Origin of the sequence: Solibacillus sp. FSL W7-1436, from assembly GCF_038007305.1 — a bacterium.
Lineage (GTDB): Bacteria > Bacillota > Bacilli > Bacillales_A > Planococcaceae > Solibacillus.
This window is the reverse complement of sequence record NZ_JBBOWV010000001.1, coordinates 932844-990514: the sequence shown is the minus strand read 5'-3', so window position 1 is coordinate 990514 and position 57671 is coordinate 932844. Positions and strand designations below refer to the sequence as shown.

At 40.2% G+C, this 57671-nt stretch carries 49 protein-coding genes and 2 pseudogenes (2 of these 51 cut by a window edge); 33 read left to right on the top strand and 18 right to left on the bottom strand.

The genetic code is table 11. The features are described from left to right. The 10 genes from purB to purD form a co-directional block, all read left to right on the top strand. On the top strand, nt 1-291 hold the 3' end of the coding sequence (gene purB, locus MKX73_RS04985) for an adenylosuccinate lyase (RefSeq protein ID WP_340716556.1). Its footprint begins 1011 nt before the window's first position; the window shows 291 of its 1302 coding nt (coding positions 1012-1302); its start codon lies beyond the left edge, outside the window; the stop codon is at nt 289-291. 28 nt (nt 292-319) lie between these two features. Further along, complete coding sequence (purC, locus tag MKX73_RS04980) at nt 320-1030, top strand: phosphoribosylaminoimidazolesuccinocarboxamide synthase (protein WP_340716555.1); 711 nt, start codon at nt 320-322, stop codon at nt 1028-1030. A gap of 3 nt (nt 1031-1033) precedes the next feature. Next, nucleotides 1034-1279 carry a phosphoribosylformylglycinamidine synthase subunit PurS gene (gene purS / locus MKX73_RS04975; RefSeq protein ID WP_340716554.1) on the top strand — a complete coding sequence of 82 codons (246 nt, stop codon included), beginning with the start codon at nt 1034-1036 and terminating at the stop codon, nt 1277-1279. 4 nt (nt 1280-1283) lie between these two features. After that, a complete protein-coding gene (gene purQ / locus MKX73_RS04970) occupies nt 1284-1967 on the top strand; it encodes a phosphoribosylformylglycinamidine synthase subunit PurQ (RefSeq protein WP_340716553.1) in 684 nt (227 codons plus the stop codon). Next, the gene (gene purL / locus MKX73_RS04965; RefSeq protein ID WP_340716552.1) at nt 1954-4185 is read left to right on the top strand and encodes a phosphoribosylformylglycinamidine synthase subunit PurL; all 2232 of its coding nucleotides are present in this window, start codon (nt 1954-1956) and stop codon (nt 4183-4185) included. Before purQ ends, purL begins: the two co-directional genes overlap by 14 nt. Beyond that, complete coding sequence (gene purF / locus MKX73_RS04960) at nt 4161-5579, top strand: amidophosphoribosyltransferase (RefSeq protein ID WP_340716551.1); 1419 nt, start codon at nt 4161-4163, stop codon at nt 5577-5579. The genes purL and purF overlap by 25 nt, the downstream gene beginning before the upstream one ends. 24 nt (nt 5580-5603) lie before the next feature. Further along, a complete protein-coding gene (gene purM / locus MKX73_RS04955; RefSeq protein ID WP_340716550.1) occupies nt 5604-6659 on the top strand; it encodes a phosphoribosylformylglycinamidine cyclo-ligase in 1056 nt (351 codons plus the stop codon). Further along, nucleotides 6659-7231, top strand: a complete 573-nt coding sequence (purN, locus tag MKX73_RS04950; RefSeq protein WP_340716549.1) for a phosphoribosylglycinamide formyltransferase — start codon at nt 6659-6661, stop codon at nt 7229-7231. Before purM ends, purN begins: the two co-directional genes overlap by 1 nt. A gap of 237 nt (nt 7232-7468) precedes the next feature. Beyond that, nucleotides 7469-9004 carry a bifunctional phosphoribosylaminoimidazolecarboxamide formyltransferase/IMP cyclohydrolase gene (gene purH / locus MKX73_RS04945; RefSeq protein WP_340716548.1) on the top strand — a complete coding sequence of 512 codons (1536 nt, stop codon included), beginning with the start codon at nt 7469-7471 and terminating at the stop codon, nt 9002-9004. 371 nt (nt 9005-9375) lie between these two features. Beyond that, entirely contained in the window at nt 9376-10626 is a 1251-nt protein-coding gene (purD, locus tag MKX73_RS04940) for a phosphoribosylamine--glycine ligase (RefSeq protein ID WP_340716547.1), read from the top strand. Between the two features lie 53 nt (nt 10627-10679). On the opposite strand, the gene MKX73_RS04935 is transcribed toward purD, so the two are convergent. The 3 genes from MKX73_RS04935 to MKX73_RS04925 form a co-directional block, all read right to left on the bottom strand. After that, on the bottom strand, nt 10680-11456 hold the full coding sequence (locus MKX73_RS04935) for a multidrug ABC transporter ATPase (RefSeq protein WP_340716546.1): 777 nt from the start codon (nt 11454-11456) through the stop codon (nt 10680-10682). Nucleotides 11457-11470: 14 nt separating this feature from the next. Beyond that, a complete protein-coding gene (locus MKX73_RS04930; protein WP_340716545.1) occupies nt 11471-11665 on the bottom strand; it encodes a hypothetical protein in 195 nt (64 codons plus the stop codon). 452 nt (nt 11666-12117) lie between these two features. Continuing rightward, nucleotides 12118-12348, bottom strand: coding sequence for a YgaP-like transmembrane domain (locus MKX73_RS04925; protein ID WP_340716544.1), 231 nt, complete (start codon nt 12346-12348; stop codon nt 12118-12120). 313 nt (nt 12349-12661) lie between these two features. On the opposite strand from MKX73_RS04925, the gene MKX73_RS04920 reads away from it, so the two are divergent. The 18 genes and pseudogenes from MKX73_RS04920 (at nt 12662) to MKX73_RS04835 (ending at nt 34573) form a co-directional block, all read left to right on the top strand. Next, nucleotides 12662-14392 (top strand): adenine deaminase C-terminal domain-containing protein, encoded by a 1731-nt coding sequence (locus MKX73_RS04920; protein WP_340716543.1) that lies wholly within the window; start codon nt 12662-12664, stop codon nt 14390-14392. Nucleotides 14393-14419: 27 nt separating this feature from the next. After that, nucleotides 14420-15478: a DUF3048 domain-containing protein gene (locus tag MKX73_RS04915; protein ID WP_340716542.1), complete on the top strand. Its 1059-nt coding sequence runs from the start codon at nt 14420-14422 to the stop codon at nt 15476-15478. Nucleotides 15479-15496: 18 nt separating this feature from the next. After that, complete coding sequence (locus tag MKX73_RS04910) at nt 15497-15811, top strand: YerC/YecD family TrpR-related protein (RefSeq protein ID WP_008408714.1); 315 nt, start codon at nt 15497-15499, stop codon at nt 15809-15811. A 165-nt stretch (nt 15812-15976) separates the two neighbouring features. After that, the gene (locus MKX73_RS04905; RefSeq protein WP_340716541.1) at nt 15977-16666 is read left to right on the top strand and encodes a heptaprenylglyceryl phosphate synthase; all 690 of its coding nucleotides are present in this window, start codon (nt 15977-15979) and stop codon (nt 16664-16666) included. A 35-nt stretch (nt 16667-16701) separates the two neighbouring features. Continuing rightward, nucleotides 16702-18519 (top strand): annotated as a pseudogene (gene pcrA / locus MKX73_RS04900) (DNA helicase PcrA); the annotation flags it as partial. Nucleotides 18520-19169: 650 nt separating this feature from the next. Next, a complete protein-coding gene (locus tag MKX73_RS04895; RefSeq protein WP_340716540.1) occupies nt 19170-20945 on the top strand; it encodes a reverse transcriptase domain-containing protein in 1776 nt (591 codons plus the stop codon). A 112-nt stretch (nt 20946-21057) separates the two neighbouring features. Beyond that, nucleotides 21058-21498: pseudogene (locus tag MKX73_RS04890) on the top strand (ATP-dependent DNA helicase PcrA); the annotation flags it as partial. A gap of 12 nt (nt 21499-21510) precedes the next feature. Continuing rightward, complete coding sequence (gene ligA, locus MKX73_RS04885; RefSeq protein ID WP_340716538.1) at nt 21511-23508, top strand: NAD-dependent DNA ligase LigA; 1998 nt, start codon at nt 21511-21513, stop codon at nt 23506-23508. Between the two features lie 18 nt (nt 23509-23526). Further along, nucleotides 23527-24702, top strand: a complete 1176-nt coding sequence (locus MKX73_RS04880) for a CamS family sex pheromone protein (RefSeq protein WP_340716537.1) — start codon at nt 23527-23529, stop codon at nt 24700-24702. A 293-nt stretch (nt 24703-24995) separates the two neighbouring features. Further along, nucleotides 24996-25286 (top strand): Asp-tRNA(Asn)/Glu-tRNA(Gln) amidotransferase subunit GatC, encoded by a 291-nt coding sequence (gene gatC, locus MKX73_RS04875; protein WP_079523753.1) that lies wholly within the window; start codon nt 24996-24998, stop codon nt 25284-25286. Between the two features lie 17 nt (nt 25287-25303). Further along, nucleotides 25304-26767: an Asp-tRNA(Asn)/Glu-tRNA(Gln) amidotransferase subunit GatA gene (gatA, locus tag MKX73_RS04870; RefSeq protein ID WP_340716536.1), complete on the top strand. Its 1464-nt coding sequence runs from the start codon at nt 25304-25306 to the stop codon at nt 26765-26767. A gap of 1 nt (nt 26768) precedes the next feature. Beyond that, nucleotides 26769-28214, top strand: coding sequence for an Asp-tRNA(Asn)/Glu-tRNA(Gln) amidotransferase subunit GatB (gatB, locus tag MKX73_RS04865; RefSeq protein ID WP_079523751.1), 1446 nt, complete (start codon nt 26769-26771; stop codon nt 28212-28214). Nucleotides 28215-28352: 138 nt separating this feature from the next. After that, nucleotides 28353-29525, top strand: coding sequence for an N-acetylglucosamine-6-phosphate deacetylase (gene nagA, locus MKX73_RS04860; RefSeq protein ID WP_340716535.1), 1173 nt, complete (start codon nt 28353-28355; stop codon nt 29523-29525). 16 nt (nt 29526-29541) lie between these two features. Beyond that, nucleotides 29542-30414, top strand: a complete 873-nt coding sequence (locus MKX73_RS04855) for a GNAT family N-acetyltransferase (protein ID WP_340716534.1) — start codon at nt 29542-29544, stop codon at nt 30412-30414. Between the two features lie 551 nt (nt 30415-30965). Further along, entirely contained in the window at nt 30966-32018 is a 1053-nt protein-coding gene (locus tag MKX73_RS04850) for a Gfo/Idh/MocA family protein (RefSeq protein ID WP_340716533.1), read from the top strand. A 10-nt stretch (nt 32019-32028) separates the two neighbouring features. Then, on the top strand, nt 32029-32658 hold the full coding sequence (locus MKX73_RS04845) for a peptide ABC transporter substrate-binding protein (protein WP_340716532.1): 630 nt from the start codon (nt 32029-32031) through the stop codon (nt 32656-32658). Next, nucleotides 32655-33629 (top strand): Gfo/Idh/MocA family protein, encoded by a 975-nt coding sequence (locus tag MKX73_RS04840; protein WP_340716531.1) that lies wholly within the window; start codon nt 32655-32657, stop codon nt 33627-33629. The genes MKX73_RS04845 and MKX73_RS04840 overlap by 4 nt, the downstream gene beginning before the upstream one ends. An 83-nt stretch (nt 33630-33712) precedes the next feature. Next, a complete protein-coding gene (locus MKX73_RS04835) occupies nt 33713-34573 on the top strand; it encodes an ROK family protein (protein WP_340716530.1) in 861 nt (286 codons plus the stop codon). Nucleotides 34574-34628: 55 nt separating this feature from the next. Here MKX73_RS04835 and MKX73_RS04830 read toward each other — a convergent pair whose 3' ends face one another. The 5 genes from MKX73_RS04830 to MKX73_RS04810 all read right to left on the bottom strand — a co-directional run bounded on the left by MKX73_RS04830 (nt 34629) and on the right by MKX73_RS04810 (nt 40865). Beyond that, nucleotides 34629-35711 carry an ABC transporter ATP-binding protein gene (locus MKX73_RS04830; RefSeq protein WP_340716529.1) on the bottom strand — a complete coding sequence of 361 codons (1083 nt, stop codon included), beginning with the start codon at nt 35709-35711 and terminating at the stop codon, nt 34629-34631. A 75-nt stretch (nt 35712-35786) separates the two neighbouring features. Then, nucleotides 35787-36638: a helix-turn-helix domain-containing protein gene (locus MKX73_RS04825; RefSeq protein WP_340716528.1), complete on the bottom strand. Its 852-nt coding sequence runs from the start codon at nt 36636-36638 to the stop codon at nt 35787-35789. A gap of 80 nt (nt 36639-36718) precedes the next feature. Beyond that, nucleotides 36719-38203: a sodium/proline symporter PutP gene (gene putP, locus MKX73_RS04820; protein WP_340716527.1), complete on the bottom strand. Its 1485-nt coding sequence runs from the start codon at nt 38201-38203 to the stop codon at nt 36719-36721. Nucleotides 38204-38292: 89 nt separating this feature from the next. Then, entirely contained in the window at nt 38293-39267 is a 975-nt protein-coding gene (locus MKX73_RS04815; protein ID WP_340716526.1) for a proline dehydrogenase family protein, read from the bottom strand. A gap of 302 nt (nt 39268-39569) precedes the next feature. Further along, on the bottom strand, nt 39570-40865 hold the full coding sequence (locus MKX73_RS04810; protein ID WP_340716525.1) for a sigma 54-interacting transcriptional regulator: 1296 nt from the start codon (nt 40863-40865) through the stop codon (nt 39570-39572). Nucleotides 40866-41033: 168 nt separating this feature from the next. On the opposite strand from MKX73_RS04810, the gene pruA reads away from it, so the two are divergent. Further along, nucleotides 41034-42578 carry an L-glutamate gamma-semialdehyde dehydrogenase gene (pruA, locus tag MKX73_RS04805; RefSeq protein ID WP_340716524.1) on the top strand — a complete coding sequence of 515 codons (1545 nt, stop codon included), beginning with the start codon at nt 41034-41036 and terminating at the stop codon, nt 42576-42578. Between the two features lie 87 nt (nt 42579-42665). Here pruA and MKX73_RS04800 read toward each other — a convergent pair whose 3' ends face one another. From MKX73_RS04800 to MKX73_RS04780, 5 genes are all read right to left on the bottom strand, one after another. Further along, entirely contained in the window at nt 42666-43574 is a 909-nt protein-coding gene (locus MKX73_RS04800) for an ABC transporter ATP-binding protein (RefSeq protein ID WP_340718847.1), read from the bottom strand. 2 nt (nt 43575-43576) lie between these two features. Continuing rightward, nucleotides 43577-44623 (bottom strand): ABC transporter ATP-binding protein, encoded by a 1047-nt coding sequence (locus MKX73_RS04795; protein ID WP_340716523.1) that lies wholly within the window; start codon nt 44621-44623, stop codon nt 43577-43579. Nucleotides 44624-44637: 14 nt separating this feature from the next. Then, nucleotides 44638-45570 (bottom strand): ABC transporter permease, encoded by a 933-nt coding sequence (locus tag MKX73_RS04790; RefSeq protein ID WP_340716522.1) that lies wholly within the window; start codon nt 45568-45570, stop codon nt 44638-44640. Next, complete coding sequence (locus MKX73_RS04785; protein ID WP_340716521.1) at nt 45570-46499, bottom strand: ABC transporter permease; 930 nt, start codon at nt 46497-46499, stop codon at nt 45570-45572. Before MKX73_RS04785 ends, MKX73_RS04790 begins: the two co-directional genes overlap by 1 nt. Before the next feature lie 148 nt (nt 46500-46647). Then, entirely contained in the window at nt 46648-48267 is a 1620-nt protein-coding gene (locus MKX73_RS04780; protein WP_340716520.1) for a peptide ABC transporter substrate-binding protein, read from the bottom strand. A 355-nt stretch (nt 48268-48622) separates the two neighbouring features. Between MKX73_RS04780 and MKX73_RS04775 the strand changes: the two genes are divergently transcribed. Beyond that, nucleotides 48623-49180, top strand: a complete 558-nt coding sequence (locus MKX73_RS04775) for a thioredoxin family protein (RefSeq protein WP_340716519.1) — start codon at nt 48623-48625, stop codon at nt 49178-49180. Nucleotides 49181-49355: 175 nt separating this feature from the next. After that, nucleotides 49356-50282 carry a diacylglycerol kinase gene (locus tag MKX73_RS04770; protein WP_340716518.1) on the top strand — a complete coding sequence of 309 codons (927 nt, stop codon included), beginning with the start codon at nt 49356-49358 and terminating at the stop codon, nt 50280-50282. A gap of 441 nt (nt 50283-50723) precedes the next feature. Here the strand turns inward: MKX73_RS04770 and MKX73_RS04765 are convergent, their stop codons facing one another. Beyond that, complete coding sequence (locus MKX73_RS04765; RefSeq protein ID WP_340716517.1) at nt 50724-52409, bottom strand: methyl-accepting chemotaxis protein; 1686 nt, start codon at nt 52407-52409, stop codon at nt 50724-50726. Between the two features lie 189 nt (nt 52410-52598). Here MKX73_RS04765 and rlmD point away from each other — a divergent pair, with 189 nt between their 5' ends. Further along, nucleotides 52599-53963 carry a 23S rRNA (uracil(1939)-C(5))-methyltransferase RlmD gene (gene rlmD / locus MKX73_RS04760; protein ID WP_340716516.1) on the top strand — a complete coding sequence of 455 codons (1365 nt, stop codon included), beginning with the start codon at nt 52599-52601 and terminating at the stop codon, nt 53961-53963. Nucleotides 53964-54025: 62 nt separating this feature from the next. Here rlmD and MKX73_RS04755 read toward each other — a convergent pair whose 3' ends face one another. The 4 genes from MKX73_RS04755 to MKX73_RS04740 form a co-directional block, all read right to left on the bottom strand. Next, nucleotides 54026-55003 (bottom strand): choloylglycine hydrolase family protein, encoded by a 978-nt coding sequence (locus MKX73_RS04755; RefSeq protein ID WP_340716515.1) that lies wholly within the window; start codon nt 55001-55003, stop codon nt 54026-54028. A 212-nt stretch (nt 55004-55215) separates the two neighbouring features. Further along, nucleotides 55216-55935, bottom strand: a complete 720-nt coding sequence (locus MKX73_RS04750) for a ferredoxin--NADP reductase (RefSeq protein WP_340716514.1) — start codon at nt 55933-55935, stop codon at nt 55216-55218. A 156-nt stretch (nt 55936-56091) separates the two neighbouring features. Continuing rightward, on the bottom strand, nt 56092-56520 hold the full coding sequence (locus MKX73_RS04745) for a MarR family winged helix-turn-helix transcriptional regulator (RefSeq protein WP_340716513.1): 429 nt from the start codon (nt 56518-56520) through the stop codon (nt 56092-56094). Nucleotides 56521-56664: 144 nt separating this feature from the next. Further along, nucleotides 56665-57294, bottom strand: coding sequence for a nitroreductase family protein (locus tag MKX73_RS04740; protein ID WP_340716512.1), 630 nt, complete (start codon nt 57292-57294; stop codon nt 56665-56667). 253 nt (nt 57295-57547) lie between these two features. Between MKX73_RS04740 and MKX73_RS04735 the strand changes: the two genes are divergently transcribed. Beyond that, nucleotides 57548-57671, top strand: the beginning of a protein-coding gene (locus MKX73_RS04735; protein WP_340716511.1) for a CotY/CotZ family spore coat protein. Its footprint extends 446 nt past the window's final position; only the first 124 of its 570 coding nucleotides appear in the window; it begins with the start codon at nt 57548-57550; the stop codon falls past the right edge of the window.

The window sequence follows — 57671 nt, the reverse complement described above, 5'->3', positions numbered from 1 at the left end:
GTATTCCCTGACAATATGAAACGCAATATGGAGCGTACATTTGGTCTGATCTACTCACAGCGTATTTTACTTGCGTTAATCGACAAAGGATTATCACGTGAGGAAGCGTACGATACGGTTCAGCCATTAACAGCGCGTGCTTGGGATGAGCAAACTCAATTCCGTCCGCTTGTGGAAGCTAGTGAAAAAATTACAGCGTATCTTTCACCGGAAGAAATTGCAGACTGCTTTGACTACAACTACCATATTCAGAATGTTGATTTGATTTTCGAGCGTTTAGGTCTTAACTAACTAATCAATTAATCAGGAGGAATACGTCATGAATAAAGGGCAGCTTTTATATGAAGGGAAAGCAAAACGACTCTATACAACAGAAGATACTGAAATACTTTTTGTTGAATACAAGGATAGTGCAACAGCATTTAACGGCGAGAAGAAAGCCGAGATTGCTGGTAAGGGAAATTTAAACAATCAGATTACGACTTTACTTTTCGAGAAGCTACAAGAAAACGGAATTGAATCACATTTCGTAAAAAGACTTTCAGCGAATGAACAGCTTGTCCGTAAAGTTGAAATTATTCCAATCGAAGTTGTTACACGCAATATTGCTGCTGGCAGCCTGGCAAAACGTCTAGGCTTGGATGAGGGTACTGGGCTTAAGCGTCCAATCGTTGAATTTTACTATAAAGATGATGCATTAGGTGATCCAATGATTACAACAGAGCATATTGATGTACTGGATATCGCAACACCAATGGAAGTAGAACAGCTGTATAATGCGGCACTGCATGTGAATGAAGTGCTGCGTCCGATTTTTACTGCTGTTGGTGTAACGTTAGTCGACTTCAAACTGGAATTTGGTCGTGATAAAGACGGCAATATTTTACTTGCCGATGAAATTTCTCCTGACACTTGTCGTTTATGGGACTCTAATACAAAGCAAAAACTTGATAAAGACGTATTCCGCCGTGATTTAGGCAATCTAACGGAAGTATATGAGATTATATTACAAAAACTTGGAGGCAACTAACTCATGAAGAAAGTTAAAATATATGTAACATTAAAAGAAAGCATCCTGGATCCACAAGGTTCTGCAGTACAAGGTTCATTGCAAAAAATCGGTTATGGTGAAGTTTCTGATGTACGTATCGGCAAGTATTTGGAAGTTACAATCGAAGACACTGACCGTAATATTGACACAATCGTGAAAGAAATGTGCGAAAAAGTATTAACGAACACGGTGATTGAAAAGTACCGTTACGAAATTGAGGAGGCATAATAAGATGAAATTTGCAGTACTCGTTTTCCCGGGGTCTAACTGTGATATCGACATGTTTCATGCGATTAAGGACGAGCTAGGTGAAGAAGTAGAATATGTTTGGCATACAGCTACAAGTCTAGACGGATTTGACGGGGCATTAGTGCCTGGCGGTTTCTCATACGGAGACTATTTACGTTGTGGTGCAATGGCAAACCAATCAAATATTATGTCGGCTCTAAAAGAATTTGCAGCACAAGGCAAACCTGTGTTAGGTGTTTGTAACGGATTCCAGATTTTAACGGAGGCAGGGCTGTTACCAGGAGCTCTTATCCGCAATAAAAACTTGAAATTCATGTGTCGTACAGTACAGCTAAAAGTTGAAAACAACAACACATTATTTACAAACGGATATGAAGAGGGAGAAGTGATCAATATTCCTATCGCACACGGTGAAGGCAACTACTACTGCGATGACGAAACATTAGCTTCTTTACAAGCCAATAACCAGATTGTCTTTACATATGAAGGCGAAAATCCGAACGGTTCTTTAGCGGATATTGCTGGAATCATCAATAAAGAAGGCAATGTACTCGGAATGATGCCGCATCCGGAGCGTGCTGCAAACGAAATCGTTGGTGGCGCAGATGGTCTTAAACTATTTAAATCAATTGTGAAGCAGTGGAGGGAACAGCATGTTAACAACTAATTTCGAACCAACACCAGAGCAAATTAAGGAAAAACGTCTCTATGCAGACATGGGGATGTCAGATGCGGAATTTGACTTAGCGATTGAAAAATTAGGTCGTATTCCAAACTGGACAGAAACAGGTCTTTTCTCGGTAATGTGGTCTGAGCACTGCTCTTATAAAAAATCGAAGCCAGTACTTCGTAAATTCCCGACAAAAGGTCCTCAAGTACTGCAAGGTCCTGGTGAAGGTGCCGGCATTGTCGATATCGGTGATGAGCAGGCAGTTGTTTTCAAAATGGAATCCCATAACCATCCATCTGCGATTGAACCTTACCAAGGCGCTGCAACAGGTGTAGGCGGAATTATCCGTGACGTTTTCTCAATGGGTGCACGTCCGATTGCGATGCTGAACTCTTTACGTTTTGGTGAGTTGAAATCAGCGCGCGGCAAGTATTTATTTGAAGAAGTCGTAGCTGGTATTGCAGGTTACGGTAACTGTATCGGTATTCCGACAGTAGGCGGCGAAATTGGTTTTGATCCTTGTTATGAAGGAAATCCGCTTGTAAATGCAATGTGTGTCGGATTGATCGATCATAAGGATATCCAAAAAGGTGTTGCTGCAGGTGTAGGTAATACTGTAATGTACGTTGGTGCAAAAACAGGTCGTGACGGTATTCACGGTGCAACATTCTCATCTGAAGAATTGACAGAAGATACTGAAGAAAGTCGCTCAGCGGTACAAGTTGGGGACCCGTTCATGGAAAAATTGCTTCTTGAAGCTTGTCTGGAAGTTGTAAAATCAGATGCATTAGTCGGTATTCAGGATATGGGTGCAGCAGGTCTTACTTCATCTTCAGCGGAAATGGCTTCTAAAGCCGGTACAGGTGTAGAGATGAACTTGGACCTGGTTCCTCAACGCGAGACAAACATGTCAGCTTACGAAATGATGTTATCCGAATCTCAGGAGCGTATGCTGATTGTTGTAAAAGCAGGTCGTGAAGATGAAATTAAAGCGATTTTCGATAAATATGATCTTGATGCGGTAGCTGTAGGGAAAGTAACGGAAGATAAAATGCTTCGTTTACTTCACAAAGGTGAAGTTGTAGCAGAAGTACCTGCAGATGCATTAGCTGAAGACGCACCGGTTTACAATATGCCGGATGCTGAGCCTGCTTACTTTGCAGAATATCAGGCAATGGAAAATGCAGAACCGAACGTAACAGACTATAAAGAAACGTTAACATCACTTTTAAAAGCGCCGACAATCGCATCAAAAGAGTGGGTTTACGATCAATATGACTATCAAGTACGAACAAATACGGTTGTAGCACCAGGTTCGGATGCTGCCGTATTACGTGTACGTGGTACAAATAAAGGGCTGGCAATGACGACAGACTGTAATGCCCGCTATATTTATCTGGATCCGACAACAGGCGGGAAAATCGCTGTTGCTGAAGCTGCGCGTAACATCGTATGTTCTGGTGGACAACCACTTGCAATTACAGACTGCCTAAACTTCGGTAACCCGGAAAAACCGGAAATCTTCTGGCAAATCCAAAAATCGGCTGACGGTATTTCAGAGGCTTGCTTAGCATTAGACGCACCAGTAATTGGCGGTAATGTATCAATGTATAACGAGCGTTCAGGCGAAGCGGTCTACCCAACGCCAACAATCGGTATGGTCGGATTAGTAAAAGATTTAGCGCATGTAACAACACAGGAAGTTAAAGCTGCCGGTGACGTTGTGTACGTAGTAGGTGACACAAAAACAGAATTCGGTGGTTCTGAATTGCAAAAGTTAGTGGAAGGCGGCATTTCAGGTAAAGCACCTTCAATTGATTTAACAGTAGAAGCAGAACGTCAACAATCTATTTTGGAAGCAATTCAGGCAGGACTTGTTCAGTCAGCGCATGATGTTTCTGAAGGCGGTGTTGCAGTTGCATTAGCGGAAAAAACTTTCGCAGCCAAAGGTTTAGGTTTGGACGTAGCATTAACAGGTTCCGCAACAACGGCTCTATTCGCAGAATCACAATCACGCTTTGTATTAACAGTGAAAGCTGAACATGCAGAAGGCTTTGAAACAATCGTAAAAGACGCACAAAAAATCGGTACAGTAACAGACGACGCGAACATTAAAATCAGCGGCGAAACTGGTGTACTTGTTGAAGGTACTGTGGAGGAATTCCGTTCTGCCTGGAAAGGAGCAATTCCATGCTTGCTGAAATCAGAGGCTTAAATGAGGAATGCGGCGTATTTGGCATTTGGGGCAACCAAGATGCAGCGCACTTAAGTTATTACGGTTTACACGCGTTACAGCATCGTGGACAGGAAGGAGCTGGTATCGTCACAACTGACGGTAATCAGCTTCAGGCTGTACGCGGCGAAGGTCTTGTAAATGACGTGTTCAATGAAGATAAATTACGTAAAGTAGTAGGGCACGCGGCGATTGCGCATGTACGCTACGCAACAGCAGGCGGCAAAGGACTGGAAAATGTTCAGCCATTATTATTCCGCTCTTCAACTGGCTCACTGGCAATTGCCCATAACGGGAACTTGGTGAATGCTACACATTTAAAACAGTTTTTAGAGCGTTCCGGCAGCATTTTCAATTCGACTTCGGATACAGAGGTTGTTGTCCATCTCATTAAAAAATCGAAACACTCGCCATTCCGTTCAAAAGTGAAAGAAGCATTGTCGTTATTAAAAGGAGCATTCTCTATCATTTTATTAACGAATGATCAGATGATTGTAGCACGCGACCGTAACGGATTACGTCCCCTTTCACTTGGGAAGCTGGGTGATTCTTATGTCGTTGCTTCTGAAACATGTGCATTTGATTTAATTGGTGCTGAGTTTGTACGTGAAGTGGAGCCTGGCGAGTTACTGATCATTTCAAACAATGGTCTTGAAGTCGACAGTTATATTGAAAAGGACAAGCGAACAATGTGTGCGATGGAATATGTATACCTTGCACGTCCTGACTCGAATATTGATGAAGTAAATGTCCATATGGCACGTAAACGTATGGGCAAAGAACTCGCAAAAGAATGTGCCCATATCGAAGCGGATGTCGTTACAGGAGTTCCTGACTCATCCATTTCTGCAGCAATCGGATTTTCCGAAGCGAGCGGTATTCCGTATGAGCTTGGTTTGATTAAAAACCGCTATGTTGGCCGTACTTTTATCCAGCCGACACAGGAGCTTCGCGAACGCGGTGTAAAAATGAAGCTTTCACCTGTCGTACAAGTCGTAAAGGGAAAACGTGTCGTGATGGTAGATGATTCAATCGTACGCGGTACTACATCGAGACGCATTGTGCGCATGCTGAAAGAAGCAGGGGCAGCAGAAGTGCATGTTGTCATTTCTTCACCACCAATGACAGATCCTTGTTATTACGGTATCGATACATCGACACATGAAGAGCTGATTGCATCAAGCCACAGTGTGGAAGATATACGGGCAGCAATCGAAGCGGACACACTGACATTTTTATCGCTGGAAGGTATGGTCCGTGCAACGAACCGACCGTTTGAAGATGAAAATGGCGGGCTTTGCGTTGCATGCTTTACTGGTAAATACCCGACAGAAATTTTCCCGGACACAGTTTTACCACATGAAAAAGACTGTTAGAAATTAAGGAGGAGCAAGTACATTATGTCAAAAGCATATGAACAGGCAGGCGTAAATATTGAGGCAGGTTATGAAGCAGTAAAACGTATGAAATCACATGTCGAGCGTACGAATCGTTTAGGTGTGATGGGAACGTTTGGCGGCTTTGGAGGCATGTTTGATTTGTCTGCACTGAACTTAAAGGAACCAGTTCTTATTTCAGGTACGGACGGTGTTGGGACGAAACTGAAGCTTGCATTTATGGTTGATAAACACGATACGATCGGTGTGGACTGTGTTGCAATGTGTGTTAATGATATCGTTGCACAAGGTGCTGAGCCGCTGTACTTCCTTGACTATGTTGCGGTAGGAAAAGCCGAGCCGGCAAAAATTGAGCAGATTGTAAAAGGTGTAGCGGACGGCTGTGTGCAGTCCGGTGCAGCATTGATAGGCGGAGAAACAGCTGAAATGCCGGGTCTTTACGAAGAAGACGAGTACGATTTGGCCGGGTTTGCTGTAGGTGCTTGTGAAAAATCGGACATTATTACAGGCGAAAAAATTGTGGAAGGCGATGTTTTAATCGGTCTTGCTTCAAGCGGTGTACATTCAAACGGCTATTCATTAGTACGTAAAATTGTATTCGCGGATAATGAAATCGCAGTCGACGCAGTAGTAGAAGGCTACGAAGACCTTGGCCCAATCGGCGAAGCGCTTCTTGTTCCTACAAAGCTTTATGCAAAGCCTGTTTTGGCAGCACTTAAAGCTGCAGATGTACATGGTTGCGCACACGTAACAGGCGGGGGCTTCTATGAAAACCTGCCACGTATGATGCCACAAGGTTTGGCAACTGAAATTGATTTAGGATCTTGGCCAGTGCTGCGCATCTTTGAGTTTTTAAAAGAAAAAGGATCATTGGCGGACAAAGATTTATATAACGTATTCAATATGGGAGTCGGCTTTGTTATTGCAGTTCCGGCAAGTGAAGCGGATAAAGTGATCGCAGCAGTTGAAGCGGAAGGTGAAAAAGCTTACACAATCGGTCGGGTTGTAAACGGTGAAGGTGTTATTTTCAACGGCGAACATGACGGGAGTTTAGTGTAATGGGTACGAAAATTGCCGTATTCGCTTCTGGAAGCGGCAGTAACTTCCAGGCAATTCAAGAATCGATTAGTCGCGGTGAGCTTAACGCGACGATCGAGCTTGTAATTACGGATAAGCCGGGTGCTTATGTTGTGACGCGTGCGCAAAATTTCGGTATACCTGTTATGGAGCTTGCACCGAAAACCTTTGCCGATAAGGCATCCTATGAAGCAAAAATTGTTGAACAGTTAAAAGAACGAGAGATTGAATGGATCATCTTAGCTGGTTATATGCGCCTTGTTGGGGAAACGCTATTATCCGCTTATGAGCATCGAATAATCAATATTCATCCATCGCTGCTGCCATCATTTCCCGGGAAAGACGCCATTGGTCAGGCGATGACTCACGGCGTAAAAGTTACGGGTGTGACGGTGCACTATGTAGATGCGGGAATGGATACTGGAAAGATTATCTCGCAAGGAGCAGTTGACGTTGTCGATGGTAACCGTGAAGCGACAGAAGAGCGTATACATAAATTAGAACATGCGCTATACACAAAAACATTACAGCAATTATTTAACGCAAAAAAGTAAACTCGCATGAGCCGCTCCAGTGAGGGCATTGCTCACCGATAAGTTGAAAAAACTTTACTAACGAGTTGTATTATCCTAAGGATAGAACTTTGACAGGATATTGTTGTTTGGAGTGAAGGCGGCGACTCCTGGGGGACAAGCACGACGCCTGAGACTACAGGCTCAGGCCGTGCCCCCGGAAAGCGTCCGCCGTAACGGAAAACAACTTTTATAATAACTAAATTGGAGGACCTAATCGTGACGAAACGTGCACTTATTAGTGTTTCAGATAAAAATGGTATTTTAGAATTTGCAAAAGAATTAGTAGCACTTGGCTATGAAGTACTTTCTACTGGAGGAACAAAAAGTTTATTACAGCAAAACAATGTTCCGGTAACAGCAGTGGATGAAGTAACAAACTTCCCGGAAATTTTGGATGGCCGCGTAAAAACATTGAATCCGATGATCCACGGCGGTCTATTAGGTAAGTTTGATGAGCCAAGCCACGTTGCACAAATGAACGAACATGGCATCCGCCCAATCGAAATTGTATGTGTCAACTTATATCCATTCGTCGAAACGATTTCAAAACCGGATGTATCTTGGGATGATGCAATTGAAAACATCGATATCGGTGGTCCGACAATGCTACGTTCGGCAGCAAAAAACCATGATTATGTAACGGTAATTGTTGATGCAAATGACTATTCTGCCGTATTGGAAGAGTTAAAGGCAGATGGAAAAACGACATTAACAACACGTCGTCGTTTAGCAGCAAAAGTATTCCGCCATACAGCTGCGTATGATTCGTATATTTCCAATCATTTATCAAATGCAATTGGCGAAGAGTTTCCGGAGAACATGACGTTAACATACGAACTGAAGCAAACATTACGCTATGGTGAAAATCCTCACCAAAAAGCTGCATTCTATGCAAAACGTTTAGGTTCGGATTTCTCGATCGCCTACGCAACACAATTACACGGTAAAGAATTATCGTACAACAATATTCAGGATGCAAATGCAGCATTGCAAATCGTAAAAGAATTTGAAATGCCTGCAGCGGTTGCCGTGAAGCATATGAATCCATGTGGTGTCGGTACTGGTGAAACAATCGAAGAAGCATTCAATAAAGCATATGAAGCAGATCCAACTTCGATTTTCGGTGGCATCATTGCTTTAAACAAAGAAGTGGACAAAGCAACTGCAGAAAAATTATCGGGTATTTTCCTTGAAATTATCATTGCGCCAAGCTTTACTGCAGAAGCGCTGGAAATTTTAACACAAAAGAAAAACATCCGCCTGTTAACGATTGATTTCACACAGGAAAAGCAGGATCAATTCAATGTTGTAGCGGTTGAAGGTGGCTTACTTGTGCAGGAGCCGGACCGTTTCGGCTTTACAGATGCAAACATTCAAGTTGTGACGGACCGTCAACCGACTGAAGAAGAGTGGGAAGCGTTAAAACTAGGCTGGGCAGTTGTAAAGCATGTAAAATCAAATGCCATTGTTGTAACGGATAAACAAATGACATTGGGTGTTGGCGCTGGTCAGATGAACCGTGTAGGCTCAGCAAAAATTGCCTTTGAACAAGCGGGAGAAAAAGCACAGGGCGCGGCATTGGCTTCAGATGCATTCTTCCCTATGGGCGATACAGTGGAAGCAGCGGCAAAATCCGGTATTAAAGCAATCATTCAACCAGGTGGCTCGATTAAAGATCAGGAATCAATCGATGCAGCAAACAAATACGGTATTGCAATGGTGTTTACAGGGGTTCGTCATTTTAAACATTAATTAATAAGTTAGCAGTAGAGAAATTATTAAATTTACGTTATAATAGAATAAAGTTTCGCTAATGTTCTGGCCGGACGTTAGCAGAAGCGTTTGCAAATGCTTTATTTATTCTTCTTTCTGGCCGGGAGAGGGATAAATAAGACGATTGGGCGATTCTTGGCCGGGTCCCCATCGTAACCAGATTTTATTAACAACTGTATCGACTTTGGCCGGGAGATACGCTGTTAATAATAAAATAATCATTGATTGTAAAATGCACAGCACTACTTTTGGTCGGGTAGCGCAGTGTAAACGACCATTAATGAAAAACGCTCGCCTAAAATTTGGCGGGCGTTTTTTTTATCCAAATTTCTATAAAAGGGGAAGCTAATATGAACATTCTTGTAATCGGTAGTGGTGGTCGTGAGCATGCGATCGCGAAGCAATTCAACAATGCACCATCTGTACAAAAGGTATTCGTAGCACCAGGAAATGATGGAATGACGCAGGATGCGCAAGTTGTGGCAATTGATGCACTGGATTTCGCAGCACTTGCACAGTTTGCAAAAGAAAATGATGTGGCTTTAACATTTGTAGGTCCGGAGCAACCACTAGCAGAAGGAATCGTTGACTACTTCAATGAGCAGGGCCTAGTTATTTTCGGTCCAACAAAAGCTGCAGCACAGATTGAAGGCTCAAAATCATATGCAAAAGATATTATGAATAAATACAATATCCCAACAGCAGCGCATGAAACATTTACAGAAGCGGATAAGGCAGTTGCTTATATTAAAGCGCAAGGTGCACCAATCGTTATTAAAGCAGACGGTTTGGCAGCAGGTAAAGGTGTCATTGTTGCGATGACAGAAGCTGAAGCAATTGAAGCAGTTGAAGACATGATTGGCAATCAGCGCTTTGGTGATTCTTCAAGCCGCGTTGTTGTCGAAGAATTCCTTGATGGTGAAGAGTTCAGCTTTATGTCTTTTGTACATAAAGGCCAAATTTATCCGATGGTAATCGCGCAGGATCATAAGCGTGCATATGACGGAGATAAAGGACCAAATACAGGAGGGATGGGTGCGTATTCACCAGTGCCTCAAATTTCTGAAGAAGTTGTGAAAGTCGCATACGACACAATCGTTGAACCAACTGTAAAAGCAATGGATGCGGAAGACGTATCGTTTACAGGGATTTTATATGCAGGTTTAATTTTAACGTCAAAAGGTCCGAAAGTAATCGAGTTTAACGCACGTTTTGGGGACCCTGAAACACAAGTTGTATTACCACGTATGGCGTCTGATTTCGGTGAATTTATGATTAGCTTAATGAACGAGCAGCCATTTGATTTGAAGTGGAAAGAGGAAGCAATTCTAGGTGTCGTTGTAGCAGCAGAGGGTTATCCTGGCGATGTTGTAAAAGGTAATGTACTTCCGGATTTAAGCGATATTGAATTACCGGTATTCCATGCGGGTACGAAGCTGGCAGATGGTAATTTTGTTGGGAACGGTGGCCGTGTGTTACTCGTTGCAGCAGAAGCGGAGAATTTAAGGGAAGCTCAGGAAAAGGTCTATGCGGAGCTTGCGAAAAAAGAGTGGACGAATTTCTTCTTCCGTGGAGATATTGGGTGGAGAACGTTTAAATAAAGGAGAGGCGATACGTGCAGACGTGTCGCCTTTCATATTCTCTAAGCTATCTGTTAAATATCGCCATTTTTATGCTTCTCAATCTCAATTGCGAGCAAGAGGAACTTGTCATCAAACTCATCCAATATACGTAATTTTTCATCAAGCTCTGTTTCAAAACGGGTTGCTTGAATAAATAAATTTTGGAGCTGGTTTTCGAGGTTGGTTCGGGTAATGGATTTTTCATCGGTTGAAGGGTTGTGAGTATGTTCAGGAATTTTTATTTGTGCCATTTCTTCAAGGGTAGAATGAATTTCATCGTTCTTGTCTTTAATATGTTTTAACAGATCATGCTGTTGGCTGATCGTTTCACGCAGAGAAATTAATTGCTCGTTGTTACTGTTCATGAAAGAATGCAGCAACTGTCCCAGTTTTTCGACAGTCTGTATATAGTTTTCAGAACGGGCGGCAGGAAGTTCGGTTCTAGCGTTTTTTTCGAGTGTTTCTTTTAATTGCTTGTTTTCTTTCTGTAAGTCTTCTTTTTTTTCCACTAATGATTCAATGGAAGATATCAGTTTTATTCTTTGCTCTTCGCGTAACTGAATATTTCCATGCAGCTCGCTCAGCTCTTTTTCAAAACGTTTCTTCAACATCATCAGTTCCATTGAAAGTTCTTTTTTCTCGTTTGCTAACTGACTCAGTTCCTGTTCAAGACTATTTACCATCAAATAATCATCCATACTTTGTAGGATGGATATTTCATTTTGATATTTCGCGATTTCTGATTTTAAAAAGATGATAGTTTGCTGTAATTGGAGTACGTCCTTATTTTTCACGCTTTCAAAATCCACATGGATTCCTCCTATCAAATCCTATCTTTCAGCAAGCCTAAAATCTCCAGGAATTCTTTTTTATTGTCATCGATAAGCTGATTTATTTTTTCAACTGCTTTTCTTTCCTCTTCTTCATTGACAGGGTATGAAGTTTCAAATTTATTGTTCGAGAGCAAATGCGCCAATAATAAATTGAGAGAACTGTTTTCCTGCTGCTCCTCTGTCATCGATGAAAAATGCTCTTTCGTGAATTGCTTCAATATCTTTTCAATCGATGGTACTTCGGATTCCTTTTGTTTATCTTCAAATTCACTTATGATGTTTCCTCCTGTTCCAATTGAATGACGAATAATTAAATAGGGTTTACAACAGCAATCCCATATCGAAACTGATTACAATAAGTAAGCCTGTAAAGCTTTCGGTATAAAGGGTCCAAAACTAATATTTAAAATTTATTTGCTTATGTAAGCGAAATAAAGAAAGGGTGTTCAGCCCTTCCTTCATTCTATGATGATGTAACTGGTGATAACACTGATTCATAATATTATGGTGATATTACAATTTCTTAACTGAAATCCAACATACCTAAAAGCGCTATATTCAAACAATCGATATAGCGCTTTTTTATTGTACACACTCAGTTTATATAAAATTGTTAAACCTACCCTAGATCCACCTCTTAATCATTGACGGGCATCATTTCGTTCATCTGCTCTGATTTGGCCATTGCAACTACTGGACAATATTGATAATACCCTTCCGCCACTTTCATTGAACCGGCAAGAATCATCATACGACCAACTGTACAATGAGGTTTATGGGCGATTCTCCCGACACCGAATGCGGTCATTGCAACACCGCACATCATACGGATAAAAGCGTTTGTTTCGGAAATATTAGGGGTTAGCAATTATATCTCACTCCTTTTTTTAGAAAATTTAAAAATTATTTTGGAAACACTTTGCTTTATGAAAGTGCTATGTTACGATTAATTCACCAAAAGGAATATTGTAGCAATTGCCTACATAAAGCAAAATATATTGAATTAAGTATGTGTTTTTCTTTTAAATCGATACGCATTAATCTAGCTTCAGCAGCTGTTAAAGACAATTGCTGAAGCTACTTGAATCGCAGCAGTATATTTTTTAGAGCTGGTATAAGCATCTTGGAAAAGTTATGAGCGTCCTTATATTATGGTGGAAAAGTTGAAAGGAGTGCAGAATATGCCGGAAATTAGTTGGAAGTTAAGTAATATTAGAGAGCAAGTTAGTATCATTGATGGGCATGCTGCTCCGAGTCTAGTTTTAAAAAATGCAAAGTACTTACATAGTATGATGAAAAGTTGGGCAACCGGGAATATTTGGATATCCAATGACCGCATCGTTTATGTCGGGAAGGAACTGCCTGCAAATGTAGAAGGTACAGAGATTGTTGATCTGGCCGGGAAAGTGGTTGTACCAGGTTATATTGAGCCGCATGTACATCCTTTCCAATTGTACAATCCCCACAGCTTCGCAGAGTTTAGTGCACAGACCGGAACAACCACATTCATTTCAGACAATATGACGCTTGTTTCATTAATGAAAAATAAGAAAGCGTTTTCTTTTATGGATGAGCTTGCCAAATTGCCGTTTTCATTTTACTGGTGGAGTCGCTTCGATTCACAAACGGAGCTTGAAAATGAAAGGGAATTATACTCAAATGCATCAGTATTGGAGTGGCTTGACCGTCATGACGTACTGCTCGGCGGGGAGCTGACAGGATGGCCACGTCTGATGCGCGGGGATGATCAAATGCTTTACTGGATTCAGGCAGCTAAGCATAAGGGCAAAAAAATCGAAGGACATTTACCGGGAGCATCGGAAAAAACGTTGGCTAAAATGCGTTTACTTGGAGTCGATGGTGACCATGAATCCATGACGATCAAAGATATTGAAGCGCGTTTGCAGCATGGTTATGCTGTTACTCTCCGCTATTCTTCTATTCGCCCGGATTTACCCCTGTTATTAAAAGAGGTTGTCGATAAAGGCTACGAAATATTTGATCATTTAATGATGACGACAGATGGTTCTACACCGAGCTTCCATGAAGATGGTGTGATGGATAAATGTATTCGGGCTGCCCTTGAAGCTGGTGTGCGCCCGGTTGACGCTTATAATATGGCAAGTTATAATGTTGCGCGCTATTATAATATGACAAATCTGCATGGCCTGCTTGCTACAGGACGTTATGCAAATATTAATATTCTGTCGGACGAATATTCGCCGACACCTGAAGCAGTCATTTCAAAAGGTAAATGGCTAAAGCGGGACAATAAAGATTTGAAAGCATTTCCGGCGGTAGATTTATCACTATTTGGAGAATTGAAAATCGATTTTGATTTGCATGAAGGAGATTTTCAATTTTCGATGCCGATTGGCGTTGAAATGGTGAATGATGTTATTACGAAGCCGTATAGTATAAAAAATCTCGGTTATCATCATACATTATCTACAAATCATGATGAAAGCTATTTAATGCTTGTCGACCGCGACGGGAAATGGCGCATTAATTCGATGATCAAAGGATTTGCGACACAAGTAAAAGGATTTGCTTCGTCGTATTCCAATACGGGGGATATTATTTTAATCGGAAAATCTGTGCAGGATATGCAGCACGCTTTCCAGGAACTGAAGAAAATGAATGGCGGGATTGTACTTGTAGAAGATGATCAAATTGTAACAAGTATTCCTTTAAAGTTGGCCGGATCTATTTATGATGGGCCGGTGGAAGATGTAATACCGCTTGAACTTGCATTAAAGAGTGCTTTGAAAGAGCGTGGTTATCACCATACAGATGCAATTTACACATTGCTGTTTTTACAATCGACACATTTACCATATATTCGTATTACGACACGTGGGATTTTTGATGTCATGAAAAATAAGGTTATGCTACCTGCTGTAATGCGATAAACCGATAAAAATGAGAGGAGTAGCACGATGAAACGCAGTATATTTATGTTAGCGCTATTAGGCATAACCTTAACAGCAGGTTGTTCCGACAAAGAACAAACAGAGGAGCCTGTTGTAGAAATAGAAGAAACAGAGGTAGAGGAAGACATTATTGTTGCGGAGGCCGAAGAAATACTGCCATTTGTTACTCCTTTTACAGGGGAACGTGTAGCAGAAGAAGCGACGATGCGTCCGATACTTGCAACGATTAATAACCATCCGCAAGCACGTCCGCAATCCGGACTTGCACAGGCGGATGTTGTATATGAAATGCTGGCGGAAGGTGATGTCACACGTTTTTTAGCACTTTACCAGTCTGAACTTCCAGAATCAATCGGACCGATTCGCAGTGCACGGTCGTACTTCGTTGATATTGCAAAAGGTCTGGACGCATTTTATATTGCGCACGGATACAGTCCTGAAGCAAAATCGATGCTTGAACGAAGAGTTGTCGATAATATAAATGGAATGCACTATGACGGTACTTACTTCAAACGTTCATCGACACGGGTCGCTCCCCACAATTCGTATATTTCAGGCGAAAATGTAAAGGCCGGTGCCGAAAAAACAGGGACTTCACTACTTTATCAGAAAAAAGTGTCCTACCCATTCTATGAAGCCGAAGATAATGTTAAAATAGGAATAACGGCTAATGAAGTATCGATGAAATACAATAATAGTGGTTCATTTAACAGTCAGTATGTTTACAATGCCGAGACGAATCAGTACAAGCGTTATTCTGCAAATGTAGAAACAATCGATTATGAAACAAATGAATCCATCGAATTAGCCAATATTTTATTTTTTGAAATGCCTCACCGAATTGTAGACAATGCGGGTCGACGCGAAATTACAATTACGGGTGGCGGCAACGCGTATGTAGCCCAGGCTGGGATGATACGTGAAGTAAAATGGAAAAATGCAGATGGCCTGCTCGTGGCAGTTGAAGAAGATGGATCGGAAGTAAAGTTAGTTCAAGGAAAGACATGGATACATTTCGTACCAACATCTCCCGGTTTAGCGGCATCTGTTATATATTCAGAGTAGAGAGGAAATGGTGGGCACATGCAAATTGAAAAAATTCGCGGTCATCAAACAGATCAGTTGTTTAAAGCTGTTCTAGAGTTAAAAGATATTGAGGAATGCTATAAATTTTTCGATGACTTGTGCACGATTAGTGAAATCCAGTCATTGGCACAGCGATTTGAAGTTGCACATTTATTACGTTTGAAGAAAACGTATGAAACAATTAAAAAGGAAACTGGTGCTTCAACAGCTACAATTTCCCGTGTACGTCGTTGCTTTGATTACGGAAATGACACTTATGATGAAATGCTGGGCCGTCTTTATCCAGACGAAAAGCCATTTACGTCAAAGTAAAGAAGCGCCCAATCATAAATATATGAGCAAGCTTAAAAGACTGAGCAGATTTACCCGCTCAGTCTTTTAATATTTCATCGATTTTCGTTATACTAAGAGATGGTCAATAAAAACTAAGATAATGAAAAGTTCTATATAAAATTTTTGAGATAGGTGGATATATTCATGGAATATTTAAACTGGAGACATGTATTTAAACTGGACCCTGCAAAGGAAATTTCGGATGAGGCATTAGAGCAGATTTGCGAATCGGGTACGGATGTTATTTTAGTCGGCGGGACAGATGATGTGACGTTGGATGGCGTTTTGGATCTGCTCGTCCGTGTACGTCGTTTTTCAGTGCCGATTGCGCTTGAAATTTCAAATGTCGACAGCATTACACCGGGATATGACTATTATTTCATTCCGACAGTGTTGAATAGCCGTGATACAAAATGGGTGAAAGATTTGCATCATGAAGCGATTAAAGAATACGGCGATGTGCTGATTTGGGAAGAGCTTGTAGCGGAGGGGTACTGTGTACTGAATCCGGACTGTAAAGTAGCACAAGCAACTGATGCGAAAACAGATTTGACTGTGGAAGATGTAGTGGCCTATGCACGGATGGCCGAAAACTACTTTAAATTGCCGATCTTTTATTTAGAGTACAGCGGTGCATACGGTGATATTGAAATGGTGAAAGCGACAGCCGAAGTTTTAAATGAAACAAAGCTTTTTTATGGGGGCGGAATTACGTCTGTAGAGCAAGCGAAGGAAATGGCTGCACATGCCAATACCATAGTTGTCGGAAATATTATTTATGAGGATTTAAAAGCGGCATTAAAAACCGTACAAGCAGTAAAAAGTGTTATATAATAGGAACAAATGTTCTTTAGATGGGAAGGTGCAAAATGGAGCATATAGCAAAAAACTTAGTAGCGGGGATGAATCCACAGCAAGCTGAAGCGGTGAAAACAACAGAAGGCCCGCTCCTGATTATGGCAGGAGCCGGCTCTGGAAAAACACGGGTACTGACTCACCGTATCGCCTATTTAGTCGTTGAGCGTGAAGTGTATCCTTCGAAAATTCTGGCCATTACATTTACAAATAAAGCTGCCCGCGAAATGCGTGAACGAATTGACGGGATTTTAGGAAACGGAACAACGGAAAGCATGTGGGTATCCACATTCCACTCGATGTGTGTCCGCATTTTGCGACGTAATATCGACCGGATCGGCTATTCGAAAAGCTTTTCAATCTTAGATAGTTCGGATCAGCTGACGGTTATAAAAAATATTTTGAAGCAGGATAATATCGACCCGAAAAAGTATGATCCGCGTGCAATATTAAATACGATCAGTTCGGCAAAAAACGAATGCATTACTGTGGACGGCTTTGAAGCGAACATGAATCCGCATAATCCATTTGAAAAAATTGTAGCGCAAGTATATAAAGGCTATCAGAAACGATTAAGACAAAATCAAAGTCTCGATTTTGACGATTTAATTATGCTGACAATACGTCTCTTTAATGAAGCGCCGGACGTGCTTGAATTTTACCAAAACAAATTCCAGTATATTCATGTTGATGAGTATCAGGATACGAATAAATCCCAATACTTGCTCGTGCAGTTACTGGCGAAGAAATTCCGCAATATTTGTGTTGTGGGGGATTCGGACCAGTCGATCTACCGATGGCGCGGTGCCGATATTTCAAATATATTATCGTTTGAAAAAGATTACAAAGAAGCAAAGGTTATTATGCTTGAGCAAAACTACCGTTCGACAAAGCGTATTTTACAAGCGGCAAACAGCGTCATTGAAAAGAATAAAGACCGTTATAAAAAAGTACTGCGAACAGAAAATCCGGAAGGCGAAAAGATTCAGCTTTATAAAGCCGGCAATGAGCAGGATGAAGCGCAGTATGTCGTACGTACGATTCAAAAGCTCATGAAGGATGAAGATTACAAACTGGATGATTTTGCGATTTTATATCGTACAAACGCACAGTCACGTGTAATGGAGGATGTGCTTGTAAAATCGAATATGAACTATCAGATTGTCGGTGGCACAAAGTTCTATGATCGAAAAGAGATTAAAGACTTGCTCGCTTACTTGCGTTTAATTGCAAATAACGATGATGATTTGTCACTGGCGAGAATTATCAATGAACCAAAACGTGCGATCGGTGCGACTTCATTTGATAAAATGCTTGTCTATGCGATGGAACGCGACCGTTCAATTTTCGATGCGATGGGTGAGCTTGTATTTATGGGGCTTTCAGGCAAGGCAGCCAATTCCGCTGAAAATTTCTATAATATGATTCGTTCATTAAGTGAACGTCAGCAAGAATTATCGGTAACAGAGATTGTGGAAGAAGTGCTAGATAAATCAGGATACCGTCAAATGCTGAAAGCGGAAAAATCGATTGAAGCAGAAAGCCGTCTGGAAAATATCGAAGAGTTTTTAACAGTAACACATGCTTTTGAAGCGCGCAGTGAAGACCAGTCATTAGTGGCATTTTTAACGGACCTTGCACTCATTGCTGATATCGATTCTTTGGATGAAGAGGAAAAAGCGAAAGGTACGATCATTTTAATGACGATGCATGCCGCAAAAGGACTGGAATTCCCTGTTGTGTTCATTATCGGAATGGAGGAAAATATATTCCCGCATTCACGTTCATTGGAAAGTGAAGAGGAAATGGCCGAGGAACGTCGCTTAATGTATGGTATGAAACGTTTGCCAGAAATCGCTTAGGCGAAGGGATTGGCAGGGTTAGCAAGAATATTTTTGCTAACAACAACTGATATTACGACACCACGGCGGAGAACCCAAATAATCTCCGTGACAAGATGGAAGCTGATACTCCCACATGCAACACTGGTAACAGGTTGTGTGAAGTTGGGTGAAGTCGCGCTAAGTAGCCCTAACAGGTTAAGCTGAGGAAATGTTAAACATTACTGCGAAGATGGTGCGGGCTGGGCAGCTGTATATGGTTAGGATTTAGATAGCTAATGACGAACCACTGAATGTACGTCTCGTAGAGCGGGCAATAGAAATGTTGTCTAATTAACTATATTCCAAAAGATATTTATCGTACAGAGTCTGATGGATAGAACTAATGGGTTGTTCTACTTATTGATATAGTCGGGATAAAGGTGGAACCTAAGTACAGTTATATACCTAGTAATATCGGAACGTTTGAGACCCCTAACGTTTTAGTAATCGCTCGGGGATTGCAAATCGCATGAAAGAGCATGAATAGGGGAGTCAGTAGGGGCATAGTACTGTTGAAGCTTCGTAATGGAAGTGGAAGGAAGGCCCCAAGTCTAACATCAATAGTAATCGCTATCCCTTGTGGAAAGAAGGCGATACAGTTGAAAGTCAAAGAAAAGGATATTTGGCGATATGGTATTAATGATGTCGAACAAATATTATTTGAAAAAGCATTAACAAAAACACGATTTAACCACTTATGGCAATATGTCATTGATGAACAAAACATTATATGTTCAATTAAAATAATAGGTAGCAATAAAGGCAAGAAAACAGCAGGTCCAGATGGTATAACCTTTAATGACATTATGAAATTAGATATTGAAGATGTTATAAAGGAAATCAAAAATCGATTATTTGGTTCAAAACAAGGTAAAGCAAGACGTGTAATGATACCGAAAAGCAATGGGAAAATGCGACCGTTAGGCATAACAAATTTATATGACAGGATTGCACAGCAATGTGTTAGAAATATCCTTGAACCAATTCTTGAAGCACAATTTAATCCTGAAAGTTTTGGTTTTAGGAAAAATCGCAATGCCCAAGAATGTATGTCCTATATCGCAACTACTTTACAATACAACAATGAAGGACACATATACGACTGCGACTTGAAAGAATACTTTGATACAGTACAAATTGACAAAGTGTTAGATAAGTTAAAGTTAAACCATAATATACATGACTTAGCATTTTTAAAATGTATAAAACGGTTAATGTGGATTGATTTGATACAGCCAAAAGAGAAATATAACGGAATTGGATTAAGGCAAGGTACGATTTTAGGTCCGATACTCGCTAATGTAATGTTTCATGATTTTGAACTTCGACTTCATGAAATAAATGATTTTAAGCGAGACAATGGACGCCAAATTATCCAAAACCCTAATATTCATAGAAACCACGGTAGGTCATACAAACGTGGTCGTGAATTTTATTTTAACTGGTTGCAAGAACGTAGAGTAGTAAAAATCATTCGATATGCAGATGATTTTGTACTAATTAGTAAAGGGAAATACGATATATATGATGTGATTATGATGTTTGAAGATTGGTGTAAGGAAAATGGATTGGAAATAAACAAGGATAAAACCAAGTTAATAACCATTCATGGAGACACTGAACTAGAATTTCTAGGCTTTAAATATCGTAAAACGAATAGTACTAAACCAAACTCATTCATAATTTCGGTTAAAGACCAAAAGAAACTTTGGAAAGAAACGAAAAGTAGGCTTGAATGGTGTCTTTGGAAAGGTAAGTTAGATTATTTTATTGTATATATGAGAGGTATTTTTAATTACTATACAATCTGCACGAATTTAACATGGCTCATAAGTAGAATTCACTTATTGTTAATTAAGAAAATGATAAGGCGACGGGAAGTTAAAATTGATATAGTCCGTAACCCACATGTGAGCTTTATGGTCAATGGGCAACTACTTGATTTATGGGAGATGCGGCAACATAGCGTGAAAAGTACAGCTGATTACATGTATGAAGTTCACAAACTATGGGAACCGAATCAAACAAAATATAAAGCACTTGAATGGGTGAACTATTTCTTTGATAACCGAACGAAAACCGGGAAAAATAGTAGTAATATTATTTATATCCCAAGTCTACTGAACCAGCAAAAGAAAGAGCCGATTTTAGATAAAGACTATTTAGCAATGGACCCGCAAGAAATTCATATACATCATAAAATACCACGAAGTTTAGGTGGTACGGACAGTTATAATAATCTCATAATGTTAAGTAAAACTTCACATAAACTAGTCCATGATGTGAATTTAAAATTAAAAGATTTACCTGCCTATATTAACTTAAAACAATTGAACAAATATAGAAAATTATGTGGTTATGAAGTATTAAAATAATGCGAAATTGACTATTGATGGTTAGATGGAACGCCGTGTGCGGGGAAACTCGCACGCACGGTGTGGGGTGGGGGAAAAGCTGGAGATAACTTCAAAGGCTTACCTATCACCATTTGGTGCGACTCGGGCAGAACAGCGTCTTTACTTGTCTTGTGCGGGCTCCCGTACAATATTCGGCCGTACTGGCTACAATGCACCATCCCGTTTTTTACGTGAAATTGATGAAAATGTGTTAGAGCAAGTTTCAAAGGCAAATACTACATCATATCGTGATGATTCATTACCGTTTAAATCGAACCGTTATGACCGTATGCCGAAACGTTCATTAGGAAGTGTGCAGGCACCTGCTTCCCAGACGTCACGCCTTAATTCTACTGGCGGGGATAAGTTTGACTGGAAAGTAGGCGACAAAGCTGCCCATGGTAAATGGGGTGTCGGTATGGTCGTAAGCGTAAAAGGTGAAGGTGATGGTATGGAACTGGATATCGCTTTCCCATCACCAACTGGAATAAAACGACTACTAGCGAAATTTGCGCCGATTACGAAAGCTTAGGGGGAACATTGGATGAATGAAATAGAACAAAGAATTGCGGAATTGAACAAACTTCTTCATGAATATGGCTATGCGTATTATGTACTAGATAAACCGATAGTGGAAGATAGTGTATATGATCAGCTTCTACATGAGCTTATCGCATTAGAAGAAGCAAATCCGGAATTTATTTATCCTGATTCTCCTACACAGCGTGTCGGTGGCATGGTACTGGAAGGATTTAAAAAGGTAACGCATGAAACAGCGATGCTCAGTTTATCAAATGCTTTCAATGAAGAAGATTTGCGTGATTTCGACCGGAAAATCGAGCAGGCAATCGGTAAAAATTACTCTTATGTATGTGAGCTGAAAATTGATGGTTTGGCCATATCTCTGCGCTATGAAAACGGAGTATTTGTACAAGGTGCTACGCGTGGTGACGGAACAGTAGGGGAAGACATAACAGCCAACCTGAAAACAATCCGTGCCATTCCTTTACGTTTAAAGGAACCGGTAACATTGGAAGTACGCGGCGAAGCCTATATGCCGAAAAAATCTTTTGAGAAACTGAATGAACGCCGTGCTGAAAATGGTGAAGAGCTATTTGCAAATCCCCGAAATGCGGCAGCAGGATCGTTGCGTCAATTAGATCCGAAAATTGCGGCAAGCCGAAATTTATCAACGTTTATATATGCAGTTGGCGGGGACGGAGAAAGCTATGGAATCGACGGGCATTGGGAAATGCTCAAGTATTTGGAGGAGCTAGGGTTTCCGTCAAACAAAGAGCGTGAGTATTGCGAAACTATTGAGGACGTTTTGGCGTTTATAGAAAAGTGGACAGAAGCGCGCCCAAATTTATCATATGAAATTGATGGTATCGTCATCAAAGTGAATCGCTATGCCCACCAGGATGAGCTTGGCTTTACAGCAAAATCTCCGCGCTGGGCAATTGCCTACAAATTCCCGGCTGAAGAAGTTATAACAAAATTATTGGATATCGAACTGACGGTAGGCCGGACAGGTGTTATAACTCCGACAGCGATTTTAACACCGGTACTTGTTGCGGGGACTACTGTGAGCCGTGCATCATTGCACAATGAAGATCTGATCCGTGAAAAGGACATTCGAATCGAGGATACGGTCATCGTACGAAAAGCAGGGGATATTATTCCGCAAATTGTGGGGGTCGTTCTGGAGCAGCGCCCTGATGACGCTGTACCGTATAAGATGCCGACACATTGCCCTGCATGTGATGAGGAAGTTGTACGTATTGATACGGATGTAGCATTGCGCTGCGTGAATCCTCAATGTCCTGCGCAAATTGCGGAAGGCGTAAAGCATTTCGTATCACGTAATGCGATGAATATCGACGGTCTTGGCGAGAAGGTAGTCGAACAGCTGCTGCGCGAAAACTATATTCAAGATGTAGCAGGACTATACGAACTTACAGTAGAACAGCTGATCAACCTGGAGCGAATGGGACAAAAATCGGCGACGAATTTAGTTGAAGCGCTTATTCAGTCGAAAGAAAATTCGCTGGAACGATTACTGTTCGGTCTTGGCATCCGCCATGTTGGGGAAAAAGCAGCCAAGATTTTGGCGGCTCATTTTGAAACAATGGATGCGCTAATGGCCGCTACAGAAGAGGAATTGAAAGATATTCATGAAATAGGCGGTAAAATGGCCGAATCGATTGTAGCGTACTTTGCAAACGAGCAAGTACAACAATTAATCGAACGCCTAAAAGGATTTGGCTTAAATATGTCCTATAAAGGCAAGAAAATTGTCGTGGAAGCAGGGGCAAATCCTTTTGCAGGAAAAACAATTGTACTGACAGGGAAATTGCAGCAATTGACACGTAACGAAGCAAAGGCGAAAATAGAACAGTTAGGTGGTACGGTTGCAGGGAGTGTCAGTAAAAAAACAGACCTTGTAATTGTCGGAGAAGATGCAGGCTCGAAGCTCGAAAAAGCCCAAAGCTTAGGCATTGAAATTTGGGATGAAGTGCGCCTAATCGAACAATTAATATAGTAAAGGGGACTTGCTCTCATGAAACGTTATCGCTGGATACCTGCGATAATTGTAGCGGCGATGTTATCAGCGTGTGCGCCAAATCTCGCACCTGATACAGAACTGACGCAAGAATCAGATACAGAACAAGCTGTGGAAACAACTATTATCCCGAACATGCAAATAAACGATAAATTTTATCGCACATTGATTCCTTATAAGGAAAGTGCAAGCCGTGGTTTAGTTGTTTCCAATATTTATACGAAGTACGATATGAAGGAAGTCGAAACGGGCTTAATGCGTATTTCGCAAAATCATTTCGATACAGAAAACTACTATTTCCAGGAAGGTCAGTATTTGGATGAAGAAACATTGAAATACTGGTTAGCACGTCCAAACCAAACAGAAGACAAAGGCCCGGAATTCCAAGGTCTAAACCCTTCAAGTGTGGATGAGGCGACAGGCAAGGAAATGGACCCGACAGTAAAAGCGACAGAAGCGCCAGTTTACTTGGCGCATATTGTGGAACAGAATTATTTAACTAAAACCGATGAGAACAAAGTAAAGTTGGCAGGTGTTTCAATCGGTTTAGCATTAAATTCAGTTTACTATTATCAAAAAGAGCAGTATGGAGAGTTTTTTGAACAAAAAATTCCCGATGCAAAAATAGAAGCAGAAGGTAAAAAAATAGCGCAGGAAGTTATCAACCGTTTGCGGGCCCGTCCGGAACTGGCAGATGTCCCGATTGTCATCGGCTTATTTAAACAAGCCGAAAGAAATGCCATTGTACCAGGGACATATACTGACTATAACTTCGCGCATACAGGGAAGACAGAATTGGGTGAGTGGAAAGCAATCGATGAAAAATACGTTACTTTCCCGATGAGTTCGCCGGATGATGTATACCGTGAACTGAATACGAATTTCCAAAACTTCAAGCAAGATGTCGACAAATATTTCTCGAACTTCACGAGTGTATTTGCGACTGGATTTTACCAAAACAAAAAAGTCCAGAAGCTTGATATCGAAATCCCGATCCAGTTTTACGGAACAGCTGAAATTACAGGATTTACTCAGTATTTGACCGGCTTACTGCTTAATCATTTACCGCTTGATCTGTATATTTCGGTGAGTATTACTTCTGTTAACGGACCGGAAGTGCTAATTATTAAAGAACCGAATGAAGATGAGCCTTTTATTCATATTTATGAGTAAAATCTTACGAAAAATACCATACTTTTACGAGTGTGGTATTTTCTTTTTACACAGAATATCTACTTCACTACGTTAATGCGTTAATTTGGCGAAAAATCGTCATAAGTGGTGGATTGTTTGCTGGATTTTTTCCTAAAGCGGAGATTTTTACAAGGAAAAATGTTATCATTATGGGCATGGTTTATGTAGAATCAGCGGGTATCCAAAACAATCACTGACTCCACATATAGACCCGGCGGATGATACGGATTTTGCCGAGGTATATTTGATTCGATAACTTGGAGGTGTAACAAATGGCAAACATTTCGAAAGAAGAAGTAAAACACGTAGCACACTTAGCTCGCCTTGCTATTACAGAAGAGGAAGCAGAGAAATTTGCTGAACAATTAGGTAAAATTACTGATTTTGCAGAGCAGTTAAATGAATTAGATACAACAAATGTAGAACCGACTTCACACGTTTTACCTTTAGTGAACGTACTTCGCGAGGACGTAGCAAAAGAAGGCTTACCTCTTGAAAAAGTAATGCTGAACGTAAAAGAACAAGAAGCTGGTCAAATTAAAGTACCATCAATTATGGAGTAATAGGAGGAACCACTCGCATGACAGTATTTGAGCGCACATCAGCACAATTGCAAGAGAGCTTAAAGTCGGGTGAACTAACAATTGCGGATTTAACAAAAGAAGCGTTTGACCGCATTGAAAAGTTGGACGGCGATGTACAAGCTTTCTTAGCATTAAATAAAGAACAAGCAACTGCAAAAGCAGCTGAATTAGACCAAGTTCCTTTTGAGGAGCGCGGACCATTATTCGGTATGCCGATTGGCGTAAAGGATAATATCGTAACAGAAGGTTTGGAAACAACTTGTGCTTCTAAGATTCTGGAAGGCTTTATGCCGATTTACGATGCAACAATCGTAAAAAAATTACGTGATGCAGGCATGGTCACAGTCGGTAAATTGAATATGGATGAATTCGCAATGGGTTCTTCAAACGAAAACTCTGCCTATAAAACAACTAAAAACCCATGGAACCTTTCACATGTGCCAGGTGGTTCTTCAGGTGCATCTGCAGCAGCAGTTGCAGCAGGTGAAGTACCATTTTCACTAGGTTCTGATACGGGTGGATCAATCCGTCAACCAGCAGCCTACTGTGGTGTTGTAGGAATGAAACCTACATACGGTCGTGTATCTCGCTTTGGTTTAGTTGCATTCGCATCTTCTTTAGACCAAATCGGACCAATTACACGCAATGTAAAAGACAATGCATTATTACTTGAAGCAATCGCAGGTGTAGACGAAATGGATTCTACTTCTGCAGATGTGCCAGTACCAAACTATGCAGCCGCTTTAGACGGTAATATTAAAGGTTTAAAAATTGCTGTACCAAAAGAATTCCTAGGTGAAGGCGTTGGCGAAGCAGCAAGACAGTCGGTGCTTGATGCATTGGAAGTATTAAAAGGCTTAGGTGCTACAGTAGAAGAGGTATCTTTACCACACTCTAAATATGCATTAGCAGCTTATTACATCCTTTCTTCATCAGAAGCATCTTCAAACCTTTCTCGTTTTGATGGTATTCGATACGGCTACCGTTCAGAAAACGCGAAAAACTTATTGGAGCTGTACAAACAATCTCGTGCTGAAGGTTTCGGCGATGAGGTAAAACGTCGTATTATGCTTGGAACCTATTCATTATCAGCTGGTACGTATGATGCTTACTACAAAAAAGCACAACAAGCACGTACTTTAATTAAAGCGGATTACGACAAAGTGTTTGAAAACTACGATGTAATCATCGGACCAACTGCACCAACACCGGCATTCGCTATTGGTGCAAACATTGATGATCCAATGACAATGTACGCAAACGATATTTTAACGATTCCAATCAACTTAGCGGGCGTACCGGCGATTTCAGTTCCATGCGGTTTTGAAAACGGCTTACCATTAGGTTTACAAATAATCGGTAAACATTTCGATGAAGAAACACTTTACCGTGTGGCACATGCTTACGAGCAACAAACAGATTTCGCTAAACAAACTCCAGCATTATGGGAGGTAAAATAAGATGAACTTTGAAACAGTCATTGGTTTAGAGATTCACGTTGAGTTAAAAACAAACTCAAAAATCTTCTCTAGCAGTCCAAACCACTTTGGTGCGGAACCAAACACAAATACAACAGTAATCGACCTTGGTTATCCAGGCGTTTTACCAGTACTAAATAAACAAGTAGTAGATTACGCTATGCGTGCTTCTTTAGCATTAAACATGGAAATCGAACAAGAAACTAAGTTCGACCGTAAAAACTACTTCTATCCGGATAATCCGAAAGCTTACCAAATTTCACAATTTGACAAGCCAATCGGTAAAAACGGCTGGGTAGAAATCGAAATTCCAGCTAAAGGTGATACACCGGGCTACAAAAAGAAAATCGGTATTACTCGTCTTCACATGGAAGAAGATGCTGGTAAATTAACGCATGCTGACGGCTATTCATTGGTGGACTTAAACCGTCAAGGTACGCCATTAGTAGAAATCGTTTCTGAGCCGGATATCCGCACGCCGGACGAAGCTTATGCTTATCTTGAAAAAGTAAAATCAATCATCCAATATACAGGCGTTTCTGACGTACGTATGGAGGAAGGTTCTCTACGTTGTGATGCGAACATTTCAATCCGTCCATACGGTCAAGAAGAGTTCGGTACAAAAACTGAGCTTAAAAACTTAAACTCATTCAACTTTGTACGTCGTGGTTTAGAGCACGAAGAAATCCGCCAAGCAGAAGTATTAATGGCTGGTGGCGTTATTGAGCAGGAAACACGCCGTTTTGATGAGAAAACAGGTAAAACGATCCTTATGCGTGTTAAAGAAGGTACAGATGATTACCGTTACTTCCCAGAGCCGGACTTAGTACGTCTTTCAATTTCTGATGAATGGGTAGAGCGCGTACGTAACGAGATTCCAGAATTACCGGATGCTCGTAAAGCACGTTATGTTTCTGAATTAGGCTTAAATGATTATGATGCAAACGTACTTGTAGTGAACAAAGAGATTTCCGATTTCTTTGATGCAACTGTAAATGCAGGTGCTGATGCGAAATTAACAGCTAACTGGTTAATGGGTGATATTTCAGCATACTTAAACGCTGAGCAAAAAGAGTTGAAAAATACAGCTCTAACACCTGAAAACTTGGCAGGTATGGTGAAATTAATTACGGACGGTACAATTTCTTCTAAAATCGCGAAAAAAGTATTCACTGAGTTAGTAACTAACGGTGGAGACGCAGCGAAAATCGTGAAGGAAAAAGGCTTAGTTCAAATTTCTGATCCGGAAGTAATCCGTGGTTTTGTAACAACGGTTCTTGATAATGATGCAAAATCAGTAGAAGACTTCAAAGCTGGTAAAGACCGTGCGATTAAAGCACTTCTTGGCCAAATTATGAAAGCTTCTAAAGGTCAGGCAAACCCACAATTAACAAACCAAATCTTAATGGAAGAAATTAATAAACGTTAATTTTTTCATGGAAACGGCAGTCCATTCTTTAATTGGACTGTCGTTTTATTTTGCTTCTAAAAGGGATTTTCTTGAAAAATAATAAATATAGGCTAATAATGGGGAGTATATAAGGCGAGGTAGAGGAGGGAAATGTTCATGAAAAAGACATGGTGTATTGGACCACTCCAAATTGTCCGGGAACAACGGATAGAGGAAGATTGTTACGTCGTGATTGAAGGCAAAAAAATAGTCCGGTTTTGTAAAAAAGATGAGTTGCCTGAACAAGTTGATTTTGTGGAAACAAAGACCGTATATAAAATGATGCCGGGAATGATTGACCAGCATATTCACGGAATAGCCGGTGCTGACGTGATGGACGGAACGGAAAGCAGTCTAAATACAATCAGTACATCCCTTGCTAAATTCGGGGTGACTGCCTTTTTAGCGACAACGATGACCGCTGCAGAAACGCAGATAGAGCACGTTGTAAAATCGATTGCCAATACGAAGAACAATGTAAAAGGTGCCAAAATTGCCGGCATACATTTGGAAGGTCCTTTCATTAACCCGATTCAAAAGGGAGCGCAGTCGGATCAGTTTATAATAAAGCCATCTGTAGAAATATTTGATCGTTTAAACGTGTCTTCCCAAAGCGAAATTAAGCTTATTACACTAGCGGCAGAGTTAGATGAAGGTTATAAGCTTGCAACATACTTGAAAAATAAGGGGATTGTAGCATCGATCGGTCATTCTGATGCCAAATATGCGGAGACAAAGGCAATGTTGGAACAACAGCTTATTCAGAATGCCACTCATTTCTGCAATGGAATGAGGCCAATCCATCACCGGGAGCCAGGCTTGCAGGTCGCTCTGCTGCAAAGTGAGTGTATGCTGGAAATTATTGCTGACGGCTTTCATATTCACCAGGAAATGATTCGCTTCATTTACGACACGATTGGTGAAAACCGAATGATATTAATATCAGACAGTATGCGGGCTACTGAATTAGCAGACGGGATTTATGATTTAGGAGGACAACAAGTCCGTGTAGAAGAAGGCTTATGTAAATTGGTTGGAAGTGATGCGCTTGCGGGAAGTACGCTCAATTTAAACAGGTCCAGAAAAAATATGAAAGAGTGGCTTGGGTTATCGGATATGACAATGGCTAAGCTGACATCTGCAAACAGTGCAAAATTGTTAGGGTTATTTGGAGAAAAAGGATCAATTGAAACTGGTAAAGATGCTGATTTTTATATTGTAGATGAGAACGAAGATGTTGTGTTAACTGTTTCAGAGGGAGAGATTATTTATGAAAGCAGTGAGTTCTAAAAAAGGAGGGGTGGATATGAATTTCATCAAAGGAGAGACTGTGCGCCTTACCCCCCAGCTGAAAAAAAGTTTCTTTAAATTGGCAAACGATACTTTTGGTCTGGATTTTGAACAATGGGATGAGCAAGGGTATTGGAACGATACATATTGCCCCTATGTGTTTGAAGTGGATGGCGAAATAGTAGCCAATGTTTCTACAAGTAGCGGGACGATGATTTTGGATGGCATGCAGTATAAATCTGTTCAAATCGGGACAGTTATGACAAATCCAAAATTTCAGGGGAAAGGGCTGTCCCGCCAACTTATGGAAAAGGTGATGGAAGATCATGTGAACGCACATATCCTATACCTGTTTGCGAATAAAACAGTATTGGGCTTTTATCCGAAGTTTGGTTTTGAAACACGTATACAATCAACATTTACTGTAGATAAAAAAGATATTGAGCCGATTCATACGGAAGTAAAGAAAGTAAATCTGGATGATAAGCTTACTAGAAATCTATTTTATGAAACAACGGTGTTCAGAAAACCTGTCAGTCAGAAAATGAGTATGATTCAAAATGAAAATATCGTGATGTTCCATGCATTGATGCAATACCGGGACTGTATTTACTATATTCCCAAGTATCAGGCATTCGCCATTTTGAATGAAACAGCCGAGTATGCTGAGTTAATCGACGTGATATGTAAAGAGCAGGTTGATGTACAGGAAATCCTCGGATGCTTACCTGTTCAATCCGAAAAAATAAGACTTTGTTTTACACCGGATAATTTAAAGGTTCCTGTCATGAAGGATGTGCTTATCGATGAGGGAGCAATGTTTGTTAAAAATCAAAAAGATATTATGTATCCGAATAATGTGCTTTATCCATTTAGTGGTCTGGCATAAAAAATGGAGGTCCGTGAAAATACAGCGGGGCTTCATTTTTCGGTTAAACGAATAGGCAATTTGCCCGCTATTACATTACGGTTCATCTGTAAAGGTTTTGGATGTAACAAGACCGGGAACATTCTTAGTTTGTTGGCTAGTGAAGGAGTTTGCAAAACGCTTTAATAAGGAAACAATAATTATAGAGGGGGAACAGAAAACAGCACGATTAAATACAGCAGCCTATGCTCATAAATTAATTTAATATTCCTCTGTGCAGCAGCAAGCTATGACGTTATCTGCTCTGAACCAATGAAAAAAGAGCTGAAATGCTGAAAGGTACACCGGGTATTGAAATTTTTTCGGATTTAAACGAAATGGAACAGCATATTTTGGATTATACGAAAGGCATGGAGTGGCTGCCTATATTCGTTTACTGTAACAAAAAGCGACCGATGTTTCTGACTTTGCCCAATGGGAAATCACTTTTGAAAACTTAGCCGGTGTGTATGACATATTAGAGAACAGTGAGGTATTGACTGCCATCATTGAATATTCGGGAGGGAATTAACATGTTAAAGGTTGGTGTAGTTGGAGGGGGATCTATTTCCGAGTACCATTTAAAACCTTATTTCGAACATCCCAATGTAGAGATTGTTGCGATCTGTGATAATGATGAACGAAGGCTGCATGCGTTAGGTAAAAAATATGGTGTAAAGAATTTATACTCAAAAGTGAGTGAGTTCCTTGCGGACGAGGAAATTGATGCAATCAGTATTTGTACATGGAATAATTCTCATGCAGAAATTGCGATTCAGGCACTCCAAAAGAATAAGCATGTTCTGGTTGAAAAACCGTTAAGTTTAACGCTTGATGAAGCATATGCAGTTGAAGCGGCAGTAAAAGAGTCGAATAAGATTTTACAAGTTGGCTACGTTCGCCGATTTGCAACAAATGTAGGCGTTCTTAAAAAATTTATTGATGCAGGGGAACTTGGTGAAATTTATTATGCAAAGGCTTCTTGCATACGAAGGTTGGGGAATCCGGGCGGCTGGTTCAGCGATATTAAAAAATCCGGGGGCGGGCCCCTAATTGATCTAGGAACACATATGATCGACCTTTGCTGGTATTTGATGGGGAAACCAAAGCCGGTTTCAGTTTCAGGTAATACGTACAAAAAATTAGGGAATCGAGCACATATTGAAAACTTATCTTTCTATAAGGCGGCTGATTATGACGCTGAGCATAATGATGTGGAGGATCTTGCGAATGCGCTCATCCGTTTCGAAAATGGTGCTTCTCTATATGTGGATGTAAGTTTTACACTACATGCAAAACAAGATGAAGTATCCGTTAAACTTTATGGTGAAAATGGCGGTGCCGAAGTAGAACCGGAACTGGCCATTATAAAAGAGAATCATGAAACAATTTTAAACATTACACCACAAATCGATATGTTAAGTTTCGATTTCACAGGTTCATTCATCAACGAGATTAATCATTTTGTAGATTGCTGTATTAATAATGTGCAGCCTATTTCGACGGTGGAAGATGGAGTTGAAGTGACGAAAATGTTGGCGGCGATTTATGAATCGGCCGCAACAAACCAAGAAATAAAATTGTAGGTGATTACTAGTGAAAATTGTAATGGAAAAAGACCGGCAGCTACTTATGCACTCTCCGCTGCACCGATTTACAAACGAGAACAGTGACGAACCAAATACCGTAACAATTTTGCAGCAGCCTGCAGAAGACGCCTATAATCCATTTTCAACGTTAGAAAAACAAGGTTGGATTTACTTCGATTTATGGTCATATTCATTTGCAATTCAATTACATGAAGTGTTGAAAGCACATGATACGGTAAAAGGCGTCCTTCGACTGCGGAGAACGACGAATAATATTTCATATATAGAGGAAGATATTATTGCTTTATCGGAATGGTTTGGAACCGTCAGGAATATATCGGTACGTTCAAATGAAATCGGAGAAAATCATTACACGATTGTTCTGTGTGAATTCGGTGAATCGATTATGGCCCATTTAGAATACCGGACGGGTGAGGATCGTATTGAATTTGAATGGAGCAGCCATCTGCATATTGTAGAGTTTGATAGTTTACAAATGACAGGTGACAGTGACAACAATCAAAATCTGTTCAAAAATATAGATGCAGTTCAGCAGTATGCGGTTCAATGGAATGAGATTTACGATGAAAAGCTGGCTGCTGTACGACTGCTCCTGCAACGAGGTGAACTGCGATGAACATTGGCATTATGAGCTTTGCACATATTCATGCTACGAGTTATGCGGCAGCAATTCAGCGAATACCCGGTACGAAACTGGCCGCTATCTATGACACCGATACTACGAGAGGTCTGCATGCGAGTAAGCAATATGATGTACCGTTTTTTGCAGATATGAATGTATTTTTAGCAGAGGATATCGATGTTGTGCTGATTTGCAGTGAAAATGTGTTTCATAAAGATATGGTAATTGCGGCAGCGAAGGCAAAAAAACATATATTATGTGAAAAACCGATTGCTACAAATATTGACGACGCAAAAGAGATGATCGCTGTATGTAAAGAAAACGGAGTTCATCTGTCAATCGCTTATCCGGTCCGATACAGTGCGCCTATCCGGGATTTGAAAGCGGCAATTGATGCAGGTGAACTTGGAGAAATCGTGGCAATCCGTTCTACTAACCGCGGGCAAAACCCGGGCGGATGGTTTGTCGATGAGAAGCTTGCAGGCGGTGGCGCGGTATTGGATCATACCGTTCATATGGTAGATATTATGCGCTGGTATATGAACAGCGAAGCAAAAGAGGTTACAGCATTTGCGAATAATTACTTCACCGAACTCGACACGGATGATGCTGGAATTATGACAATTGTATTTGATAATGGAGTGGTTGCCTCACATGATGCAAGCTGGTCAAGGTTCCCGGAATTTCCGACATGGGGTGACGCGATGATTGAAGTACTCGGAACGAAAGCATCCCGGAAAGTCGATGTGTTTAATGAGAAGCTTAACCTGTACGGAAAAGGCAGTAAATCGCTCACACATTTATATAGCGGAAATGATACCGATTTCGATTTAATTGTCGACTTTCTAAATTCAATTCAGCAACAAAAACAGCCGCTAATTACCGGCTATGATGGATTGAAATCATTGGAAATCGCGTTGGCAGCATATGAATCAAACAACAGAAAGCAAGCAGTAAAACTATAGAACAATTCAAAGGGTACTCGTGACGGGACCTTGGCTATACGATTTGGAAAGACTACGGAATTTTTGTAAAGCAGGTGGACTGAATGTGGATTTTAAGTGCTGATATCGGAGGAACAAAACTAGCACTTGCTTTATCGAAGCAAGAACAGCCGGAAAAAGTAGTAAAGCAAATGGAAGTAAAGAGTCCCCAGCAGTCGGAAGCATTATTTGAGGCAATTATTTCGGGTTTTCATAAGCTTCTGGAAGAAGAAGAGGGGGACGTTATGAAAGTTGCGGTCGGTTTACCGGGGATATTAGATTTACAGCAAGGGCTTGTCGTTTTTCAGCAAAACTTGCCATGGCGTAATTTTCCGCTCGTCAAAAGACTCGAAACGGCATTTCCGAAAGCTCAAGTTTTTATGGAAACAGATATGATGACGGCGGCAAATGGAGAATATAAAATCCGTCATTTTGAAAAAGAGACATTCATTTATGTGACGATCAGTACAGGAATTGCATGCTGTATTATTCATGAAGGGAAATTTTTAAGAGGTGCCGGAGTTCCAGGAGAAATCGGTTTCTCGTTAACTGGCGCAGATGCCTATTTTGAAGAAGTATGTGCTGGACCGGGTTTATTAAAGAAATTACAGCAGCATACAAATGAAGAGGGGACATTACAGCAATTTTTTGACCGTTACTATGAAAAAGATGACCGCATTGTGCCGCTTATTCATGAATGGCAGCAGGAAATCGCCCGGAAGATTCATAGTTTCATCCTATTAGTAGATCCGCATGTTATTGTACTGGGCGGGGGAGTTATGAATCATCATCCGCAAATTGTGGATGAAATTTCCCGTTTAGTTGATCAGTATTTCAGCCTGCCATTCTTTGAACATAAAAAAGGCAGGGTGCAGGCAAGCATAAATAAAGGCAATGCAGGATTGATAGGTGCAGCGCTGCTATAAAATTAATAAGAAGCAGTCAGAATTTTTCTGACTGCTTCTACTAATTATTCACTAATCAGCGAATACGCATTTCGGTTGCGGGATCAAAGAAGTGTGCTTTGGCTAAGTTGAAGTTAAGTAAAAGTTCCTGCCCCATAGCTACATCTGCATCTGCATGAATTTTACCTACAAATTGCTGATCCTCAATTGACGCGTAAACAATCATTTCCGCACCGGTTAATTCGCTCACTTGCACTGTAGTTTTAACGACGCTGCTTGTATCCTGTTTATTGCCATCGTGAATATCTTCTGGGCGGATACCTAAAATAATTTCCCGGCCCGTATAATTTTGTTCTTTTAATACTTTTAATTTTTCTTCGGGAATGCGAACTTTTTCGCTGGCGATTTCAAAATATTCTCCTACAACATTTCCGCGAAGGAAGTTCATAGCCGGCGAACCAATAAATCCGCCAACAAATACATTTTCAGGTGTGTCGTATACTTCACGAGGTGTTCCGATTTGCTGAATGACCCCGTCTTTCATTACAACGATTCGTGAAGCCATCGTCATCGCTTCCGTCTGATCGTGTGTAACATATATCGTCGTCGTGTTCAAACGGTAATGGAGTTTCGTAATTTCAGAGCGCATTTGTACACGAAGCTTAGCATCCAAGTTCGATAATGGTTCGTCCATTAAAAACAGTTTCGCATCACGAACAATGGCACGTCCTAATGCAACACGCTGGCGTTGACCACCGGAGAGGGATTTCGGTTTCTTGTCCAATAAATCCGATAACCCTAAAATTGCAGCCGCTTCACGTACTTTTTTATCAATTTGGTCTTTCGAAAATTTACGCAGTTTCAAGCCAAAAGCCATATTATCATACACATTCATATGCGGATAAAGAGCATAGTTTTGGAATACCATTGCAATATCGCGGTCTTTCGGTTCCACTTCATTCACTCGTTTGCCCTCGATGCGTAATTCCCCTTCAGAAATCGATTCCAGCCCTGCCACCATACGCAATGTCGTAGACTTCCCGCAACCAGAAGGGCCAACAAGCACAAGAAATTCACCCGGTTCAACCTTCAAATGAAAATTTTCAACAGCTACATAGCCATCGGGATAACGTTTTACAAGATGATCAAAATCTAGCATAAAAAACCAGTCCCCCTTTTTTCTAATTATAAAAGATTAAGAGGGTGCTGCCTTTGTGCAATATGCTTAAAATTTTCAGGGGTATTTTGTAAGTTTATTCAATTGTGCTGCTAAATAGGCTAATAACAGGTCGTCACTGCGCTTTAAGTCCAATGAAGTTTCGTCAAAATACCGTTGTGTACGATACAACAATGTGTTGCGGTGTATATGCAATTCTTTAGCGGCTGAGGACATGTTTCCATTATGGGAAAACAGCGCTGTAATGGTTGTGATCATCTCATCATTTAAATTATTGAACAGTGTATGCTGCAAGTATTGTTGTACCGGAACATTTAATTGTAATGGCAATAAAGTCAGGAAACTTTCAGAAAAAGTATAAATGGTTTCATGTTGTCGTTCTGAAATGGCCTGAAACATTTTTTGCTCCGATGAAAAAGATTGGTGGAGCATTTCAGAAACCGGCAGCATTTGACCTATGAAAAGTTGTCCATGCAAATAAAAGTCGTTTTCCAGTATGGCAATAAAGCCTTCCAGTTCCTCCCGTGAATAATCTTTAAACAAAATAATCCAGAAAGTATTTGTAGAAACTTCAAGAGGATAAGCATCATGCATAAAGAAAAGTTCGACAGCATACTTTAACTGCTCGGCATCATTATTGATATGATATTGTAAAATCCGAATAGAAGTATAAGTAGCCGCCTTCGGTACAACACCTTGTGTCAATAATAGTAACCAAGGATCTGTTTGCTCACTACATTCGTGATAAAAATGCTTTAACAATAGAGCATCCCGTTCTGTTATCTCGCTTTTGGCGATTTCATACCAGCATGCATTGGATGAATCAAAATAAATTTTAGTAGCAGGATTATGGCCTGTCGGATATGTATGATGTTGCTGAAGGGAAGGGAATAGTTGTGCAAGTTGCATAAAATAACCTCCATCAAAATTTTTTCCGGATATTAAAAAAACGGTATATCTTTATAAAAGATCATACCGTTTTATTGTTACTATTGCTCTTCTTTTAAAATACGCTGAGTTTCATTGAACTCTTCTTCGATTTCCGCATTTGGTTTATACGTCAACATACTTACTACGACTGCAATGACTAAACACGCAATAAAGCCAGGTACAATCTCATAAAGCATGCTTGATAAACTATCTGTACGTCCCCAAACGAATGCAACTGCAGCACCGGCTACCATTCCGGCAAGTGCTCCGTAGTTTGTAAGCTTGCGCCAGAATAGAGATAGTAAAATGATAGGACCAAATGCCGCACCGAAACCGGCCCATGCGAATGCAACCAGTCCTAAAATTGTGCTTTCAGGATTCCATGCAACAATTGCCGCAAAGATAGATACGAATAGTACAGCGACACGACCTAAAAATACGTAATGTTTATCTGTCGCAGTTTTATTGAATAAAGCTTTATAAATATCTTCAATAAGTGCTGAAGAAGTAACGATCAATTGGGAAGAAATTGTACTCATAACAGCTGCCAAAATTGCTGCAAGTATAATCCCTGCGATGAATGGGTGGAATAAAATTTGCCCTAGCACGATAAATACCGTTTCCGCATCATTTAATTCCGTACCTTGCTGCTGGAAATATGCTACACCGACCAAAGCTGTTGCAAGTGCACCTATTAAACTGAAAATCATCCAGCCAATACCGATACGTCGCGCACTTTTTGTTTCTTTAACAGACGAAATCGCCATAAAGCGTACGATTATATGCGGCTGACCAAAATAGCCAAGCCCCCATGCAAGAGAAGAGATAATAGCCGCTGCAGTTACAGTAGATGGAAGAAGGCTGAACATTTCCGGGTCTACCGCTTTAATAGAATCGACTGTTTCTCCAATACCGCCCGTTAAGAAAATTCCGAAAACAGGAACTGCAATTAAAGTGATAAGCATAATAAGTCCTTGAATTACATCTGTATAACTTACTGCCAGGAATCCGCCAAATAAAGTATAAGCGACAACTACGGCAGATACGAATAAAAGACCTGTATGATAGTCCATTCCGAATGAGCTTTCAAAAAACTTACCGCCGGATACCATTCCGGAAGATACATAGAATGTAAAGAATATTAAAATGATAATACCTGAAGCAATACGTAAAAGTTTTGTGTTATCGCGCAAACGGTTATCCAAATAACTTGGAATTGTGATGGAATCATTTGTTACTTGTGTATAAACACGTAGACGAGGTGCTACTAGTAACCAGTTTAAATAGGCACCGACTGTTAATCCGATTGCAATCCAAGCTTCCACCAGTCCTGATAAATAGATTGCACCTGGAAGTCCCATTAACAGCCAGCCCGACATATCCGCTGCACCGGCACTTAATGCTGTTACAGCTGCACCAAGACCGCGCCCGCCTAACATATAGTCCGTCAGGTTGCTAGTTTTTCGGAAGGCATACCAACCGATACCGAGCATTGCAATCATGTAAAGAATAATGGCCAACAACTGATAGCTATAATCCGACATAAAGACAACTCCTTTATTGATAATTTTTGACTAGTTTAACATGATTCGATAGATGGTCGTCAACGCAATAAAATATGGCGCATCTATACTTATCTAAACTTTTTGGACATCCGTCCAGCTAAAAACGCACCTGCTGCAACAGCTAAAATTGTATTGGTTTTTTTCGTAAATACTTGTTTTGTGACAAGAGTCAGGTTTTGCGGGCGTTCAGCTAAACGACGCATAAAGTAGCCATACCAATCATTACCAAACGGTACATACGTACAGAAGTTGTATCCTTCTTTTGCAAGGCTCAACTGCATTTCTTTTCGGAAGCCATAAAGCATTTGGAACTCAAATTTATCATTCGGAATACTATGCTTTTCCACAAATTGTTTTACATGATTAATGACATTGTGGTCATGTGTTGCAATTGAAGTGAATTTGCCATGTAGTAAATGGTATTCAATTTGTTCGATAAACTTGCGGTCGATCTCGGCTTTATTTTGATAAGCGACAGAATCGTCTTCTTTGTAAGCACCTTTTACGAGGCGTAAACGGTAATCTTTGAAACGTTCGACATTTTCATCCGACTCGAAAAAGTATGCTTGAATTACAGTACCTACGTTATCGTATTGAGCATGAATTTTTTCCAAAAGTTCAAATGAAGGGTGTAGACGAGCATAGTTTTCCATATCAAAATTTACAAAAATCTTATATTCATTTGCCAATGCTACGATCTCTCTTAAATTTTCATAGCAAAATTCAAAATCAATATCCAACCCTAACTGAGATGGCTTTAATGAAATATGCGCATCAAGATTTTCAAGGTGAATGCGTTCGATTACTGCCAAAATTTGATCTTTTGCAGCAAGTGCTGCAGACTCCTCAAACACAAATTCCCCCAGATTATCTACAGTGCAAGAAATACCCTGTGCGTTTAAATGCTTGATGCTTTCAATAACTTCATCGATATTTGTACCTGCAACGACACTTTGCGCCCCCAATTTAAAACCGTACTTTTGGGCTGCAGAATTTAATGTTTGATTCTCTGAAAGTGCAATGAAAAAATCTTTTAATGACATTTTAATCAATCCCCCTGCGATTAAAAAAGTATTTTATTGTTATTGAGGTGAGTATAAAACAAAAAAATCGAAAAAGGAAATAAATTTTGAAAGGTTTAGTGTTTGCTAGAAGAAAAAGCAAGGAATAGCAACGGTTTTTTACATAAAAAAATTTTGCTGAAATACTTTATTAAAACGTTTACATTCTCTAAAATGCTTGGTTTATATTAAGTGCAATAAAATATTGCATAAACTGAAATATAAAAGAGACCCCCGTTGTGAGAGTCTCTTTAATGGTAAAAAAATAGAATATATTACCAGATTCATTTGCGTTTTAAACGATATTGTAAACCTTGACGGTGGATGCCGAGTGCTTTAGCCGTTTGTGAAATATTTCCATCGTTAAGGTGTAAGGCGTGTGAAATATAATAATCTTCAACTTTACGCATATATTCATCAAGAGGCTGCAATGTTTGTCCGGAGAAGTCGAATAATTTCTGCTGCTCGGAAACATCTGGCTCGGCTTGCTGGAGCTTCCACTTGAAATATGCCGGAATATGGATAAGTTCCACATACTCTTCTGTTGTTAGCAGTGCACTAATATCATCCAGTAATACTTCAAGTTCTTTTAAATTTCCCGGCCAGTCGTAGTTCATAAATATTTCCTCAATTTCAGGAGCCAAACCTTTAACCGGGCTGCCATACGCAATGCGTCGACGAGCGAAATAATCGTCCACGAAAGGTTTAATGTCTTCACGGCGCTCACGCAATGCCGGCACTTGGATTGTTAAGTTGGAAAATAAGTAATACAGGTTTTTGGAAAGATGGCCTTTCTGAATTAAATCAATCGGATCTTCACCAATACTTGCAATAAATACATGGTTGCGCTCGGAATGCTTCTCCAGAAGCGCTACGATATGGTTCTGTGCATCATCCGATAAGAACTCAATCCGTTCGGCAAAAAATGTATAGTTTTTTTCCTCGGCAATATACTTTTCGATTTGTGCGAGCAATGTTTCTTCATTGCGGCGGCATATAAGTGTAATAAAGCGTTCGTTTTTTTCTGCCAGTTCATGATGAATACCTTCTGCGATCATATCTTTTCCTGTCCCGGATTCACCGACAAGCATAACCGGAATACGACCCAGCGCGGCAATTTTGGCTTGCTGGATGACTTGCTTCATCGATTTTGAGACAGCGGTAATAATATCAAAAGTTAATGGAGCACCGTAACGACTTAAAGGACGGTCCATTAAAAACTCCTGTTGTGTAATATCGCGGGAAAACTGAATAGCGATTTTTGTACCGTCAGTAAGGGTATATGGATAATAGTCATTCATCATTGTCACTTCTTCACCACGGGCATTCCAGAATGTTTGCTTAATATGTTTGAAGCTTTGACCCGACGCTAAAACTTTTTGCAGCATATTTTGCTCTAAGTTAAAGTCAAGTGACTGTGATAAAAAGCGCTGTGTGATTTGTTCAAGTGATTCACCGGTAAGTTCACGCATTTTTTTGTTGTAAACGATGACTCGTCCATTTTCGTCAATAGCGCAAAGTCCGGTTTCTATTTTTTCAATCAGAAATTCAAAAACACTAGAGCGATCTAGTTGATTCATGCGGTGTAACCCCCTCAAATTCATTTTAGCATGTGAATGTCTAAATGAGATAATTTGCGTAATTTAGAAAAAATATTTGCTTTAAGCATTATTATATTGCATAATTCAAATTAAGTAACATAATATGATGCAAAAATATATTGCACTTAATATCGGAGGTAATGATAAATGATTAACTATAAACATGAACCATTTACAGATTTCTCGGTAGAAGCAAACAAGCAGGCTTATTTGGAAGCGCTTAAAAAAGTAGAATCACAGCTTGGTGCCGACTATCCTCTAATTATCGGTGGCGAACGTATTACGACAGAAGAAAAAATTGTTTCATATAACCCGGCAAAGAAAACAGAAGTGATCGGGTCTGTTTCAAAAGCTTCAAAAGACTTGGCTGAAAAAGCGATGCAAGAAGCAGATAAAGCATTCAAATCATGGAAAAAAGTTAAACCTGAAATCCGTGCAGACGTATTATTTAAAGCAGCGACAATTATCCGCCGCCGCAAGCATGAGTTTTCTGCATGGTTAACGAAAGAAGCAGGTAAGCCTTGGAATGAAGCGGATGCAGATACTGCGGAAGCAATCGACTTTTTAGAATATTACGGCCGTCAAATGCTTGAAATGAAAGATGGACGTAAAGTAGAAAGTCGTCCGAATGAATACAACCGTTATGATTATATTCCACTAGGGATCGGGATTGTTATTTCACCTTGGAACTTCCCGTTTGCTATTATGGCAGGTACAACTGTAGCGGCTGTTGTTACTGGTAACACAGTATTATTGAAACCGGCATCAACAACACCGGTTGTCGCTTATAAGTTTATTGAAGTACTTGAAGAAGCTGGTTTACCAAAAGGTGTAGTAAACTTTGTACCTGGTAGCGGAGCGGAAGTAGGGGACTACTTAGTAGACCACCCGAAAACGCGCTTCATCAGCTTTACAGGTTCCCGTGATGTCGGCTTGCGTATTAACGAACGCGCATCAAAATTAAGCCCAGGTCAAATTTGGATTAAACGTGTCATCGCTGAAATGGGCGGTAAAGATACTATCGTTGTAGATAAAGATGCAGATTTAGAGTTAGCTGCACAGTCCATTGTAAAATCAGCTTTCGGTTTTTCAGGACAAAAGTGTTCAGCATGTTCACGTGTTGTCATCGTAAAAGATGTATACGATCAAGTTGTAAACCGTGTGCAAGAGTTAACAAACTCATTAACTATCGGTGACCCTTCAGACAATAACAACTTTATGGCAACAGTAATCGATTCGGCTGCATTCAAAAAAATCAGCGAATATATTGAAATCGGTAAAACAGAAGGCCGTCTAGTTGCTGGCGGTACTGCAGATGATTCTGTTGGTTACTTCGTACACCCGACAGTATTTGCCGATGTAGACCCGGAAGCGCGTATTATGAAAGAAGAAATCTTCGGTCCAGTTGTAGCAATCACAAAAGCAGATTCATTTGAAGATGCGATTGATATTGCGAACAATACGGAATACGGTTTAACAGGTGCTGTTATTACAAATGACCGTATGAACTTGGAGTATGCCCGCGAAGAGTTCCATGTCGGAAACCTTTATTTCAACCGCGGCTGTACAGGCGCAATCGTTGGTTACCAACCATTTGGCGGCTTCAACATGTCAGGTACGGACTCAAAAGCAGGCGGTCCGGATTATTTAACATTGCATATGCAAGCGAAAACAACATCAGAAGCATTTTAATTGTTAAGTCATAGTCATTGGAAATTTCCTTATATATAGAAAGAACTCCTTCACATTGCCTCGTGAAGGAGTTTTTATTTTGTTCTTTTATTTAGCCCAGTCTTTTACTTGTGCATCTGTGCCAAATACGAAATGACCAGGGCGGGCTTCGATAACTTGAGCTGCCGGATCATGTTCAACATGTTTGTACGGGATACGTGTACGGCTGCGTTCATAAGCCGGATCTGGCTGAGGAACTGCAGATAATAGAGACTTCGTATACGGGTGGATAGGGTTGTTGTAAATCTCATCCGCACTTCCAAGTTCCAATATTTTTCCGCGATACATAACCGCAATTCGGTCAGATATATACTTTACCATCGATAAATCATGGGCGATGAATAAATAAGTTAAGCCGCGTTCTTTTTGAAGCTGCTTCAGTAAGTTTACTACCTGAGCCTGGATGGAAACATCAAGCGCAGAAATCGGTTCATCTGCAATGATGAAGCTTGGATCTAAACTAAGTGCACGGGCAATACCGATACGTTGACGCTGACCACCGGAAAACTCGTGGGCATAACGGTTAGCATGTTCGCGTGTCAGTCCGACTGCTTCCAGCAATTCGCCGATACGAGCTTGGCGTTCTTTTTTGTTTTTATACAGGCCATGGATGTCAAAGCCTTCTGCAATTAATTCACCGGCTGTCATACGAGGATTTAAACTCGCATAAGGGTCCTGGAAAATCATTTGCATTTCACGGTTGAATTGCATTAATTCTTTTCGAGATTTCATTTCTGAAATGTTTTTGCCTTTAAACGTAATTTGGCCTTCTGTAATATCGTAAAGGCGGATAATCGAGCGGCCGGTCGTTGATTTACCGCACCCTGACTCCCCGACTAAACCTAATGTTTCGCCTTCATATACATCAAAGGAGATCCCATCGATTGCTTTGATCGGCTGTTTGGCAGTGCCAAAATATTGTTTTAAGCCTTTTACTTCTAATATTTTATTTGCCATCATTACATGCCCTCCTGTTGATAGCCTTTAATACGGCGTGCTACCGCATCGGGAACAGGCATTTTTGGTGCATCAGGATGCAGCAGCCAAGTTTTTGCGTAGTGTGTATCCGATACTTTAAACATTGGCGGTTCCATTTCAAAATCGATTTTCATTGCGAACTCATTACGAGGGGCAAATGCATCGCCTTTAGGTGGATCGATCAAGTTTGGCGGTGAACCCGGAATCGCCATTAACAGCTCATCGGTAGAGTTGTTTAAGTCCGGCATAGAACCAAGCAGTCCCCAAGTATAAGGGTGCTGCGGATTGTAGAAAATATCTTCGACAGTACCGTACTCAACGATTTGGCCGGCGTACATTACCGCAACACGGTCTGCAACATTTGCTACAACACCTAAATCATGTGTAATGAAAATAATTGACGTATTCGATTTCTTTTGAAGTTCTTTCATCAGCTCTAAAATTTGGGCCTGTATTGTTACATCAAGCGCTGTTGTTGGCTCATCGGCAATTAAAAGCTTCGGATCTGCCGCTAATGCGATAGCGATGACAACACGTTGACGCATCCCGCCTGATAGTTCGTGAGGATAAGATTTATAACGTTTTTCAGGGTAAGGGATACCTACTTGATCAAGTAACTCAACCGCACGTTTTTTTGCTTCATCCTTATTTTTAACTTTACTATGCTTCAGAAGCACTTCGGTAATTTGCGTACCGATACGCATTGTTGGGTTTAATGCAGTCATTGGATCCTGGAAAATCATTGAAATATCATTTCCGCGAACTTGCATCATTTCTTTTTCAGATAAAGGAATAATGTTGCGACCATTGAAGTTAATCTCGCCACCGGCATATATACCAGGTGGCTGTGGAATTAATTTCATCAGTGCATTACTCGTTACGGATTTTCCTGAACCGGATTCACCAACGATTGCTAATGTTTCGCCTTCGTATAATTCAAAGCTTACTCCGCGTACGGCTTGTACGACGCCAGCGTACGTTTTGAAATTAATACGTAAGTCGTTTACTTCTAATACTTTTTTCTTCATTGCGTACACTCTCCTTATTTACGTAATTTCGGATCAAGTGCGTCACGTAAGCCGTCTCCAACTGCGTTAAATGCGAAAATTGTAATCGAGATTAAAGCAGCAGGGAACAATAATCGCCATGGTGCAGATTGAAGTGCTTTGAAACCTTCAGAGGCCATCGTACCCCAGCTGGCTAAAGGAGCCTGAACCCCTAAACCTAAGTAGCTTAAGAAACTCTCTGTGAAAATTGCACTTGGAATAGTCATTGTCATTGTTACTAAAATAGCACCCATTGCATTCGGGATTAAGTGGCGTTTAATGATGTGCCATTGATTTGCGCCTAATGTACGAGCAGCAAGTACATACTCCTGATTTTTAATTTTCAGTACTTCACTTCGTACAATTCGCGCCATGTTGACCCAACCTGTAATGGATAGGGCGATAATCATCGGAACTAAACCAGGCTCCATAATTACCAGTAAAATAATTACTACCAATAAATAAGGGATTGCAGTTAATACGTCTGCGATACGCATCATAATATTATCGACACGACCGCCTGCCAAACCTGCAATACTTCCCCATAAAACACCGATGATCAAATCAATTACCGCGGCAGTAATACCGATGAATAATGAAATTCGGGCACCTTCCCATGCGCGGACGAAAATATCACGCGCAAGGTCATCCGTACCGAACCAATGTGTTGCAGAAGGAGCGGTATTGTATAATCCGACATTCTGTTCATATGTATAAGAAGAGAACATCGGCGCAAACAATGCAAATCCTGCAATGATAATAAGAAGGATTAACCCGATTACAGCTAACTTGTTATGAGAGAAGCGATAAAATACTTCTTTCCAATAAGATACTTGCTTTTTAGAAAGGGCATCTGTATTTTCTGAACGACCGACAACATCGAACATGTCAGCTGATACTTTTGGTATTTGCTGTTCGTTTTGAGCCATTATTTTTTCGCTCCTTTCAATTTAATACGTGGATCGATGACACTGTATAAAATGTCTACGATTAATACAGCCAGCAATAAAATCAATGAATAGAACACCGTCGTACCCATAATTACCGTATAGTCACGGTTTGTAATACTTGTTACGAAATGGCGTCCAAGTCCTGGCACCGCAAAAATCTGTTCAATAACGAACGAACCAGTAATAACACCGGCAAATAGTGGACCTAAATACGTTACTACCGGCAATAATGCATTACGTAAAGAGTGCTTGAACACGATTGTCCATTTTCCAAGACCTTTTGCACGAGCAAGCTTTACATACTCACTATTGTTTTGCTCCAACATACTCGAACGCGTAAGTTTAGCGATAAATCCGGCATGCGTAACAGCGATTGCCAGAGAAGGCAGAATCGTATAAGCAAAGCCTTTCCAGCCACTTACAGGGAACCAGCCAGCTTCAAATGCCAAGTAATACTGCAACAGTCCGGCTAAAATGAAGGAAGGAACCGAAATCCCTAAAATCGCAAAAATTGTTGCGGCATAATCTCCGAAGCGATTATGATACAGTGCAGAAATAACACCAAGTAAAACGCCAAGCCCAATAGCTAAGACCATCGCCTGAAGACCTAAAGCAAGGGATACAGGGAAGCTTTCTGCGATAATGTCATTTGTGGAACGGCCTTTGTATTTCATCGACTCCCCAAAATCAAATGTCATCGTGTCTACTAAATAATCTTTATATTGGATATACCAAGGGTTATCCAACCCGTATTTCGCATTTAACTGTTCTTCGATAGCAGGGGGCAGTTCACGTTCGCTCGTGAACGGGCTACCGGGAGCAAGCTGCATTAAGAAGAACGTCGCTGTAATAATTAAGTACATTGCAAGTACGATATAGAGTAATCGTTTAATAATAAAGTTAAGCAATGTCCGTACCTCCTTTTTATACTATTTTGAAAATTCGATAAAACTATTAAAGGGAGTGCCCGAAATATAATTTCGAGGCACTCCCTATTTACGATGATTTCTTGAATTTATTACGACCATCGCAGGAGTAAATACTAACTAGTTAAAATTACTTCACTTTAACGTATTTAAGGTTAATGTTACCTAAAGCATCTGGAACCATATTTTCTACTTCTTCAGATACAACGTTTAAGTTCGTGTTGTAGTAAATTGGCGCTACAGGCATTTCTTCCATAATTACTGCTTCAGCAGCCAATAATTTTTCCGTACGTTTTGCCGGATCTGTTTCAGTGATTGACTCATTTAATAATGCAGTGTACTCATCATTTGACCAGCCAGTTTGGTTATTGCCGTTTTCAGCAGAGTTATACATTTCTAGGAATGTGTACGCATCATTGTAGTCAGCGCCCCAACCAAGACGGCCGATTTGGTAATCGCCATTTCCGATTTTATCTAAGTATACTTGCCACTCAGAGTTATCAAGTTTAACAGTGATACCTAAATTCGATGACCAGCCTTGTTGAATGAATTGTGCGATTGCAGAGTGAGCTTCAGAAGTGTTGTATGAAACTTTTACTTCTAAATCTTTAGCGCTAGCTAAGCCTAATTCTTTCAGACCAGCATCTAAATATTTCTTCGCTTCTTCGAAATCAGCATCTTTGAAGTATCCTTCATCATCGCCGAAACCTTCTACAGAGTTTGGTACGATACCTAATGCAGGTTCTTGTTCACCTTTTACTACATTACTGATTAATCCTTCGCGGTCGATTGCCAATGCTAATGCTTTACGGATGTTTTCGTTTTGCATTACTGGATCTTCTGTATTGAACTTGTACCAGTAGATAGACGACATATCAGAAACGTTTAATTTATCTTCTGATTTTAAGCGGTCGATTGCATCAAGAGAGATTGTCCCGTAAGGAGCTCCCAGGAAATCGATTTCGCCAGCGTCAAACATTGTCATTTGAGTTGTTTCAGACTCAACCATTGCAATGTTTACCGTATCGATATCTACATTTTTTGTATCCCAGTAAGTATCGCTCTTTTCAAGAACGATATCGCCTGAATGGTTCCAAGTAGCTAAGTTGAACGCACCATTAGATACATATGTATCTGCTTCTGTGTACCATTTTGGATCCGCTTCAGCTGTTGCTTTATGAATTGGATAGAATGTTTTGAATGCTGTTAATTCCAAGAAATATGGAGTTGGAGCGTTTAACGTTACTTCCAATGTTTTTTCATCGATAGCTTTAATCGCTACATCTTCGGCAGTACCTTTACCGTTGTTGTATTCTTCTGCTCCTTTAATAGGGTAAAGGATAGTAGAATATTCAGACGCATTTTCCGGGTTTAATGCCCATTTCCAAGCGTAAGCAAAATCTTCAGCCGTTACTTTTTCACCATTTGACCATTGTGCGTCACGTAAAGTGAAAGTGTAAGTTAAAAGATCATCAGATACTTTATAATCTTCGGCAGCAGCTAGAACTGGCTCGCCATCAACCATTGTTGTTAAACCTTCGAATGTGCTTTCTAAAATGGCACCAGAAGTTGTATCCGAAGCCAATTGTGGATGTAATGAAGGCGGCTCAGAAGTGATTAGTAAATCTAATTCTTTTTCACCATCTCCAGATGATGTAGATTTTGTTTCTTCTCCACCACCACATGCTGCAAGTAATGCAGATAATGAAAGTGCTGTAGCAGTTAATGCGACCTTTTTATTGCGTTTCATAAATAAGCCCTCCTAGAAAATCATGTAAATTAAATTTTCTGATAATTTTTTGATGCGTTATTTTAATATATCAGAATATTTATGAGAAATATATACTACGTTAAAAATTTTTGATAGATACTAATAAATAAAACAATTATGAAAATTTTTAATTATTTTACTATAAGTGAATATTATTTTAGGAAATCATTAGCATGTTTTTATATGCTCGAAAGTATTAAAAATTTGCTGTTTTGTGTAACTGGTTCTGAAAATTTAGAATTGTATTATAGTGTAACAATTTTGACACATAAAACTTTCTTTTTTTCTTTAAAACGTGCAAAATAGAAGAGAGAATTGGAAAGGTGGTATATATATGAAAACAGAACAGCAATACTTTGAAGAGAGCACATCAATGAAGGAATATATGGACGCAATGTCTCAACTGAAAGAACAAAGCTTTGCAATTTATGAGCGCTTTGAACTTCCGGAAGATGCAGCTTTTATTGAAAAGCTGAAAAATGCCAATGTCCATATTTTAGCGATCACAGAAGACTGGTGCGGTGATGCGATGATTAACAACCCGATTATCCGTAAAGTAGCGGAAGCGGCAGATGTGGAAATTCGTACAGCTTTACGTGATGCGGATACAGATTTGATCGATCGTTATTTAACCAATGGTGGACGAGCTATTCCAATGTATCTGATTTTAAATGAAGCCGGGGAAGTAATTACTACATGGGGACCACGTGCACCGCAACTACAGCAGCTTGTAACGGATTTACGTGCGACTTTACCGGATAAAGAAGATCCGTCATTTGAAGAAGCTCAAAAAGCGGTATACGAAAATATGCGTGGACAATACGTAAACGATTCAAAGCTGTGGAGCTACGTATATGAAGACTTTAAAAATAAAGTAAGCGCAGCGATATAATTTTACTTAACCTGTTACTTTTACGAGTTCTTACTATATAATATAGTAGGAACTTTTTTCTATTTTAAACGTATTATTGAAGAGAATATCCCGGATACAATTGTTGCTTTTCTAAAACAGACAGCAGTATACTTTGGACAGAATGAAAAATATAATTAATCAGGATGAGATCAATATGAAAAGAGCGAGAATTATATATAACCCGACTTCGGGTCGTGAAGCATTTAAGAGGCATCTTCCAGAAGTGCTGGAGAAACTGGAAAGAGCCGGATATGAAACTTCATGCCATGCAACGACTGGTGAAGGTGATGCGACAAATGCCGCAATCGAAGCTGTACGTCGTGAATTTGATGTCGTAATTGCGGTAGGCGGTGACGGTACGTTAAATGAGGTAGTCGCAGGTGTTAGTCAATGCGAAAAACGGCCGAAGCTTGGTTTGATTCCAATGGGCACGACAAATGACTTTGCACGGGCTGTTCGTATTCCCCGAAATGTCGAGGAAGCACTGAACATTATAATTGCTGGGGATACGATACCTGTTGATGTCGGCATTTTGAATGAAAACCGCTACTTTATCAATATTGCTGCAGGCGGGCGAATTACCGAGCTCACATACGAGGTCCCGAGCAGAATGAAAACAGTACTCGGACAAATGGCATATTATTTGAAAGCGATTGAAATGATTCCTTCCATTAAAGCGACTCATATGAAAATCCAAATGGATGATGAAGAGTTTGATGGAAAAGCGATGATGTTTTTATGTGGCTTAACAAATTCAGTTGGCGGTTTCGAGAAAATCGCGCCCGATGCATCGATCAATGACGGACTGTTTACCGTTATGATCCTAAAGGAATGCAATATTGCGGATTTCATACGTATTGCTTCACTCGCATTACGCGGCGAACATTTATCCGACGAACGTGTCATTTACCGAAAAGCCAGCCGTGTTGTCGTATCATCCGATCAGGAAGTACATTTAAACCTGGACGGGGAATACGGCGGCGATGCACCTGCTGTTTTCCAAAATTTAAAACGGCATATAGAAGTATTCGTGCCAATCGATAAAATTCGTGAAATTGAAACGGATGAAGAAGTAATTTAACTAAAGCTTGCAAGGGTAGTGGAATGCCCTTGTGAGTTTTTTTGTTTTTGGAGGGCGTTGGGAGGATCGGGCGCGGGCAGGCGAACTTCTAATATATCGCTTAGATGTTCTAATAAAATAAATTAAGTTCTAATAAAAGGCGGAAGTTCTAATATATCGGCTTGATCTTCTAATATCGGGCCGAGATGGGCAAATAAACCCGCTAAATGTTCTAATATCCCTTCAACATTTTCTAATAAAGCTCCCCATTGTTCTAATATCCGCACACACTCATAAGAATGAGCAACCAAGACACCCTGCAGAAAACCTCTTTTCTAATTTCTCCCTCAACTTTTCTAATAAACAAAAAATTGTCCTAATATTCCCCGAAAAACTTCTAAAAAACCCCCACTTCAACAAGTGAAAACCGTTAAAGTGAAGGTGATTTATAATCAATTCAATTTACAATGTAAATTTATCCATGCTATGTTGGAGCTGTTTTGCCTGATCGGCTAAACGTTTAGACAGTTCTTCCATTTCAACAACAATTTCAGTTTGGAGTTGAGTTGCATTGGCTACTTGCTCCACATCCATCATCGTCTTTTCCGTACCTTGCGAAATTTCGATGACTGAAGCAGCAACTTCTTCAGAGCTTGCTGAAATTTGCTGTGATGTAGCGGAAATATGTTCTACACGTTCAGTTATATTGTAGATATTGTCGGTAATCGTATGGAATGACTGACCGGCACGATCAATGACGACAACGCCATCATTTGCACACTTGAGACTGCTTTCCACTGCTTCGCCAACATTTTGGGAATGGTGCTGAATCGTCTCGGTTAAATGCACAATTTCATTTGCCGACTTTTTGGATTGCTCTGCGAGTTTGCGGACTTCATCTGCCACAACAGCAAACCCTTTCCCGTGTTCCCCAGCTCTAGCCGCTTCAATGGCAGCATTAAGGGCAAGCAGATTCGTCTGATCCGCGATATCGGTAATAGCTTTCGTAATTGTACTGATTTGCCCCGACTGTTCGATCAGGACATTGGAAAGGTCGGAAATCGATTGAGTCGAAGCATGTACTGTTTCCATTTGCTGCATCGCTTCATCAATAATTTTTACTCCATCATTGGCAAACTGCGTTAATGTGACAGCACCACTATGCAGATCCTGTGTTGCACGTGCGATAGAGTTAATTCCCTGTGCCGTCTCATCTACAGCAAGTGCACTCTCATTTGCTCCGATTGTCATCGTTGAGGCTGTTTGTGCAGTATGTTCGATCAGTTCTTTAATATGTGCTGTTTCCGAAGAAATCGTCCCGCTGTTTTTCATAAGGGCGTCCGCCGAATTACTAAGCTGATTGGCATTTTGCTGAATACTTATCAATAAATCTTCAAAATTACGCTGCAATGAAATGAAAGCGCTCGACAGCAACCCGAATTCATCTTTTGTGTGAACCGGTTTATGTAAAACTTTAATGTTTCCATCTGCGATTTGTTCCAGATCATTTGTAATGGATTGAAGGCGCTGTGTAATGCCGTATTTCGTATAAATCATATAAAAGCCGATGACAATAAGCGTAACAATAATGAAAATAATCGACAAAATCGTTGAAAGTGAGATCATATCTTTCGTCTTGTTTACTATTTTATCAAGCTCTTTGTTTTCGATCTGTTCCACTTTCTCCGCAAGTTCGCTCGTGAATACACTCGTATATGTATAATCGCCATTCACCATGGAAAGAGCAGATGAAATATCGCGTGACTGTACAGAGGAAATGACTTTTTCCATTTGTGCAGTGATTATTTCCGACTGATCCTTTAAATTAGTAATAACGGGTGTAGCTTCTGCTAAAATATTTTCACCTTGCACCTCTTCAATTAATTCAACGAGGCTTTCTGTATGGCTGTTCAGTAAATCCAAGTTATTTTGAGAAGGGTCTACTGTATAGGCACGTGCATAAATTCCCTGCGATAATATGTGCTGCTGAATATCATTGATACGCGTAACCTGTGCCATCTGTACATCAACGGCTTTGGAAACTTCATCGCCAATACGGAAAAACTGAACGGTTGCAAATCCGATTGAAAGCAGAAGAATCATCCCGATCAAAATAAAGCCTATATTAAGTTTTTTGCGAACTGACATGTTTATTCTTCTCCTTGAAATTAATAGAATTTTTAGAGCTATAAGGTAAATTATATAGGCAATACTTACTGAATACTAGAACAAAAGTAATAATTGAAATGAGTCAGAACTTTAGTAGAAAGTATAATAAGTGCAAAATATATGGAGCATGGTACAATAAAGTGATTGAAATGAGAGGAAGAAATGAACATGTCTGCACCAATTAAAAAAAATGATCGTCAAACAGTTTATATAGAAGATTTAACACATGATGGCAATGGCGTCGCGAAAATCGATGGCTATCCATTATTTATACAAGGGGCACTTCCTGGAGAGACTGCCGAGATTCATGTAATGAAAACATTGAAAAATTACGGCTTTGCAAAAGTAGTCAATATATTGGAAATGTCGCCTGATCGTGTAGAAGCACCATGTGTCTATTTCTCGCAATGTGGGGGATGCCAGCTACAGCATCTTTCGTATGAGGGACAATTGAAATGGAAACAAAATATGGTCGCAAATGTGATGAAGCGTCTTGGTAAAATCGATGCACCTGTCCATCCGGTAAAAGGGATGGAAGAGCCTTGGCATTACCGCAACAAATCACAAATACCTTTCGCGCAAAACGAAGCGGGGCAAATGGTGGCAGGCTTCTATAAAACGAAGTCACACTCGATCGTTGATATGGAGCGTTGCCTAATTCAAACAGGGGAAGCCGATGTTGTTATGGCAGACTTGAAACGTGAATTAGAGATTTTAGGTGTGCGTCCATATGATGAAAAATCCCATCAAGGCATGCTGCGTCATGTTGTTGTTCGTAAAGGGCGTGCAACTGGTGAAGTGATGGTAGTACTAGTAACGAAGTCTAAAAAATTCCCGCAGGCGAGCGCGGCAATCGAAAAAATCCGAGCGCTTATTCCAAATGTCACGTCCATTGTACAAAATGTGAATGGTGAGAAAACAAATGTTATTTTCGGTAATGATACTTTCACGCTTTGGGGCAAGGATACAATTGAAGATACAATCGGCAATGTCCGCTTTGAAATTTCGGCACGCTCGTTTTATCAAGTCAACCCTGTTCAAACAGAAGTGCTTTATAAGCAGGCACTCGATTATGCACAGCTGACAGGCAATGAGCGTGTAATCGACGCATACTGCGGAATCGGATCCATTTCACTGTTTTTAGCCCAAAAGGCCGGTCTTGTAATGGGTGTTGAAATTGTCGAACAGGCAATCGAAGACGCAAAACGCAATGCCGCGCTAAACGGCTTTACAAACACATATTTCGAAGCAGGCCCGGCAGAGGAAGTCATTCCCCGCTGGTACAAAGAAGGTAAAGAAGCAGATGTATTAGTAGTCGATCCACCGCGTAAAGGCTGCGATGAAGCGTTACTGAACACAATCATCGAGCAAAAACCGAAACGTGTAGTTTACGTATCCTGCAACCCTGCAACACTTGCACGCGACCTCCGCATTTTAGAAGATGGCGGATATAAAACAAAAGAAGTGCAGCCAGTTGATATGTTTCCGCACACGACACACTGTGAAGCAGTGGCGTGGCTGGAGTTAGTATAAAATTTATAAGGGAGGTGTCCGAGAAGCGATTCTGGGCACCTCTTTTTCGATAAGTAATTTATCTAGGTAGAGGAAGGATACCCGATAGTTCCGAGACAGATTGGTTGCGTACCGTGTAGATCGTAATTCCAAAGACTTGACGTTAGTATTTGATTATTCTCATATGTTTTGAAGTAGTATTCACATGTATTAGTGTTCATAAAAGCAACATACTTCGTATAATCAACCGTTCCTCTATCTGTTATTACGATACCTTTAGGAATAAAAACGCTATTCAGTAGGTGAAAGCATGTCATAATTGTTTCAATTGGATTATCTGGAAGATGGACATGAGTTTTTAAAAATGCGGTACGGACAAAACGACTAGGAGAACTAAAACCACCTGGTAATTGCGACGTTCCACCTCCTTGACTAAAAGGGGTTAAGGATACATTTCCCCAGTTAACGCTCTTTTTCTGTGTAGTTGAAGTTTCCATAAAATTTCTTAGGTTTGTCATATGCCACCTGAAATCCGGGCTGTTTGCCATGACGCCTATAGGATTTTCTATTACTTCTAAACCGGTTTTCGTTTGCTCGATTACAATGCATTTTCCACTTCTATCTGTAGCAATCCAATGTAGGGGGGCAGCCTTTTGTGTAACGGGGTCGGCTACTCCTACAATTTGAATATTTTTTAATAAAGGCGCTACATCATCTACCGAACTGCAACGGCCTAATAAATAATGGAGAAAATCCAGGGAAGCAATAGGTTCTTTATTTTCTAATGGCAAATCATAATCTGCGTAACCTTCAAAATATAATGTTGCCGCAGCAAAACCTCGTTCATTAACTCCATCAAAAAAACCAAGCATGCCATCTGTTTCTTGACCAATGGCCATGAAGCTATAGTGGTTATGGTTAGTTTTCATTGTCGCAAGACTATTCCATTGAAATTTTCGTGGTATTACCCAAAGTCTAGGTTCAATAGGATGGGAAAAATCCATTGTTCTGCCAAAGATATTTTCTCCCTGCGTAGATAGTACTGAAATAGCAGTACACATATCACATACCTCCATTGTTTTTAAATACCCTAAAATTCAATCTATGCTTGGCGAGGCTTGAAAAATGAATTTCAGCATAATGTTTGATGTCAAAATAAACCGAGTCACAATTTAAACCTACCAGTACAAATGTAGTGGGAGTGAGTGTGAAAAAACGGGGCTATCCGAAAAGTGGAATAACTTTTCAGGATAGCCCCGTTTCATATAACCACTTAAATTGTAGTTTCTGCTACCGGGAAGAAATTAGCTAATTGTCGTTCGCGTTTATCAAGGACAATCTGTCCCGGTTGAATCCCTTGTTCCTGCAGCACGTCGATGTTTTGCAAAATAAACTCATCGCTGCCGACAACATAAAATAGGCCGTCCTGATCCGCAGCAAGCTTTTTCACTTCTTCATAGTAATCTTTTCGGTTATCGACATACTGAGATGTGAAATTTTTATCAGGTGCAGATTCAAAGACATCAGTAAATAAGTAGTCTTTTGTTGAATCAATCGTAAGAGAATGAATGCTGATGATGTTGTCAGGACGTTCCGAATAAGTAAGTATAAGCGGTCTGAACGTTGCAAGACCTACACCGGAAGATAATAAATAAATATTTTTGTCTTCTCTTTTCAGCGGTACATTGGAATGGATTTTAAATAAGGCAACCTTATCGCCGACTTCCAGGTTTCTTAAAATCGATTTAAACTCAGAGCACAGTTCTCTTATGCGTGTTGTAATCCCGACAGTCTGCTCATTTGGCAATGTGGAGATGGACATATGGCGAACGAGGCTTTTATTAGGCTGATCGCCGGCATTGAACCCTTCTAATGCAAGGTGGGTATGTGCACCTTCTTCCCATGTAAAGCCTTCAGGAAGATCCAGTAAAAATGTTTTAACTTCCGGTGTTTCTTCAATGATTTTGTTTATTTTCGTCCAGTATATTTGCATAATACATTCTCCTCAAGTAATGATTATTTTCTTTATAGTTAGAGTATATCATAGGTGATAAACATTCTCATTTAAAAGTATCCGTCAATAAAAAAGAAGAACGATATCCTCCTGAATAGGGGAAACCGTTCTTCTTCCTTTAATATTATAAACTGATTAAAGATTCTCTACATTATGATTCAGGCGCGTAAGAAATTGCTTAAGCTGCTGTAATTCACTATCTGAAAAATCTTCATAAAGATCATTCAAAAACTGGTCTTTAAACATTGTGCAACCTTCAAGTAATGCCCGTCCTTTATCGGAAATCGTTACAAGTACTTCACGGTTGTTCTTTTCGTTGCGCTTGCGTTCGACATATTGCTGTTCTTCAAGCAGCTTTAAATGGCGTGTAATTGCCGCCTGGTCAATAGCTAATGATTGTTGCAGCACCTTTTGTGTAACGCTTCCTCTTTTGATTAAAGAAACTAGAATTTCGTATCTCGTCAAACTGATTTCAGTTCTTTTTTCAAAAATTTGCGTTACATGACGGTCTAATCTTTTTAACATTATAATCATCTGTTTTTTATCATCCAGACAAACGTCCATACTAACCCTCCCTACATTGATTTCTCTTCGTTCTAGGTATCTATTCCTATATGGTAGCATTTCCGTTCAATCGGATAAAGCATAAAAAATTTCAAACTATATGATTTGAATTACACCAGTCAGGTAAAGGAACCTGTAATGCTATTAGCTAGTGAAACGAATAATTTGATCGAGTGGCAGGCGCGATGAATTACGTGCCGGCATTGCAGCTTTTCCGATAGCGATTAAAATCATCGGCTGCTCATTTGCAGGCAGCTCATATTTTTTAGCAAATGCAGCTTTATCAAAGCCGCCCATGATTACTGTATCATAGCCCATATCCTTCGCTAAAAGGACTATTTGCATAGAAATTAGACCTGAATCTAAATGGGCGATATTACTGCGTTCTGCATCAGAAAAACTGCTGTACGCCGCTTCGGAATTGGAAATCATCATATCGGCAATCTCACGTGGCATATAGCCCAGTTCAACATTTAAATCGTTAATTTGCTTAGCGTTTTTATACATTTCAATATCACCGATTACGGCAATAATTGCAGATGAAGTTTCGATTTGCTCCTGATTAAATCCGGCAATGCGCAACTCTTTCTTCTGCTCTGCATCGTCAATAACAAGAAAGCGCCAAGGCTGTAGGTTACTTGATGAAGGAGCTGATGTTGCCTGCTGTAGAATATGTTGAATTGTCTCGCGGGGAATCGTAACACCAGGTACATATTTACGAACTGATTTACGTTCTTCCATTAATTTTTCTAAAGCTGTTTTTTGTTGTAACATCTTTTTCACCCTTTTTATTGAAATTTGAATAGGTTATTAGTTTAGTTGATTAATCAATGGTTGACAAGTCATACGTTTTGCGGACAAAAAATTTTGTGGAAATAACTATCGTAAAGCGGGTTATATAAGAAAGATAGAATTTACGTGCGCACGGTATGTTAAATTTACCTTCAATAGGCTAAGTGTTTAAACATAATACTTTCCTTGCCCATAAGATAAAAAGAATAATTATTATTTTTGGGGAGTGGAAGGCATGTATAACCATGATAAAGAGAGTAGTTCTAGTCAGGAATATATTTCAGATTACAAAGAAGAAGGACACTACAAACGTAAATGTAATTGCCATAAGGGGAAAGATGGGGGAGCTTGTGTAGAGG

Coding starts and splice junctions, on each gene's coding strand:
- purC (WP_340716555.1), top strand. CDS start 320: ATGAATAAAGGGCAGCTTTTATATGAAGGGAAAGCAAAACGACTCTAT.
- purS (WP_340716554.1), top strand. CDS start 1,034: ATGAAGAAAGTTAAAATATATGTAACATTAAAAGAAAGCATCCTGGAT.
- purQ (WP_340716553.1), top strand. CDS start 1,284: ATGAAATTTGCAGTACTCGTTTTCCCGGGGTCTAACTGTGATATCGAC.
- purL (WP_340716552.1), top strand. CDS start 1,954: ATGTTAACAACTAATTTCGAACCAACACCAGAGCAAATTAAGGAAAAA.
- purF (WP_340716551.1), top strand. CDS start 4,161: ATGCTTGCTGAAATCAGAGGCTTAAATGAGGAATGCGGCGTATTTGGC.
- purM (WP_340716550.1), top strand. CDS start 5,604: ATGTCAAAAGCATATGAACAGGCAGGCGTAAATATTGAGGCAGGTTAT.
- purN (WP_340716549.1), top strand. CDS start 6,659: ATGGGTACGAAAATTGCCGTATTCGCTTCTGGAAGCGGCAGTAACTTC.
- purD (WP_340716547.1), top strand. CDS start 9,376: ATGAACATTCTTGTAATCGGTAGTGGTGGTCGTGAGCATGCGATCGCG.
- MKX73_RS04930 (WP_340716545.1), bottom strand. CDS start 11,665: ATGACAGAGGAGCAGCAGGAAAACAGTTCTCTCAATTTATTATTGGCG.
- MKX73_RS04920 (WP_340716543.1), top strand. CDS start 12,662: ATGCCGGAAATTAGTTGGAAGTTAAGTAATATTAGAGAGCAAGTTAGT.
- MKX73_RS04915 (WP_340716542.1), top strand. CDS start 14,420: ATGAAACGCAGTATATTTATGTTAGCGCTATTAGGCATAACCTTAACA.
- MKX73_RS04910 (WP_008408714.1), top strand. CDS start 15,497: ATGCAAATTGAAAAAATTCGCGGTCATCAAACAGATCAGTTGTTTAAA.
- MKX73_RS04905 (WP_340716541.1), top strand. CDS start 15,977: ATGGAATATTTAAACTGGAGACATGTATTTAAACTGGACCCTGCAAAG.
- ligA (WP_340716538.1), top strand. CDS start 21,511: ATGAATGAAATAGAACAAAGAATTGCGGAATTGAACAAACTTCTTCAT.
- MKX73_RS04880 (WP_340716537.1), top strand. CDS start 23,527: ATGAAACGTTATCGCTGGATACCTGCGATAATTGTAGCGGCGATGTTA.
- gatC (WP_079523753.1), top strand. CDS start 24,996: ATGGCAAACATTTCGAAAGAAGAAGTAAAACACGTAGCACACTTAGCT.
- gatA (WP_340716536.1), top strand. CDS start 25,304: ATGACAGTATTTGAGCGCACATCAGCACAATTGCAAGAGAGCTTAAAG.
- gatB (WP_079523751.1), top strand. CDS start 26,769: ATGAACTTTGAAACAGTCATTGGTTTAGAGATTCACGTTGAGTTAAAA.
- nagA (WP_340716535.1), top strand. CDS start 28,353: ATGAAAAAGACATGGTGTATTGGACCACTCCAAATTGTCCGGGAACAA.
- MKX73_RS04855 (WP_340716534.1), top strand. CDS start 29,542: ATGAATTTCATCAAAGGAGAGACTGTGCGCCTTACCCCCCAGCTGAAA.
- MKX73_RS04850 (WP_340716533.1), top strand. CDS start 30,966: ATGTTAAAGGTTGGTGTAGTTGGAGGGGGATCTATTTCCGAGTACCAT.
- MKX73_RS04840 (WP_340716531.1), top strand. CDS start 32,655: ATGAACATTGGCATTATGAGCTTTGCACATATTCATGCTACGAGTTAT.
- MKX73_RS04835 (WP_340716530.1), top strand. CDS start 33,713: ATGTGGATTTTAAGTGCTGATATCGGAGGAACAAAACTAGCACTTGCT.
- MKX73_RS04830 (WP_340716529.1), bottom strand. CDS start 35,711: ATGCTAGATTTTGATCATCTTGTAAAACGTTATCCCGATGGCTATGTA.
- MKX73_RS04825 (WP_340716528.1), bottom strand. CDS start 36,638: ATGCAACTTGCACAACTATTCCCTTCCCTTCAGCAACATCATACATAT.
- putP (WP_340716527.1), bottom strand. CDS start 38,203: ATGTCGGATTATAGCTATCAGTTGTTGGCCATTATTCTTTACATGATT.
- MKX73_RS04815 (WP_340716526.1), bottom strand. CDS start 39,267: ATGTCATTAAAAGATTTTTTCATTGCACTTTCAGAGAATCAAACATTA.
- MKX73_RS04810 (WP_340716525.1), bottom strand. CDS start 40,865: ATGAATCAACTAGATCGCTCTAGTGTTTTTGAATTTCTGATTGAAAAA.
- pruA (WP_340716524.1), top strand. CDS start 41,034: ATGATTAACTATAAACATGAACCATTTACAGATTTCTCGGTAGAAGCA.
- MKX73_RS04800 (WP_340718847.1), bottom strand. CDS start 43,574: ATGGCAAATAAAATATTAGAAGTAAAAGGCTTAAAACAATATTTTGGC.
- MKX73_RS04795 (WP_340716523.1), bottom strand. CDS start 44,623: ATGAAGAAAAAAGTATTAGAAGTAAACGACTTACGTATTAATTTCAAA.
- MKX73_RS04790 (WP_340716522.1), bottom strand. CDS start 45,570: ATGGCTCAAAACGAACAGCAAATACCAAAAGTATCAGCTGACATGTTC.
- MKX73_RS04780 (WP_340716520.1), bottom strand. CDS start 48,267: ATGAAACGCAATAAAAAGGTCGCATTAACTGCTACAGCACTTTCATTA.
- MKX73_RS04775 (WP_340716519.1), top strand. CDS start 48,623: ATGAAAACAGAACAGCAATACTTTGAAGAGAGCACATCAATGAAGGAA.
- MKX73_RS04770 (WP_340716518.1), top strand. CDS start 49,356: ATGAAAAGAGCGAGAATTATATATAACCCGACTTCGGGTCGTGAAGCA.
- MKX73_RS04765 (WP_340716517.1), bottom strand. CDS start 52,409: ATGTCAGTTCGCAAAAAACTTAATATAGGCTTTATTTTGATCGGGATG.
- rlmD (WP_340716516.1), top strand. CDS start 52,599: ATGTCTGCACCAATTAAAAAAAATGATCGTCAAACAGTTTATATAGAA.
- MKX73_RS04755 (WP_340716515.1), bottom strand. CDS start 55,003: ATGTGTACTGCTATTTCAGTACTATCTACGCAGGGAGAAAATATCTTT.
- MKX73_RS04750 (WP_340716514.1), bottom strand. CDS start 55,935: ATGCAAATATACTGGACGAAAATAAACAAAATCATTGAAGAAACACCG.
- MKX73_RS04745 (WP_340716513.1), bottom strand. CDS start 56,520: ATGGACGTTTGTCTGGATGATAAAAAACAGATGATTATAATGTTAAAA.
- MKX73_RS04740 (WP_340716512.1), bottom strand. CDS start 57,294: ATGTTACAACAAAAAACAGCTTTAGAAAAATTAATGGAAGAACGTAAA.